Consider the following 55,013-nt stretch of genomic DNA (forward strand, 5'->3'; position numbering starts at 1 on the left):
CCAAGCAAGCCAAGACGCGCCGGATCGTGCTGATCGCGGCCGGCTCGATCGTGGCCGTGGCCGTCAACGCCGCGGTGTTGCTCTTGTTCTCGTGCTTGGTGTTGACGATCGTGATCACCACCGCGGCGTCGACGACCACCAGCAGCAGCTCCCCGGAAACGACGGCCCCCGGCGAGCCGGGTCAGGTACCGCCGCTGCCGCCGTTCAAACCCTCGGCCGACGTGGGCGCCAACTGTCAGTACCCGGCCTCGCCCGAGCCGGCGGCAAAGGAGGTCAAACCGCCGCGGACCGGTAAGGTGCCGACCGATCCGGCCCAGGTGAGCGCCAGCATGGTGACCAATCAGGGCCACATCGGCCTTATGTTGGCGAACAACGAATCACCTTGCACCGTCAACAGTTTCGCGAGCCTGGCCGGCCAGAAATACTTTGACAACAGCAAGTGCCACCGGCTGACCACCTCGCCGGCATTGGGTGTATTGCAGTGCGGGGACCCGAAGGGCGACGGGACCGGCGGGCCGGGCTATCAATTCGCCAACGAATACCCGACCGACCAGTATCCGCCGAACGACCCCAAGGCGCGCGAACCCGTCCTCTATCCGCGCGGCACGCTGGCCATGGCCAACGCGGGGCCCGGCACCAACGGCAGCCAATTCTTCATGGTGTACAAGGATTCCCAGCTGCCGCCGCAATACACCGTGTTCGGCACCATCCAGGCCGACGGCCTGGCCACACTGGACAAGATCGCCAAGGCCGGCGTCGCCGGCGGCGGTGAAGACGGGGCACCGGCCACCGAGGTGACCATCACCTCGCTGCTGCTCGACTGAATCCGATAGCGGGAGTCACGCCGCGGACGTCACGCGGTAGACGTCGTATACGCCTTCGACGTTGCGCACGACGTTGAGCAGATGCCCCAGATGCTTGGGGTCGCCCATCTCGAAGGTGAAGCGGCTGATCGCAACCCGGTCACCGGAGGTGGTGACCGACGCGGACAGGATGTTGACCTTCTCGTCGGCCAGCACGCGGGTGACGTCCGAGAGCAGCCGGTGCCGGTCGAGCGCCTCGACCTGGATGGCCACCAGGAACACCGACGACGGCGAGGGCGCCCAATGCACTTCAATGATTCGTTCTGCCTGCTGCTGCAGCGAGGCCGCGTTGGTGCAGTCGGTGCGGTGCACGCTCACTCCGCCGCCGCGGGTGACGAATCCCATGATCTGGTCGCCGGGGACCGGCGTGCAGCATTTCGCCAGCTTGGACAGCACGCCCGGGGCGCCGGGGACCGAGACACCGACGTCGTCGCTGCTGCGTGGGCGGCGCAACATGGTCGTCGGCGTGGACCGTTCGGCGAGGTCCTCTTCGGCCTGGTCGATGCCACCGAGTTCGGCCAGCAGCCGCTGCACAACGTGCCGGGCCGACACGTGCCCCTCACCGATCGCGGTGTAGAGCGCCGACACGTCGGTGTAATGCAGCTCGCGCGCCACCGCGGCCAGCGTCTCGCCGTTGACCAAACGCTGCAGCGGAAGTCCGCCGCGACGCACCTCGCGGGCCATCGCGTCCTTGCCGGATTCGAGCGCCTCCTCACGGCGCTCCTTGGCGAACCACTGCCGGATCTTGGCCTTGGCGCGCGGCGAGACCACAAACTGCTGCCAGTCTCGCGACGGTCCGGCATTGGCCGCCTTAGAGGTGAAAACCTCTACGACTTCCCCGTTTTCCAGCTTTCGTTCCAGCGCGACCAGCCGCCCGTTGACGCGGGCGCCGATGCAGCGGTGGCCGACCTCGGTGTGCACCGCGTAGGCGAAGTCGACCGGCGTGGAGCCGTTGGGCAGGGTGATGACATCACCCTTGGGGGTGAACACGAAAATCTCTTGTACCGCAAGGTCATAACGCAAGGATTCGAGGAACTCGCCCGGGTCCGCGGCCTCCCGTTGCCAGTCGAGCAGCTGGCGCATCCAGGCCATGTCGTCGATTTCTGCGGCGGCGTGCGGATGCGGAACGCCGTTGCGCCCCTTGGCTTCCTTGTAGCGCCAGTGCGCGGCGATGCCGTATTCGGCGGTGCGGTGCATGTCGCGGGTGCGGATCTGCACCTCCAGCGGCTTGCCTTCTGGGCCCACGACGGTGGTGTGCAGCGACTGGTAAACACCGTACCGCGGCTGGGCGATGTAATCCTTGAACCGCCCTGCCATCGGCTGCCACAGCGAATGCACCACGCCGACAGCTGCATAGCAGTCCCGGATCTCGTCGCACAGGATGCGGATGCCGACCAGGTCGTGGATGTCGTCGAAGTCGCGGCCCTTGACGATCATCTTCTGATAGATCGACCAGTAGTGCTTGGGGCGGCCCTCCACCGTCGCCTTGATCTTCGACGCGCTTAGGGTGTTCACGATCTCGGCGCGGACCTTGGCCAGGTAGGTGTCCCGCGAGGGAGCCCGCCCGGCGACCAGCCGGACGATCTCCTCGTACTTCTTGGGATGCAGGATGGCGAACGACAGGTCCTCCAGCTCCCACTTGACGCTGGCCATACCCAGCCGATGCGCAAGGGGCGCAATGACTTCCAGTGTCTCACGGGCTTTGCGCGCCTGCTTCTCCGGCGGCAGGAACCGCATGGTGCGCATGTTGTGCAGCCGGTCGGCGACCTTGATCACCAGCACACGCGGATCGCGCGCCATCGCGGTGATCATTTTGCGGATGGTCTCGCCCTCGGCGGCGCTGCCCAGCACGACCCGGTCCAGTTTGGTGACGCCATCGACCAGATGGCCCACCTCTTCACCGAATTCCTCGCTCAAAGCGTCCAGGGTGTACCCGGTGTCCTCGACGGTGTCGTGCAACAGCGCGGCCACCAAAGTGGTGGTGTCCATGCCCAATTCGGCCAGGATGGAGGCGACGGCCAGCGGGTGGGTGATGTAGGGGTCGCCGGAATGGCGCAATTGGCTGGCGTGCCGCTTGTCGGCGACATCGAAGGCGCGCTGCAGCAACGACACGTTCGCCTTCGGGTAAATTTCCCGGTGCACCGCCACCAGCGGTTCCAGCACCGGATTGAGCGTGCTGCGCTGGGCGGTCATCCGGCGGGCGAGCCTGGCCCGGACCCGCCGCGACGCGCTGCTGGAGGTTTTCAGCGATTCGGCCGGGGGCTCCGGAATTTCCATCGGCTGCGTGATGGCCGGCGACTCGGGGACTTTAGTGGGCGCGTCGAGCGCTTGCGCCGCGCTGTTTTCCTCCGCCACGTTGGTCACCTCCGAAATCGAGGATATCTCCAATGCTGGGGCACTACTCGGAAGTCAGGCTGTGCACCGCCAACGGCGCGACCGCTTCCCGGCCGCGCAGCGCGCCCAGTTCGAACACCACCGCCGCCGCCATCACGTTGGCCCCGGTGCGCTCGAGCAGCCTGGCCGCCGCGGCCAGGGTACCGCCGCTGGCCAACACGTCGTCGACGATCATGATGTTGCGCCCACGCAGGTCCATGCCGTCCGCGGGGATTTCCAGTGTGGCGGTGCCGTACTCCAGGTCGTAGTGCTCGGCGTGTACCGGCGGCGGCAATTTCCCGGCCTTGCGAATGGCCAGCACGCCGGTCTGCAGCCGCTCCGCGACGGCGGCGGCCAGCAGGAATCCCCGGGCCTCGACGCCGGCCACCAGGTCCGCGCCCGCCGCGATTTCGGCCAATGCGCCGGTGATCGCCGTCATCGCCGTTGCGTCCGCGAACACCGGGGTGAGGTCCTTGAACTGGACTCCCGGCCGGGGAAAATCGGCCACCTTGCGCGTCAGCGACTCGATCAGCGCGGCCACCGGCGGTGGGTCGCCGGCGTTCGTCATCGCCGCCTCACTGGATGAGGGCCCATCGGTCCATATTCCAACCCGCGCCCCACCGCGTCGGGTTCTTGCTCACCGCGTACATCTTCTTCGAGCTCAGCAGCGTGCGCTGCTGCCGGTAGAGCGGCAGTGTGGGCATGTCACCCCACAGTACCGGCGCGGTTTCGGCCAGCAGCCGGACGCGTTCCGCGGCGTCGGCCGAGACGGCCAGCGCGCTGATGGCGTTGTCGACCTGGGGATTCGCGTATCCCGACAGGTTGTTGCCGTTGCCAGTGTGCAACGCGTACGCATCGAGCGCCGACGACCCCGTGGAGCCGCTGCCGGTGGCCCCGCCGGTGCTGGCCAGCAACGCGTCGATCTTGCCGTCCCGCAGCGCCTGCGGGCCCGAGCCGTCCAGGATGACGCCGGCGACGGTGATGCCGGCGGGGGCGCACGCCTTGGTGATTACACCGACGTTGACCGCGAGTCGCGCGTTGGGCCCCTGATAGCCGATACGCACCGTCAGCGGCGCACCGCTCAGCGCGTTGCGCGCTGCGGCCGGATCGGCCTTGCCGAACGGGCCTGCCTCCGCGGCCCCGTCGGCGGCCGACACCGCGTCGTCGGCGGCCGGGTCCAGGCGGGAGTTGGCGATCGGTGTCCCCGCGTCCTTGGCCAGCGAATCGCGCGGCGTGCAGAACGCGACCGCGCGGCGGGCCTTGGGTGCCGCCAGCGGCCCCCGCGGCGCGAAGATCAGCTGCTCGATGCCGTCCGACGGCCCATCGGAGCGCTCGTAGTTGTCCGGCGTGGTCAGCGCCCCCGAGGAGCCCGAGGCGACGTCGACCACGTCCACGCTGCGGCTGTTGACCCGATCCTGGATGTCGGGTCCCTGCGGCCACACGGTCACCCGCTTGGTGATGGCCTTGGGCCCCCACCACCGGTCGTTCGCGACGAGCACCACCGCGCCGCGATCCAGTACGGATTCGATCTTGTACGGCCCCGACGACGGGAAGCGCTTGAGGTCGACCCCGGGTTTGAGGTCCCAGGTGGTGTTCCACAGCTTCGCGATCTGCTGCACCAGGGGAACGTTGTTGCTGAGCAGGGCCGCGGTCACGTCGACGTTGAGTTGGTCGGCGATGACGTGCGACGGCATGATCGAGGTCGCGGTGAACAGCTGGTTGTAGTCGACGACGCCACGGTCCGGGATGAAGGACACCCGCGCCTTCTTCTGCCCGGGAATGCATTCGACGTTGGCGATGTCCAGGTAGCCGGCCTGGGTGGCGGCGTGGAAATCGGGGAACTTGCCGGACTGAGCCGCCCAGGCGAGCACGATGTCGTCGCAGGTCACGGGCTTGCCGTCGGAGTAGACGGCGTTGTCGGCGATTTGGTAGTCCAGCACCAGCGGCGTGCCGCCGACCACCGACACGGTGCCGAAGTCACGGTCGGCGACGGTTTGCCCGTCGGGACCGTGATAGGAAAAGCCGGTGAGCGTTCGGGCGAACGCCTGCGCTCCGGCCGACGCGGCGCCGACGACGGTGTTGGTGTTGTAGGTGGACAGCGGGCCGTCGACCACATAGTCGATCCGGGACGCCGCGCTGCCCGCGCAGGCGGTCAGCGAAAGACCCGCCGCTAGCACTACCGCCAACCCGGCCCCGATCCACCCGGCTAAGACCCGACGGCCGACGTGCCCGCCACGATCGGCCCCAGTTCCGGGGTACCTGGTGGCCATAGGCCTACCGCCGGCCGACGTTCCGCTTGCCGCTTGGACGCCGGGTTCCGCTCGGCCGCACGGGACGGGCACCCGGAGCCGGCTTGCTCGGCGCGGGTTTGGCCGGCTCGGCCGCGGCCGCCGCTTGCTCCGCTTCGTCGGCGGTCTCCGTGTCGCCATCGCCCGTGGCGGTCCCGGCCGTCGCGCCTGAGCCGGGGCTGCGGCGCCGCAACACGCGTCGGGTGTGGGTGCGCACCAGCTCGGTGCGCTCGCGCAGCGTGACCAGCAGCGGCGTCGCAAAGAAGATTGACGAGTAGGTGCCGACCAGGATGCCGACCAGCTGCACCAGCGCCAGATCCTTCAGCGTGCCTACGCCCAACAGCCACACCGCCACCACCATCAGCGCCAGCACGGGCAGCACGCTGATCAGGCTGGTGTTGATGGAGCGCATGAACGTCTGATTGATCGCCAGGTTGGCCTGTTCGGCGAAGGTGCGCCGGGTCGTGTGCTGAAAACCGTGGGTGTTCTCCTCGACCTTGTCGAACACGATGACGGTGTCGTAGAGGGAGAAACCGAGAATCGTCAGCAAGCCGATGACGGTGGCCGGCGTGACCTCGAAACCGACCAACGAGTACACCCCCGCGGTGACGGTCAGGTCGAAAACCATGGTGGTCAAGGCCGAGATGGCCATGTACCGCTCGTAGCGCACCATGATGTAGACGCCGACCAGCACCAGGAAGACGGCGAGCGCGATCAGCGCCTTGTCGGTTATCTGGCCGCCCCAGGTTTCCGAGACTGCGGCATCGCTGATGGCCTGCTTATTCGGCTTACCGTCGGGGCCCTTGGGTTTGAAGGCGTCGAACAGGGCGTTGCGCAGCTTGGCCGTCTGGTCGTTGGTCAGCGTTTCCGAACGGATCTGCACGGTCGCGCCCGGACCATTGCCGACGACGACCACCGATTCCGGATCGTTGCCGATGGTCTTGCGGAACACCTCGGAGACCTGCGAGGTTTGCACCGTGCCGCCGGCCGCGGCGGCGGGCATCGACACCGTCGTGCCGCCGTTGAAGTCGATTCCGAAGGTGAAACCCCGCAACAGGATGCTCAGGACGGCGACGGCGACGATCGCGCCGCTGACGCCGAACCACAACCGGCGCCGGCCGACCACCTCGAACGCGCCGGTACCTGTGTAGAGCCGCGACAGGAAGCCGTGCCGCGGCGCGCCGACGGCGCTGCTGTCGGTCAACTCGGGCGCGCCTTCGGAGGCTTCGGTGATCTCGGTTGCGTTTTTGGAGGCTTTGGAGGAAGTCATGCGCTATCCCCGTCCCGTCTTGACCTGTGCCGAGGCCCGCCGTTCGCGGGCGACCTGCTGAACGGCGCCCAGGCCGTTGTAGGCCGGCTTCGCCAGCGTCGGGTTCTTGGACGCCAGGTACACCAGCGGCCAGGTCACCAGGAACACCACCACGATGTCGAGCACCGTGGTGAGGCCCAACGTGAAGGCGAATCCCCGCACCTGACCGATGGCCAGGGCGTACAGCACCGCGGCGGCCAGGAAGGTGACGGCGTTACCCGACACGATCGTCTTGCGGGCGCGCGCCCAGCCTCGCGGCACCGCCGATCGGAATGAACGGCCTTCCCGGATCTCGTCTTTGATGCGCTCGAAGAAGACGACGAACGAGTCGGCGGTGGTACCGATACCGATGATCAGACCCGCGATCCCCGCCAGATCCAGGGTGTAGTTGATCTGACGGCCCAGGATGACCAGGATCGCGAAAATCATCGCTCCGGAAGCGGCCAGCGACAGCGCCGTGAGCAGTCCCAGCACCCGGTAGTAGAGCAGCGAATACAGCAAAACCAGGATCAAGCCGATCGCGCCCGCGATGAGTCCCGCTCGCAGCGAGGTCAATCCCAGTGTCGCCGAGACGGTTTGGGCCTCCGAAGACTCGAAGGACAGCGGCAGCGAGCCGTATTTGAGGACGTTGGCCAGTTGCTTGGCGGTCGCGGCGGTGAACGGCGGATCGCCACCGCTGATCTGGGTCCGGCCGCCGGGAATGGCTTCCTGGATCATCGGCGCGCTCACCACCTGCGAGTCCAGCGTGAACGCCGTCTGGGTCCCGATGTGTGCGGCGGTGAAGTCGGCCCAGGTGTTGGCGGCCGCGGACTTGAACTGAAGGTCGACGACGTAGCCGATGCCACGCTGGTTCTGACTCGCGCTCGCGTCCTGGATCTGGTCACCACTGATGATCGACGGGCCCAGCAGGTACGCGACCTTGTGGTCGGTCGAGCAGGTGATCAGCGGCTGTGCGGGATCGTCGTTGCCGGCCAGGATGTCTTCTTTGTCGCAGCGGGTCGCCTGGAACTGCAGGGCGAGGAACTGGATGCCCTGACGTGTGCTCTGCCGCCACTTCTTCTCGTCGGCAATGCGGTCGGCGAGTTCCTTGCGCGGATCGGGCGGCGCCGGCTGTTCGCCGGGCGGCGCCTCCGCCGCGGGCCCCGCCGGAGCCGGAGCCGGAGCCGAAGCGGGAGCGGGAGCCGGCGCCGGCGCGGGGCTGGGCGGCGGCGGGTCCTGGGGATACGGCCGGGGCTGGGCACCCGGGTGAGCAGGTGCCGGTTGAGCCGGGGTGGGCTGACCGGGTGCGGGCGCCGGCTGGGCGGGCGCCGGTTGACCGGGAGCCGGTTGAGCCGGAGCGGGTTGACCGGGCGCGGCCTGGCGGGCCGGCGGCTTGGGCTCGGCGCTCTGGGCCGGCATCGAGTTGAGCACCGGCCGGATGTAGAGGCGGGCGGTCTGACCCAGGTTGCGGGCCTCGTTGCCGTCGTTCCCGGGGACCGTGATGATCAAGTTGTCGCCGTCGACGACGACCTCCGAACCGGAGACACCGAGTCCGTTGACCCGGGCGCCGATGATCTGCTGGGCCTGCGCCAGCGCCTCACGGCTGGGCCTCGAGCCGTCCGGGGTGCGCGCGGTCAACGTGACGCGGGTGCCGCCCTGGAGGTCGATGCCGAGCTTGGGAGCGGCCCGCTTGTCCCCGGTGAGAAACACCAGCAGGTAGACGCCGACGAGCAATAACAAGAAGACCGACAGGTAGCGGGCAGGGTGCACCGGCGCCGAAGACGATGCCACTTTCCTTCTATCTCCTTGAAATCGGTTACTTACCCGGGACAGAGCCTACGTGGCCCCCGCTCACCCGTTGTGCAAGCGGTCCGCCGGTCGGGGCCGATCGGTCCGGACTGCCCGTCAGGAATCCTTGGTGATCGAGCCCTCGTCGGCGGAGTCGTCGCCGTCGGCCAGGTCTTCGTCGTCGTCGGGCAGGATCCGGTCGCGGATCGCCAGCTTCATCCAGGTGGTCACCACGCCCGGTGCGATCTCGAGGTCGACGGTGTCGTCGGTGATCTCGACGACGGTGGCCTGAAGGCCCGACGTGGTGTGCACCCGATCGCCCGGACACAATGACTCGTGCAGGTCGATCGTGGCCTGCATCGCGCGCTTCTGACGCCGCGATGCCAAGTACATGAACCCGCCCATGATGAGCAGGAACGGCAGGAACAGGATCAAGCTCTGCATGGACGCGCCTGTCTTTCGTCGAAACTATCGGGACCAAGGGTGCCGCGAGCTCGCGCACCTCGTAACGGTCCAGTGTGCCCGTTCAGTCTGGCAGGCCACGGTCGCGACGGTTTGCCGCGGTGCACCGAGTGCCCGCCGGCGTCAGGCTCGATAGGCTTTTGATGCGACGTGACACGCGCGCCGCGGGAGGAGTCATGTGGTGGCCAGCCTCGAGCAGACTCGCCAACTGGTCACCGAGATCCCCGGTCCGGCATCGCTGGAGCTGAGCAAGCGCCGTGCGGCTGCCGTGTCGCACGCGGTGAACGTGTCGGTGCCGGTATTCGTTGCGCGCGCCGGCGGCGGAATCATCGAGGACGTCGACGGCAACCGGCTGATCGACCTCGGCTCCGGCATCGCGGTGACCACGATCGGCAATTCGTCACCCCGGGTGGTCGAAGCGGTGCGCGCCCAGGTCGCCGAGTTCACCCATACCTGCTTCATGGTGACGCCCTACGAGTCCTATGTCGCCGTCGCGGAGACGCTGAACCGAATCACGCCGGGCTCCGGCGAGAAGCGCTCCGTGCTGTTCAACTCCGGCGCGGAGGCGGTCGAGAACGCCGTCAAGGTCGCACGCGCGTACACGCGCAAGCCCGCCGTCGTGGCGTTCAACCACGCTTACCACGGCCGCACCAACCTGGCTATGGCGCTGACCGCCAAGTCGATGCCCTACAAGGGCGGCTTCGGCCCGTTCGCGCCGGAGGTGTACCGCGCGCCGCTGTCTTACCCCTATCGCGACGGCCTGGTCGACAAGGAGCTGGCCACCGACGGCGAGAAGGCAGCCGCGCGCACCATCAACGTCATCGACAGCCAGATCGGCGCCGACAGCCTGGCCGCCCTCATCATCGAGCCGATCCAGGGTGAGGGCGGGTTCATCGTTCCGGCCGAGGGCTTCTTGCCCACCCTGCTGGACTGGTGCCACAAGAACGACGTGGTGTTCATCGCCGACGAGGTGCAGACCGGATTCGCGCGCTCCGGCGCCATGTTCGCGTGTGAACACGAGGGCATCGAGCCGGACCTGATCTGCACTGCCAAGGCCATCGCCGACGGGCTGCCGCTGTCCGCGGTCACCGGCCGGGCGCAGCTCATGGACGCGCCGCATGTCGGCGGTTTGGGCGGCACCTTCGGCGGAAACCCGCTAGCTTGCGCGGCCGCGCTGGCCACCATCGAGACGATCGAGAACGACGGATTGGTCGAACGGGCCCGGCAACTGGAACGTCTGATCACCGAGCCCCTGCTGCGCCTGCAGGCCGGCGACGACCGGATCGGCGACGTGCGCGGTCGGGGCGCCATGATCGCCATCGAGTTGGTGAAGGCGGGAACCGCCGAGCCCGACAAGGAATTGACCCAGCAGCTGTCCGTCGCGGCCGCCGCGGCCGGAGTGATCGTCCTGACCTGCGGCATGTACGGCAACGTCATTCGGCTGCTGCCGCCGCTGACCATCAGCGACGAGCTGCTGGCCGAGGGCATCGACATCCTCGGCGCACTGCTGCGCGCCCTATAAGCGCTCGGGAAGCTTCGGGCCCGCGTGGGCAATCTCACAAACGCCACCAAGGCCGGAATCATGGTGGAATACCGTTACTTTAGCTAACGTTCTATAGGTCGGCGCGAAGCAGCGCAATTGTCTCGCTAACTTTCATTCGCAAGGGATCCGTTTATGTCGACTGCTATTCATGACGAAAAACTCGACCGTCGCATCGAGCAACTCATTGCCAACGACCCTCAGTTCGCGGCCGCCCGGCCTGACCCCGCCATCACCGCGGCCCTCGAAAAGCCCGGGCTGCGGCTGCCCCAGATCATTCGGACGGTGCTGGATGGTTACGCCGACCGGCCGGCGCTGGCGCAGCGCGTCGTCGAGTTCGTCAAAGATGCCAAGACCGGACGCACGTCGGCCGAGCTGCTCCCCAGCTTCGCGACCATCACGTATGGCGAGCTGGGCGAACGGGTTTCGGCCCTCGGCCGGGCCTGGCTCAGTGATTCGGTGAGCCCCGGCGACCGCGTCTGTGTGCTGGGCTTCAACAGCGTCGACTACGCCACCATCGACATTGCGCTGGCCACAATCGGAGCGGTGTCAGTGCCGTTGCAGATAAGCGCGGCGATCACGTCGCTGCAGCCGATCGTCGCCGAGACCGAGCCCAGTTTGATCGCGTCGAGCGTCAACCAGCTGACCGACGCGGTGGAGCTGATCCTGCGCGGCGATCACACGCCCGCCAAGCTCGTCGTGTTCGACTACCAGCCCGAGGTCGACGACCAGCGCGAGGCGGTGGACAGCGCCGTGGCGCGGCTGGCCGATACCGACGTGACCGTCGAGGCGCTCGCCGACGTGCTGCAGCGCGGGAAGGACCTGCCAGCCGTTGCTGAGCGGGAGACCGACGAGGACTCGCTGGCGCTGCTGATCTACACCTCCGGTAGCACCGGCGCGCCCAAGGGCGCGATGTACCCGCAGAGCAACGTCGGCAAGATGTGGCGCCGCGGCAGCAAGAACTGGTTCGGCGAGAGCGCCGCGTCGATCACCCTCAACTTCATGCCGATGAGTCACGTCATGGGACGCGGAATCCTCTACGGCACCTTGGGCAATGGCGGCACCGCCTACTTCGCGGCCCGCAGTGATCTGTCCAGATTGCTCGAGGACCTCGAGCTGGTGCGCCCCACCGAGCTGAACTTCGTCCCGCGCATCTGGGAGACGCTGTTCGGTGAATTCCAGCGCCAGGTCGAGCGGCGACTCTCCGACGGCTCGGACCGCGAGGCTGTGGAGGCCGAGGTGCTGGCCGAGCAGCGGCAGTACCTGCTGGGCGGGCGCTTCATCTTCGCGATGACCGGCTCGGCGCCCACCTCCCCGGAGTTGCGGACGTGGGTCGAAGCCCTGCTCGAGATGCACCTGCTGGACGGCTACGGCTCGACCGAGGCCGGAATGGTGTTGTTCGACGGCGAGATTCAGCGCCCGCCGGTCATCGACTACAAGCTGGTCGACGTTCCGGATCTCGGTTACTTCAGCACCGACCGGCCGCATCCGCGCGGTGAGCTGTTGCTGCGGACCGAGAACATGTTCCCCGGCTACTACAAGCGGGCCGAGACCACTGCCAACGTTTTCGACGAAGACGGCTACTACCGCACGGGTGACGTGTTCGCCGAGATCGCCGCGAACCGGCTGGTGTACGTCGACCGCCGCAACAACGTGCTGAAGCTCGCGCAGGGCGAGTTCGTGACGCTGGCCAAGCTGGAGGCGGTGTTCGGCAACAGCCCGCTGATCCGCCAGATCTACGTCTACGGCAACAGCTCTCAGCCCTACCTGCTGGCCGTTGTGGTGCCGACCGAAGAGGCCCTGGGCCAAAGCGCCGAGACGGGGCTGGAATCGCTCAAGCCGCAGATTGCCGACTCGCTGCAGAAGGTCGCCAGAGAGACCAACCTGCAGTCCTACGAGGTGCCGCGCGACTTCATCATCGAGACCACCCCGTTCACGCTGGAAAACGGTCTGCTGACCGGGATCCGCAAGCTGGCGTGGCCGAAGCTGAAGCAGCACTACGGCGAACGGCTCGAGCAGATGTACGCCGACCTGGCCGCGGGACAGGCCAACGAACTGGCCGAACTGCGCCGCAGTGGCGCCGAGGCGCCGGTGCTGCAGACCGTGAGCCGGGCCGCAGCCGCCATGCTGGGGGCCGCGACCAGCGATCTGTCCCCCGACGCGCACTTCACCGATCTGGGTGGAGACTCGTTGTCGGCGTTGACATTCGGCAACCTGCTGCGTGAGATCTTCGACATCGACGTGCCGGTGGGTGTCATCGTCAGCCCGGCCAACGACCTGGCGGCCATCGCCGCCTACATCGAGGCCGAGCGGCAAGGCTCCAAGCGGCCGACATTCGCGGCCGTGCACGGGCGCGGCGCCACCACGGTGCACGCCGGCGACCTGACCCTGGACGAGTTCCTCGACGAGGCGACCCTGGCCGCCGCGCCGAGCCTGCCCAAGCCCGCCACCGAGGTGCGCACCGTGCTGCTCACCGGCGCGACCGGATTCCTGGGCCGCTACCTGGCACTGGACTGGCTCGAGCGGATGGACATGGTCGACGGCAAGGTCATCGCGTTGGTGCGGGCCCGCTCCGACGAGGAGGCACGCGCCCGGCTGGACAAGACCTTCGACAGCGGTGACCCGAAGCTGCTGGCGCACTACCAGGAGCTGGCCGCCGACCACCTCGAGGTCATCGCGGGAGACAAGGGCGAGGCCAACCTCGGCCTGGATCAGGCAACCTGGCAGCGGCTGGCCGACACGGTCGACGTCATCGTCGACCCGGCGGCACTGGTCAACCACGTGCTGCCGTACAGCGAGCTGTTCGGGCCCAACGCCTTGGGCACCGCGGAACTGATCCGAATCGCGTTGACGTCCAAGCAAAAGCCGTACACGTACGTGTCGACGATCGGCGTGGGAGACCAGATGCAACCGGGTAAGTTCGTCGAGAACGCCGACATCCGCAAGATCAGCGCCACCCGCGAGATCAACGACAACTACGCCAACGGCTACGGCAACAGCAAGTGGGCCGGCGAGGTGCTACTGCGCGAAGCCCACGACCTGTGCGGGCTGCCCGTCACGGTGTTCCGCTGCGACATGATCCTGGCGGACACCACCTACGCCGGACAGCTCAACCTGCCGGACATGTTCACCCGCCTGATGCTGAGCGTGGTCGCCAGCGGCATCGCGCCCGCTTCGTTCTACGAGCTCGACGCCGAGGGCAACCGGCAGCGGGCACACTACGACGGCCTGCCGGTCGAGTTCATCGCCGCGGCGATCTCGACGCTGGGAACGCAGATCACCGACAGCGACACCGGCTTCCAGACGTACCACGTGATGAACCCGTACGACGACGGCATCGGGCTCGACGAGTACATCGATTGGCTTGTCGAGGCGGGATATTCGATCGAGCGCATCCCCGACTACGCCGAGTGGCTGCGGCGGTTCGAGACCTCGCTGCGGGCCCTGCCGGATCGGCAGCGCCAATACTCGCTGTTGCCGCTGCTACACAACTACCAGCAGCCGGAAAAACCGATCAACGGCTCGATGGCACCCACCGATGTGTTCCGCGCGGCGGTGCAGGAAGCGAAGATCGGCCCCGACAAAGACATTCCACATGTGTCGGCTCCGGTCATCGTCAAGTACATCACCGACCTGCAGTTGCTCGGACTGCTCTGAGTTAGGTCAAACAGCAAGTCGCCCAGCCCGTTCGGGGCTGGGCGACTTGCTGTTCGTGTGTGCGCAAGACTACTGCTGCGGGTGCGGCCAGCGCAGGTACGCGGCGTTGGAACCGGCCCCCGCACCCGACCCCGCACCGGCACGATTACGGCGCCATCCCCGCTTGGGCTCGGCGTCGGCCGCGGATCGTGGCTTGGTCAGCGCGCCCGAGGAGACCTCAGCCGGTTCCTCGTAAGTCGCATCCCGGTATGGCTCGACGACCGGCACCGCGGCGGGTTCGGCCGCCACCGGATGCACATCGCGCGCCAGCCGCACGGCGGTGCGGGCCAGCACCACGCCACCCACGAAGACGATCAACGCGCCCAGGCCCGAGAAGTAGGTGATCTCGAGCACCGCACGCTTGCGGTCGGTCGCGGCAATCGGATCACCGGCGGAACCGATTCCCAACAGCGGGGCGACCTGACGGCCCACGACGAACCAGGCACCGGCCAGCACCGCCAGCCAACCGCCCAGCATGGCGGCGACACGGTTCCCGGCGACCACCAGCAACAGACCGCCCAGCACCGTCGCCGCGCCTGGCGCAACCTCGAGCCAGCCCCGGGCGGTACTCCACGCCCAGTCCCGGTCCGGTGTGTAGGCGAAATTGAAGTGCGGACCAACAAACGGTATTAACGCCCCCCAGGCTCCCAAAATGACCAGGAGCAATCCGCTGACCGCGCCGCGCGAACGCGGCATACTCAGCCCGCGGGTTCGGCCGTCTTCTGCGTATTTCATGACATCCCCTCGTTGAATACCGGGTCGGATTCCGGCCTGGGCTGGTTACCCAGCGCCTTCCACTACTAACCCACGAGGCACCTGAAAGCCACCGCTGGTCGTGGCTTTTGAGGCTGGTGAGACTGGTGTTACTTCTGAAGACCCAGCCACAGGAGGACGATTGCGATCACCGGCAAGGTGCCTTGCGTCGCGGCGGCGCGCGCCTTTTTGTGATCGGAGGCGACCAGAACCATCGCGGCCGCGGCCATCGATCCGACGCCGGCGAAGACGAGCGACGCTCCAACACCTAAGTGCCCCATGGCAACTGCCACGATGCCCACACCGGTGACGATGGCCAGGAACAGGTTGTAGAAGCCCTGATTGAAGGCGAGCAGCTTGGTGGTTTCTGCTTCGGCCTCCGTGATGCCGAAGGTGGCGCGGGTGCGCGGCGAGGTCCAGGTCAACGATTCCATCACAAAGATGTAGATATGCAGCAACGCCGCCAACGCGGCGAACAGCAAGGCGGTGGTGATCATCGCTCCTCCTCGCCGGTCCGGCGCTGCGCCGCGGACGAATTCCGCATGTCTGGGCGCCGCTGAACATTACCGACCGGCGGCTACCCGGGCCAGCCTGGCGCGAAAAGGCACCGGTAGCCCGGAGCCACCGGTGCCTCTCGCCTTACTTCGATTACCGCGCGGCGCCTACGTGGTGGTTCCGACGGAACAGGCCACCGCCGGTGCGACGACGGAACAGGCCGCCGCCGCGCCCGCGGGGCTCCGGTTCGGCCGCCACGGCGTCCGACCGCGCGCCTGCCGGCGCTCCTGCCGGGACGCGGCCCTCGTCGTACATGGCCGGTTCAGCCGCCGGCACGGCCTCGCCCGCCGCCGGCGCCGGTTCTGTCATCACGACGTCTCGTGCATGGCGAACGGCCAGCCGTGCCACCGCGGCGCCGCCCAAAAACACGATCAGAGCGCCCAGGCCCGTGAAGTAGGTGACCTCGAGCAGGGCTCGCTTCAGGTCCGTCGCCGCCATCGGTTGACCGATGTCGCCGATGCCGAGCGTCGACGCGAACGCGCGGCCGACCACGAACCAGGCGCCGCCCGCGACGGCCAGCCAGCCGCCGAACACCGCGCTGGCACGGTTACCGGACATGAGCACCAGCAAGCCGCCGACCGCTGCCGCGGCGCCCGGGAGCACCTCCAGCCAGCCCTTGGCCGTGGTCCACGTCCATGCCGGATCCGCCATGTACGCCCAATCGATGTTGGGCCCGAAGAACGGCACCAATGCGCCCCACGCACCCAGAAGAATCAGCAATAACCCGGTTAGCGCGCCGCGGGTACGTGGCATGTACAGCGCGCCAGGGCGGTCGTAGTCGTGGCTCGTGGTCCTCATCGGAACCTCCTTCAGACAGATATGACTGCTGTGAGGCTGGTTACCCGACGGCACCGCGGTATAACCGGTCACGCGGTGCGCAAATGTTTGCTGGGGTCGCTTTGGCGGGGGGTGGACCTGGCCGGCCGCTGGCTTGGGATCAGCGGGCGGGTGGGTCTGAGCTGGCCCGCGGCCGGATAGGGCGAACGTATGGCACGGTCGCGACGCAAAGGTCACGATTCGGCCGCGATTTGTCGCAGGAGGTCGCTAGTCGAACAGACCGGCCTGGCCGAAGCCGGTGACCCCGGCCGGCGGGGTAATGCCGAGGTGTGTCCAGGCCTGGGCGGTGGCCACCCTGCCCCGCGGCGTCCGTGCCACCATGCCGGCGCGCACCAGGAACGGTTCGCACACCTCCTCGACGGTGGCGGCCTCCTCGCCCACCGCCACCGCCAGCGTCGACACCCCTACCGGGCCGCCGCCGAAGTTGCGGGTCAGCGCCGAGAGCACCGCCCGGTCCAGCCGGTCCAGGCCCAGCTCATCGACGTCGTAGACGGCCAGCGCGGCCTTGGCGATGTCACGGGTGATCACGCCGTCGGCGCGCACCTCGGCGAAGTCACGCACCCGGCGCAACAGCCGGTTGGCGATTCGCGGTGTCCCGCGTGAGCGCCGGGCGATCTCCTCGGCCGCGTCAGCGCCGAGTTCGACGCCCAGGATCCCGGCGGAGCGGGACAGCACCCGCTCCAACTCCGAGGGCTCGTAAAAGTCCATATGCGCGGTGAAACCGAACCGATCCCGCAGCGGGCCGGTCAGCGCACCGGACCGGGTTGTCGCGCCGACCAGGGTGAACGGCGCCACCTCTAGCGGAATCGAGGTGGCCCCGGGACCCTTGCCGACCACGACGTCGACCCGGAAATCCTCCATGGCCAGGTACAGCATCTCCTCGGCGGAGCGGGCGATGCGGTGGATCTCGTCGATGAACAGCACGTCGTGCTCGACCAGGTTGGACAGCATCGCCGCCAGGTCGCCGGCGCGTTCCAGGGCCGGCCCCGACGTCATCCGCAGCGAGGAGCCGAGCTCGGCGGCGATGATCATCGCCAGGGACGTCTTGCCCAGGCCCGGCGGACCGGACAACAGGATGTGATCCGGTGTGCCGCCGCGGTTTTTGGCGCCTTCGAGGACGAGCTGCAGCTGCTCGCGGACCCGCGGCTGGCCGATGAACTCGCGCAGCGAGCGCGGCCGCAGGCTGACGTCGATGTCGCCCTCTCCCGACACCAGCGCGCCGGAGACCTCCCGATCGGCGTAGTCGTCCCCGAAGTCCTCCGTCATCGGGACTTACCCAGCATCGACAGGGCGGCGCGCAGGGCGGACGCGGTGGTGGCGTCGTGATCGGCGGCCAGCACCTTGTCGGTGGCTTCCTCGGCCTGCTTGACGGCGAAGCCCAGCCCGACCAACGCCTCCACCACCGGACCGCGTATCGCGTGGCCGTTGAGGGCCGCACCAGTCGATGGTTCCCCGGCCCCGAGGCCGGCACCGACCTTGTCACGCAATTCCAAGACCATCCGTTCGGCGCTGCGCTTGCCGATACCGGGCACCCGGGTCAGCGCGGTGACGTCACCGTCGTGCAGCGCCTGTCGCAGCGCCCCGGCGTCGTGCACGGCCAGGGTCGCCATCGCCAGCCGGGGCCCGACGCCCGACACCGACAGCAGCGTCAAGAACAGATCGCGGGTCTCGGTGTCGGCGAAGCCGTACAACGTCATCGAGTCCTCGCGGACGATCATTGCGGTGATCAGCCGGGCCTCGGCCCCGGTCCGCAGCGTGGACAGCGTCGTCGGAGTCGCGTTCACCCGGTAGCCGACGCCGGCGGCCTCGATCACCACATGATCGAGCGCCACCTCGAGGACCTCGCCGCGCACCGAGGCGATCATCGCGCGGCCTTCAGCTTGGCATCCAACGTGGCCTTGTATCTTCGTCGCTGCTCGGCGGCCATCGCCTCGGCCGCGGCCATTCGGGCGATCATCGGCGCCCGCCAACAATGACATATCGCCAACGCCAGCGCGTCGGCGGCGTCGGCCGGTGTCGGTTTGGCTTGCAGCGCAAGGATTTTGGTTACCATCGCGGTGACCTGCGCCTTGTCGGCCGCGCCGTTGCCGGTGACCGCGGCCTTGACCTCGCTGGGCGTGTGGAAGTGCACGTCGATGCCGCTCTTGGCCGCCGCCAGCGCGACGACACCACCGGCCTGGGCGGTGCCCATCACCGTCGACACGTTGAGTTGAGAGAAGACCCGCTCGATCGCCACCACGTCCGGCTGGTGGGTGGCCAGCCAATGCTCGACGGCATCGCTGATGTTCAGCAACCGCTCGGCTAGCGGCGCGTCCGACGGTGTGCGCACCACGTCGACGTCGAGCGCGACCACGGTGCGCCCGCGCCCGCTTTCGACGACCGACAGCCCGCACCGGGTCAGGCCGGGATCGACGCCCATCACCCGCATTACCCGCTCCCACCTAGTAGAACAGCTGTTCGATACCCTAGCGGCCGACACGGACACGCCCGGGCAGGACACGCGGCCACGCCGCCGATTCCCGCGGTGATGTTAAAGCGCCGAACCCGACGCGAAGCTGTTAGCTTTAGCACCACGTTCGCTCGAGCAGCGTGGCAACGGAGGGGTTGGCGTGGGATCTCTGCTGGTCTTGATCGCCGTGGTGCTCTTGATCGCGTCCATCGTGGTGCTGGTGGTGGCTTTGCGGCGACCCAAGCAGCCGGCCCGGCCCGGCGGGCGCCGGGACCCGCTATCCGCCGACGCGATGCCGCAGTTCGGGCCCCGCCAACTCGGACCCGGCGCCATCGTCAGCTACGGCGGCGTGGACTACATCGTGCGCGGTTCGGTCACCTTCCGCGAGGGACCCTTCGTGTGGTGGGAGCACCTGCTGGAAGGCGGCGACCAGCCGCTCTGGTTCAGCGTCGAGGAGGACGACGGACGCCTGGAACTGGCCATGTGGGTCACCCGTAAGGACGTGTCACTGCGCCCCGGCGACCAGTACGTCGTCGACGGCGTGACGTTTCACGAGTCCGAACGCGGCCGCGCGTCCTACACGACCGAAGGCACCACGGGCCTGCCGGCCGGCGGTGAGATGGAGTTCGTCGACTGCGCCAACGCCGACGAGTCGGCGCTGCTGTCGTTCGAGCGCTGGGCCCCGGACATGCCCTGGGAGGTATCGACGGGCAAGTCCGTCTCGCCGGGCGAAATCACGGTGTATTCGGCGCCCCCACCCGGCTCGGCGTAGGCACCAGGTCTCCTCGGTGCCCCTTCATCAACTCGCCGTGACTCCGGCCGACGTATCCGGGGAAAGGCTGGGACTCGCACTCAACGCGCCCGCACCCGCGCCGCTGGCCAGCTGCCGCCTGGACCACCCCGCCGGTGGCGCCACGCTCCTGCTCGGCGTGCTCGGCGCGTCCCATGTCGTCGCGGTCGAACACGCCGCCGGCCGGTTTTCCGAGGAAATCTCTTGCACGGCACGCAATCTCGGGGCCGACCTGCCAGAGCGCACCGACGCGCCCGGCTACAGCCTGCGCTCGCGTACCGACACTTACGACGAGGCGAGCTTTCGCCGGTTCGCGCAGGATCTGCGCGGCCGCTGCGCACACCGGGCGGGCTGGCTCGGCGGCACGTTCCCCGGCGATGACGCCGCGCTGACCGTGCTGGCCGCCCAACCCGACGGCGTCGGCTGGCGCTGGCAGACCTGGCACCTGTATCCGGGCCGTCCCCCGGGCAACGGCGGAACGGCGGTTCACACGGCCAGCCGGTGGCGCCCGTGAGCCGCAACCGCCTGTTCGTGATCGCCGGTGTGCTGGGCGCGGCCGGCGTGGCGTGCCTGATCTTCGGAATCATCTTGCTGCAGAAGAACATCGCCTCATATGTGGCCGGCCACTATCACGAGTACGCCCGCGACGTGAACGGGACTCGCTACCAGTGCAGCGGTTCGCCCGAACAGGTGGCCGACTCGCTCGCCGACTACGCCCAACCCGCCGCGCGTGCCGCCAACGGCAAGACCGAGTACCTGCGCTACAGCAACAACATCGTGATCGTCGGGCCCGACGGGGGTTACCCGTGCAGCATCCGCGTCGAACCGCTGAGCGCCGGATACAGCCACGGCGCCTTCGTCTTCCTGGGCCCCGGGTTTTCCCCCGGATCCCCGTCGGGCGGCGCCGGTGGCACCCCCGGCGGCCCCGGCGGAATCAAGTGACTCCCACCATCGCAAAGGAGAGCACCATGTACCTCGCCGTCGAGATCGGCACCGTCGACCTCAACCCCGTGCTGAAAGGCGCGGTCGCGACGATCCTGTACTTCGTCGTCGGCATGGCCGTGCTTCTCATCGGGTTCTACGCCGTCGACGTGCTGACCCCGGGGAAGTTGCGCCAGCTGGTGTTCATCGACCGCCGGCCCAACGCCGTGGTGATCGCGGGCGCGATGTACATCGCCCTGACCGTCGTCATCATCACGGCCATCGCCAACAGCTACAGCCAGCTGGGTCAGGGACTCCTCGGCGTGGCCGTGTACGGGTTGATGGGCGTGATCCTGCTGGGGGTGGCGCTGCTGGCGGTGCACCTGCTGATACCGGGCAGCTTCCACGAGCACATCGACGAGCCGGCGCTGCATCCGGGATCGTTCGCCGTGGCGCTGATACTGCTCGCCGTGGGAGGGGTGACCGCGGCGGCGGTGTCATGAGCGCTGTCGATGAGCGGCCGGTCCAGGCGTCGACATCCGTGGGGCCCTCGGGTCGATGGCGGGCGCTGCTGCTGGCCGCGGTGGCGGCGTGCGCGGCCTGCGGCATCATCTACGAACTCGCGCTGCTGACGCTGTCGGCCAGTCTCGACGGCGGCGGGATCGTCGCCACCTCCCTGATCGTCGCGGGCTACATCGCCGCGCTGGGCGTGGGCGCCCTGCTGGTCAAACCGCTACTGGCGCACGCCGCGATCACCTTCATCGCCGTCGAGGCGCTGCTGGGCATCATCGGTGGCCTGTCGGCGGCGGCGCTATACGTGGTGTTCGCGTTCCTGGACGGGTCCGACTCGTCGACGTGGGTGCTCGCGGCGAGCACGGCGCTCATCGGCGGCCTGGTGGGCGCCGAGGTGCCGCTGCTGATGACGCTGCTGCAAGGTGGTCGGATCGCGGGCGCGGCCGATGCCGGGCGGACGCTGGCCAACCTCAACGCCGCCGACTACCTGGGCGCGTTGCTGGGCGGGCTGGTCTGGCCCTTCCTGCTGCTGCCGCAGTTGGGGATGATCCGCGGTGCGGCGGCCACCGGCATGATCAACCTGGCGGCCGCCGCCGTCGTAGCGATTTTCCTGTTGCGCCAAGTGGTTTCGACCCGGCAGCTGGTGCTGGCGCTGTGCGCGCTGGCCGCCGCCGCGGGGCTGCTCGGCACCCTGTTGCTGTGTTCGGCCGACATCGAAACAACAAGCAGGCAAAGGCTTTACGCCGACCCGATCATCGCCTACCGGCACACCGCCTATCAGGAGATCGTGGTGACTCGCCGCGGCAACGACACCCGGCTGTATCTCAATGGTGGGCTGCAGTTCTCCACCCGAGACGAGTACCGCTACACCGAAAGCCTCGTCTACCCCGCCCTGGGTAACGGTGCGCGTTCGGTGCTGGTACTTGGCGGTGGAGACGGCCTGGCGGCCCGCGAATTGCTGCGCCAGCCAAGCGTTTCCAAGATCGTGCAGGTCGAGCTCGATCCCGCGGTGATCGACATCGCGCGCACCACGTTGCGCGCCGCCAATGCCGGCTCGCTGGACAACCCGCGGGTGGGCGTGCTGACCGAGGACGCGATGAACTGGTTGCGCGGACCGAACGTGGACCGCTTCGACGCGGTGATCGTCGACCTTCCCGACCCCGACACACCCGTGCTGGGCCGGCTGTACTCGACGGAGTTCTACGCGCTGGTCGCCCGGGCGCTGGCTCCCGGCGGGCTGATGGTGGTGCAGGCGGGCAGTCCCTTCTCCACCCCGACGGCGTACTGGCGCACGGTTTCGACGATCCGGGCGGCCGGCTACGCGGTCACGCCGTATCACGTGCACGTACCGACGTTCGGTGACTGGGGATTCGCCCTGGCACAACGGGCCGACCTGGCACCCGCACCGAAGGTGCCCGGCAATGCGCCCCCGTTGCGTTACCTCAACCAGCAGGTGCTCGACGCCGCCGGTGTCTTCTCCAGCGACATCGGGCCCCGTCCGGTGGAGCCGTCGACCCTGGACAATCCGCGCATCGTCGAGGACATGCGGCACGGGTACGACTAGTTACTCCTCGTCGAGGGCGGCGAGCACCTCGTCGGACAGGTCGACATTGGTCCAGACGTTCTGCACGTCGTCGCTGTCCTCCAGCGCGTCGACCAGCTTGAACACCTTCCGCGCGCCGTCGACGTCGACCGGCACGCTCACGGACGGCTGGAAGCTGGCCTCGGCCGATTCATAGTCGATGCCGGCGTCCTGCAGTGCGGTACGCACCGCCACCAGGTCGGTCGGTTCGGAGATGACCTCGAAGCTGTCACCGAGGTCGTTGACGTCCTCGGCGCCGGCATCCAGCACGGCGGCCAGCACATCGTCTTCGGTGAGTCCGTTCTTTTCCAGCGTGACGACGCCCTTGCGGGTGAACAGGTAGGACACCGATCCGGGATCGGCCATGTTGCCGCCGTTGCGGGTCACCGCCACCCGGACCTCGCCGGCCGCGCGGTTGCGGTTGTCGGTGAGGCACTCGATCAGCACCGCAACGCCATTGGGCCCGTAACCCTCGTACATGATGGTCTGGTAGTCGGCGCCGCCGGCTTCCTCGCCCGCGCCCCGCTTGCGGGCGCGCTCGATGTTGTCGTTGGGCACCGACGTCTTCTTCGCCTTCTGGATCGCGTCGTACAGCGTCGGGTTGCCCGCCGGGTCACCACCGCCGGTACGGGCGGCGACCTCGATGTTCTTGATCAGCCGGGCAAATTCCTTGCCGCGGCGCGCGTCTTTGACGGCCTTCTGGTGCTTGGTGGTGGCCCACTTGGAATGGCCGCTCATCGCTGTCCTATCTCCAATGTCCTCTTGTTTTTGTGGCCAGACGAGTCTACGTGTGCGGCCGGGGCGGCTTGCCCGGCCACTACCCGGCCGTCCCAGCGGCTCCAGGCGTCACAGCTGGGCGGGGACGTGCGGCGTGCCCAAGTTGCTAGCACCGCCGCGCCGGCAGCCGCCGGCCGCGCGCACGCTCCTCAGCCGGTGACGAGGTCGACGAACAGGTGGTGGATGCGCCGGTCACCGGTCATCTCGGGGTGAAACGCGGTGGCCAGCTTGCGGCCCTGCTTCACCGCGACGACGTGGCCGGCCGCGTTGGCCAGCACCTCGACGTCGTCACCGACGCGTTCGACCCAGGGGGCCCGGATGAATACCGCGCGCACCGGATCGCTCAGCCCCGCGAACGGGATGTCACCCTCGAACGAGTCGACCTGTCGACCAAAAGCGTTGCGCCGCACCGTCATATCGATCGCGCGCAGCGGCAGCGCCTCGCGCCCGCCGGCACCGGCGTCGAGGATCTCGCTGGCCAGCAGGATCATCCCGGCGCAGGCGCCGTAGGCGGGCAGCCCGTCGGCCAACAGGCCCCGCAACGGCTCCAGCAGGCCGAGGTCGAGCAGCAGGTGGCTCATGGTGGTCGATTCCCCGCCCGGGATCACCAACCCGTCCACCGCCTCGAGCTCGCTGCGCCGGCGCACCGGCATCGCCTCGGCTCCCGCCTCGCGAAGGGCCGCCAGGTGCTCACGGGTGTCGCCCTGCAGCGCCAGTACTCCGATCCGCGGCGCGTTCACTGCTTGGTCGGCTGGTACCCGCGCTTGAAGCGGGTCAGCCCCTCCTGCATGACCGCCGCGACCATCTCGCCGGACTGGGTGAAAATCTTGCCCTGGCACAGCGAACGGCCGCCGCTGGCCGACGGCGAACTCTGGTCGTAGAGCAGCCACTCGTCGGCCCGGAACGCCCGCATGAACCACATCGCGTGGTCCAGCGACGCCACCTGCAGGTGCTCCCGCACGTCGAGGTGGGTGACCTGCGCCGATCCCAGCAGCGTCAGGTCGCTCATGTAGGCCAGCGCGCAGATGTGCAGCACCGGGTCGTCCGGCAGCGGGTCGCGGTGGCGGAACCACACCTGCTGCTGGGAGGCCTTGCCCGGCGACAGCTGCAGTTGGTCGCGGGGCACGATGCAGACGTCCCATTCCTCGAATTGCTTGAAGCCGGCGTCGTCGAACACTTTGATCGAGTCCAAGCCGGGTAGCCCGTCGGGTGGCGGAGCCGCCGGCATGACGTCCTGGTGATGGATGCCTTCCTGATCGGTCTGGAAGGACGCCCCCATGCTGAAGATGATCTCGCCGTGCTGAACGGCGTTGACCCGCCGGGTGGCGAACGAGCCGCCGTCGCGAGTGCGTTCGACGAGGAAGACCGTGGGCTCGGTGGCGTCCCCGGGCCGCAGGAAGTAGCCGTGCAGCGAGTGCACCTGATAGCGCGGCTCCACGGTGCGCACCGCCGAGACCAGCGACTGACCCGCCACGTGGCCGCCGAACGTGCGCTGGAAATATCCCGACTCCGGGCTGAACATCCGTCCGCGGTAGATGTTGACCTCGAGTTGCTCGAGATCGAGGATCTCTTCGATCGCCACCAATAGCCCCGGGCTTACCAGCCGCGTTCGGCGAGGCGGTGCGGCTGCGCGATCTGCTCGACGTTGATGCCCACCATCGGCTCGCCCAACCCGCGCGACACCTTGGCCAGCACGTCGGGGTCGTCGTAGAAGGTGGTGGCCTTGACGATCGCGGCGGCGCGGTGCTCGGGCGCACCGGATTTGAAGATGCCCGAGCCGACGAACACGCCCTCGGCGCCGAGCTGCATCATCATCGCCGCGTCGGCGGGGGTGGCGATGCCGCCCGCGGTGAACAGCGTAACCGGCAGCTTGCCCGCCCGGGCCACCTCGACGACGAGTTCGTAGGGGGCCTGCAATTCCTTTGCCGCAACGTACAACTCGTCCTCGGACAGCGACGTCAGGCGGCGGATCTCGCCGCCGATCGCCCGCATGTGCGTGGTCGCGTTGGAGACGTCACCGGTGCCCGCTTCGCCCTTGGAGCGGATCATGGCCGCGCCCTCGCTGATGCGGCGCAGCGCCTCACCGAGGTTGGTCGCCCCGCACACGAACGGCACGGTGAACTTCCACTTGTCGATGTGGTGGGTGTAGTCCGCGGGGGTGAGCACCTCGGACTCGTCGACGTAGTCCACGCCGAGGCTCTGCAGGATCTGCGCCTCGACGAAGTGGCCGATGCGGGCCTTGGCCATCACCGGGATGGTCACGGCAGCGATGATGCCCTCGATCATGTCGGGGTCGCTCATCCGCGACACCCCGCCCTGCGCGCGGATATCGGCGGGCACCCGTTCCAGCGCCATGACAGCGACGGCGCCGGCGCCCTCGGCGATCTTGGCCTGCTCGGGAGTGACGACGTCCATGATGACGCCGCCCTTGAGCATCTCGGCCATGCCCCGTTTGACGCGCGCCGTTCCGGTTCGCCCGTTGCTCGGGTGGGCGGTATTCACTGCTTGATCTCCTTCAACGGTTGTCGACCCAGTCTAATGAGGCGGTTTGGCCCGCGTTGACCGGCGCAGTCAGCGGATGGAAAGCAGCGGCCCGGGGGTGCGGCCGCCGGCGAGCGCGGCTGCGTCGGTGAGCAGTCCGGATAGTTGCGTGGGGTACACCGTCTCCCCCGCCGCGACGAGTTGGGCGATGTCGGCAGCGTCACACCAGCGGTGGCCGTGGATGTAGCTGCGTTCGAGATCGGTTCGTCCGGTGCGCGACGGCTCGAACCGGCGGGTGCGGTAGACGAAGTAGAACTCCTCGCTGTCGATCAGCGAGCCGTTGAACTCGAAGACCTCGTCGCGCCGCCACACCGGCCCCACCAGCTCCGCCGGCGTGACCCGCAGACCGGTTTCCTCGGCCAGCTCCCGTGCGGCGGCCTCGGCGAGCCGTTCGCCTTGCTGCACTTCGCCGCCCACCGTGAACCACCACTTCGGCGCGTGCTGAGCGAGCGCGGGGTCCGATCCGCACAGCAGCAGTACCGCACCGGTGTCGTCGAGCAGCACGATGCGCGCCGAGGTTCGGTGGTTGAGGACTCCTTCAAAGCCCAAGGCTCCGTGGGCCAGCGCGTGCGGCCGCTCGACAATCTCGAAATAACTGGGCAGCCCGGCGGTCCCGCCCAGGTGAAACAACCGCACCAGGGGCCGTTCGGCCAGCGCCAGGGTGTCCCGGACCGCGTCGTTGTGGAAGCGGCGGGCCAGCACCACCCGGGCCTCGGCATCGGCCAGCTCGGCGATCAGACCGGCGGGCAGCGATGCCGGATCGACGACGGCCAACGCGGCCGACAGCTCGTTCTCGGCGTTCTCCCGCGCATGCCGCGGTGCCGCCTCGGCGGCGTCGGCAAGCGCCGCCAGCCGCCGACCTTCGGACGCACCACCGTAGGCGTCGATCGCGACTGCGCGCGACACCACCGCGCGCCGTGCCAGTGCACCGTCGAGCGCCTGCCACGACAAGTCGTAACGGACGTGCAGGCGATCCAGCCTGTTCGCCGTCCGGTAGGCCCAGACGCCGAAGAGCGCCAGCACCGCGACCAACACCGCGATGGCGACAACCAGCCATGTCATCAACTGGCCACCTCGACCTTTGCGCCTGACGCGGCGACCGTTTCGTAAACCCGCATGATCTGACTGGCCACCACCGACCAGTCGTAACGCCGAACAGCTGACGAGCCGGCCGTCACATAGCGTTCCCGCAGCACATCATCCTCCAGCACCGCGATCAGCGCATCGGCAAGCGCGTCGCCGTCGCCGACAGGTACCAGGCATCCCACGTCGCCGCCCCGCAGCACGCGACGGAAGGCGTCCAGATCGCTCGCCACCACCGGGGTGCCGGCGGCCAGCGCCTCGACCAGGACGATGCCGAAACTCTCCCCGCCGAGGTTGGGCGCGCAATACACGTCCGCGCTGCGCATCGCTGAGGCCTTTCCGTCGTCGTCGACCTGGCCGAGAAAACGGATGTGGTCCACCAGTTCGCCTGCCTGGGCGCGCAATTGGTCCTCGTCGCCGCGACCGACGACCAACAGCTGCACGTCGGCAAACCGCTCGGCCAGGCCCGGCAGCGCGTCGAGCAGCACCGACATGCCCTTGCGGGGCTCGTCGTAGCGGCCCAAGAACAGCACCGTCTTGCCGGGGCGCGGGTAGCCGTCCAGGTAGGGGGCCGAGGCGAACGAGGCGACGTCGACGCCGTTCGGGATCTCCACCGCATCGGTGCCCAGCGCCTCCATCTGCCAGCGCCGGGCCAAATCGGAGACCGCGATGCGGCCGACGATCTTCTCGTGCATCGGGCGCAGGATCCCTTGAAACACCGTCAGCGTCAGCGATTTGGTGGTCGACGTGTGGAACGTGGCGACGATCGGACCCTCGGCGATGTTCAGGGCCAACATGGACAGGCTCGGCGCGTTGGGCTCGTGCAGGTGCAGCACGTCGAAATCGCCTTCGGCGAGCCATTTTTTCACCTTGCGGTGGGTGGCCGGCCCGAACCGCAGCCGGGCCACCGACCCGTTGTAGGGAATCGGGACCGCCTTGCCCGCCGAGACGACGTAGTCGGGAAGCGCGGCGTGCGGCGAGGCCGGCGCGAGCACGCTGACGTCGTGCCCGCGGGCGCGCATCACCTCGGCCAGCTGGAGGACGTGCGATTGCACCCCGCCCGGAACGTCGAACGAGTAGGGGCAGACCATCCCGATCCGCATCAGGTTTCCTTCAGCCGGGCCTGCCTGGCTTCGGGCAGGTCGGCCAGCCACTGCGGCTGCATCATGTGCCAGTCCTCGGGACGGGCGGCGATGTTCTTCTCGAACTGATCGGCCATCGCCTGGGTGATGGCGCCAACGTCGCCGCTGGTGCAGTCCAGCGGGGACTGTATCCAGACGCCCCAGCCCCGGTCTTCGAACCAGCAGTGCGCCGGCAGCAGAGCCGCCCCGGTCGCGATGGCGAGCTTCGCCGGGCCGGCCGGCAGCCGGGTGGGCTCACCGAAGAAGTCGACCTGCACGCCGGTGCGGGTGAGGTCGCGCTCGGCCATCAGGCACACGATCCGATTGTCCCGCAGCCGATCGCACAACACGTCGAACGGCGGCCGTTCTCCCCCGGACAGGGGCAGCACCTCGAAGCCGAGGCGTTCACGGTAGGCGATGAAGCGCCGGTAGAGCGATTCGGGTTTGAGCCGCTCGGCGACGGTGGTGAAGGTGCCGTGCGTTTGCGCCAGCCAAACCCCGGCCATGTCCCAGTTGCCGCTGTGCGGCAACGCGATCACCGCGCCGCGGCCGCTGGACAGCGCCGCCTCGATATGGTCTTGCCCGAGGACCGAGTCGTGCAGCTCGCGGCCCACGACGCCCAGGTCCATGCCCGGCAGGCGGAACGCCTCACGCCAGTAACGAGCGTAGGACGCCAGCGAGGCCCGCATCAGCGAGTCCGGCACGTCCTCGGGTGGCACCCCGACGACGCGAGCCAGATTCTTGCGCAGCTGGTCGGGGCCGCCGCCGCGAGCGGCATAACGTGCGCCGGCCTCAAAGGCGTTGCGCGCGGCGAACTCCGGCATCGCACGCACCGCCATCCAGCCCGACGCGTAGGCCCAGTCGGCGCCCACCCCGCCCGTGACGCTACCCGCCAGCCGCCTCGCCAACTGGCGCAGCGGTTGTGCCCCAAGCTTTTTCAGGCCCGGTGGAGTGGGAATCACGGCTCGCCCACCAGCCGGTCGGTCGCGCCCGGCGAGGTATGCACAGTGTGCAACCGCTGCGCACAGGTGACCAGGCTTGCCACCGCCAGCACCCACATCGCGACCGGCAGCGCGGGTGGCCACGCAATGAACGGCAGGTCGGACACGCCTGCGCCGACGAGCACGATGATCAGTCGTTCCGGCCGTTCGATCAGGCCGCCGTCGCCGCGCAACCCGCTGGCTTCGGCGCGGGCCTTGATATAGGAGATCACCTGCGAGGTGACCAGGCAGATCAACGTGGCGACCGCAAGTAGCTTGTCATGCAGGCCGAAGACGATCCACCACAGCAGCCCGCAGAACACCGCGCCGTCGCTGACCCGGTCACACGTGGCGTCCAGCACCGCGCCGAACCGGGTGCCGCCGCCGCGTTCCCGGGCCATCGCACCGTCGAGCATGTCGAAGAGGACGAAGAACCAGACCACCAGCGTGCCGGCGAACAACTTGCCCATCGGGAACAGCGTCAACGCCCCGGCCACCGCGACGATGGTGCCCAAAATCGTGACGACGTCGGGGGTCAATCCCAGCCGCAGGCACGCCCGCGCGGTCGGAGTGGTCAGCCGCGCGAACGCCGCCCGCGACAGGAACGGCATTTTGCTCATGGTTGTTTTGTCCACTCCGTGGCCAATAGCTGCCGCGTCTCGCGCAGCAACTGCGGGATCACCTTCGATCCTCCGATGATGGTGATGAAGTTCGCGTCCCCACCCCAGCGCGGCACCACGTGCACGTGCAGGTGTTCGGCCAGTGACCCGCCGGCCGAGGTCCCCAGGTTCAGGCCGACATTGAAACCGTGCGGCCGCGAGACGTTCTTGATGACGCGAATTGCCTTCTGAACGAAGGACATCAGTTCCGCGCTTTCCGGGTCGGTCAAATCTTCGAGCTCGGAGACCCGACGGTAGGGCACCACCATCAGGTGTCCGGGGTTGTAGGGATAGAGGTTGAGCACGGCATACACGAGCTCCCCGCGAGCGACCACCAGACCGTCTTCGTCGGCGAGGTGCGGTATGTCGGTGAACGGCTGCTCGGTTTTACCGTCGTCGCGCTTCATCGGCGCTTCGGCCAGGTACGTCATCCGATAGGGCGTCCACAACCGCTGCAGGTGATCTTGCTCGCCGACGCCGGTGTCCAGGATGGTGTCGTCGGCACCCTGCTCGGCAGGTTCGCGATCACTCACGGTCACTCACCACTTGACACTTTCACGAGTTCGGCTGTGGGCATGGAGTTCTCGCGGTCGGCGATCCACTTCACGATCGCATCGACCGCAGTGTCGCGGGGCACGCCGTTGATCTGCGTGCGGTCACCGAAGCGGAAGCTGACCGCGCCGGCTTGGACGTCTCGGTCACCGGCCAGCAACATGAACGGCACCCGCTGCGCGGTGTGGTGGACGATCTTCTTCGCCATCCGGTCATCGCTGGCGTCGACCTCGACCCGCACGCCGTGCGACTTCAGCTGCGCAGCAATGCCTTCCAGGTACCCAACGTGCTCGTCGGCGACCGGGATACCCACCGCCTGCACCGGCGCCAGCCACGCCGGGAACGCCCCCGCATAGTGCTCGGTGAGGATGCCGAAGAACCGCTCGATCGATCCGAAGAGCGCTCGGTGAATCAGCACCGGCCGCTGCCGCGACCCGTCGGACGCGGTGTATTCCAGCTCGAATCGCTCCGGCATGTTGAAGTCGAGCTGGATTGTCGACATCTGCCAGCTGCGGCCCAACGCGTCCTTGACCTGCACCGAGATCTTCGGCCCATAAAACGCCGCGCCGCCGGGGTCGGCAACGAAATGCAACCCCGAAACCTCGGCGACCTCCCGCAGCACTTCGGTGGCCTCGTCCCACATCTCGTCGGAGCCCGAGTACTTCTCCGGGTCCTTGGTGGACAGCTCGAGGTAGAAGTCGTTGAGTCCGTAATCGGCCAGCAAGCCCAGCACGAAGCGCAACAGCGAAGTCAACTCGTCGCGCATCTGCTCTCGCGTGCAGTAGATGTGGGCGTCGTCCTGGGTCATGCCGCGCACCCGGGTCAGCCCGTGCACCACACCCGACTTCTCGTAGCGGTACACGCTGCCGAACTCGAAGAGCCGCAACGGTAGCTCGCGATACGAGCGGCCGCGTGACCGATAGATCAGGTGGTGCATCGGGCAGTTCATCGGCTTGAGGTAGTAGTCCTGCCCGGGCTTGCGCACCGTCCCGTCGGCGTTGAACTCCGCGTCGAGGTGCATCGGGGGGTACATGCCGTCGGCGTACCACTCGAGGTGGCCCGACGTGATGTAGAGCTGCTCTTTGGTGATGTGCGGGGTGTTGACGAACTCGTACCCGGCCTCGATGTGCTTGCGCCGCGAGTACTCCTCCAGCTCGCGACGGATGGTACCGCCCTTGGGATGGAAAACCGCTAGGCCGGAGCCGATTTCGTCCGGGAAACTGAACAGGTCCAGCTCGCTGCCCAGCTTGCGATGATCGCGGCGTTGCGCCTCCTCGATCAGCTCGAGGTAGGCATCCAGCGCCTCCTGCGATTCCCACGCGGTGCCGTAGATGCGTTGCAGGCTGGCGTTGTTCTGGTCTCCGCGCCAGTAGGCGGCCGAGCTGCGAGTGAGTTTGAAGGCCGGGATGTGCTTGGTGGTCGGGATGTGCGGCCCGCGGCACAGGTCACTCCAAACCCGTTGCCGGGTACGGGGATTGAGGTTGTCGTACGCCGTGAGCTCGTCGCCGCCGACCTCCATGATGGTTGGATCGCCCGATTTGTCATCGACGAGTTCGAGCTTGTAGGGCTCGTCGGCCAGCTCGCTGCGCGCCTGCTCTTTGGACTCGTACACGCGCCGCTCGAACAGCTGGCCCTCTTTGACGATCTGGCGCATCCGCTTTTCCAGCGCCATCAGGTCTTCCGGGGTGAACGGCTCCGCCACATCGAAGTCGTAATAGAAGCCGTCGGCGATCGGCGGCCCGATGCCCAGCTTGGCCTGGGGGAACAGCTCCTGGACGGCTTGGGCCAGCACGTGTGCGGCCGAATGCCGGATGACGCTACGACCATCGTCGGTGTCGGCGGCCACGGGGACGACGTCGGCGTCGCGGTCGGGCGTCCAACTGAGGTCGCGCAGCTTTCCCGAGTCGTCGCGCACCACCACGACGGCATCGGGTGTGCCCCGCCTCGGCAGCCCCGCCTCACCGATCGCCGCGGCCGCGGTGGTCCCAGCGGGCACCCGGATCGGGGCTTGCGGCGATCGCGAGCCCGTCGGTGCCGGGCGCTGCGGGTCGCCGCCATCGGCTCCCGGGGCGGGCTGTGCGGCGGTCATGGTGGCGTCTCCAAGGCTCGATGAGTCGACGACCATGCTATCGGGCGGGTCCGGAACGAAGCGGGGCCGCCGAGCAGTGGCTTCTTCGAGAGATCGGTTGACTTCGATCGCGTTCGTCGGGCTGTGGTGGCCTTCGCCCTGCGCCTCGCGGATCGCACTGGCCGGGCAGCTATCGGCAGAATGGGTTCGTGGCGGCGCAGACGGCTTTGGCATTGCTGCTCGCCGCTGTCGGCGTCATCGTCGTGACGAACTGGGTCAGCGAGCGCACCGGGCTGCCCAGTGCGGCCCTGCTCACTCTCGTCGGTATCGGTTACGGGTTGCTACCGGGGCCGAACGTCAGTCTTCGCCCAGACGTGATGATGACCTGCATCCTGCCGCCGCTGCTGTACAACGCGGCGCTGGGCTCGTCGTTGGTAGGGATACGCCGCAACCTGCGCACGGTCATCAGCCTGTCGGTCCTCCTCGTCTTGCTCACCGCCGCTGCCGTCGGTAGCGCCTTCGCGCTGCTCGTCAGCGGTGCGACGCTCGCCGCGGGCATGGCGCTGGGCGCGGCGGTGGCGCCCACCGATCCGGTCGCCGCGCTGGCCGTCGCCCGCAAGGTCGGTCTGCCGCTCAACATCGTCACACTGATCGAAGGCGAGGGATTACTCAACGACGCGACGGCGCTGACCACCCTGTCAGTGGCCATCGCGGTTGGCCGCGGCGCGGGATTCTCGTTCCCGTCGGCGCTGCGGCAGTTCGCGCTGGCGGCCGTGGGCGGCCTGGTTATCGGGCTGGCGTTCGCTTGGAGCCGGCGGTTGTTGCGGCGATTGCCGCACGACGTGATGACGGCCAACGCGATCTCCCTGGCCACACCGTTTTTGGCCTATCTCGCGGCGGAGAAGGTGCACGCGTCCGGTGTGTTGGCCGTCGTGGTGTGCGGGCTGGTCGTCGGGCACGACTCACCCCGGTCGGAGTCGGGAGCGAGCCGGCTGCAGACCCGAGCCGTCTGGCGGTTCGTCAACTTCTTGCTGGAGGGCCTTGTCTTTCTGCTCATCGGTCAACAGTTGCCGGCCATGATCGAGGGTCTGCGTGGGCGGCCACCGTCGACGATCGTCGTGGCGGTCGCCGTCACCACCGCAGTGGTGCTGTTGATGCGCCCCCTGTGGCTGCTGTTCACGCAGTCGCTTCCGCGGCAACTGCACACCCGTCTCGGCAACGTCAGCACGAACCCCGACGACGACGACGCCGCCGACCCGGGCCAGAACGGTCGCCGGCGCGACCACGACACGGAGCGACTCGGTGGCCGTGAGCTTCTCGTGCTGAGTTGGGCCGGCAGCCGCGGCGTGGTCAGCCTTGCCGCCATCTTCGCGGTGCCCCTGACGACGGACAGCGGCGCGCCGTTTCCCGTCCGGGACCTTTTGCTGTTCTGCACCCTGGTGGTCGTGCTCGTGACGCTGATCGGGCAGGGCAGCACCTTCGGCCCGATCGTGCGTGCGCTCGGGGTACACGCCAACGCCGTCGACGAGATCCGGTTGCGCAATCGAGCGCGCACGGCCGCGGTTCAGGCTGCCCTCGCCACTCTCGACGAACTCGACGAGCAGGCTCGCGACGAGGTCGACAAGCGGGCGATCGATTTCGTCCGACGGCAGTTGTCCGCTCGGCTCACGCGGTATAAACGTCGGCTCGATGTGCTGTCGGATTCCGACGACCTCCCCAGCCACCCCGACTACGAGGCGGCGGCCGCGGTCCGGCGGGCGGCAATCGACGCGGAGCGCGACGAGCTCGTGCGCTGGCGCGACGTGGGCATGCTGCCCGATCGAAGCCTTCGCGTGCTGGAACGCGAACTGGATCACGAAGAAGTGACGCTGCCGATGCCAACGCCGCGCAACCGGCACGGCCGCTGAAACGTCAGGGCTGGCCGGGTTTGAGCCGTACGAACAGCGCGTCGGCTTCGGTCAGCAGCTGATCACCATCGCACAACCGGCCCGATACGAAGATCTTGCGCCCGTCCGCCCGGTCGATGCCCGCGTCGAACTGAAGTTCCTTTTCCACCGGAACGATGTGTCGGTAGTCGATCTTGAGGTACGCGGTGCGTTGTCTCGGGCTGCCGGTGAGCACCGAGGCCGACAAGCCGAGGACGGAGTCGAACAGCATCCCCAGCGCACCGCCGTGCACGGCGCCGTTGCGGCCCAGATGGAACCGGGCGAAACGGGCCTGGCCGTGGATCCGGCCGTCCTCGCCCTTGTGGGCCGACATCGGGATGGTCAGGATGTTGCCGCGCATCGGCAGGTCCATCCGCCTGCCCGACGGGGACGTCCATTCGTCGGCGTCGAACGGGGCCAGCAGCGCCGACGCCTTCTCCAGCAGGTCAGCGGCCTCGGTGATCACCTCGTCGGGCGCGTCGGCCGCCCGGGCGTGGTCCTGCAGTGAGCGCACGGCCTCGATGAACCTGCCGTAGTCGGGCCCGCCCTTGGTCGTCGGCTCCGGTGGGTTGAATCCCCCGCCGGGGTGTCGCTGATGTTCGGCCACCAAGACACCGTATTGCCCGGCGGATGGGCTGTGACGCGGTGGTCAGACCGGCTGCTGGGCCCCCGCGGCCGACAACGTTTCGAATTCGTCGTCGGACAGCTCGATCCCAGCGGCGCCGACGTTCTCCTCCAGGTGCGCAACCTTGGACGTACCGGGGATGGGCACCATTACCGGCGAGCGTTTGAGCAACCACGCCAACGCCAACTGCGAGGGCGACGCGTCGTGCTCGGCGGCGATGCGCTGCAGCGGACCGTCGGGGGCGGCGAGCGGCCCGGCGGCCAGCGGGAACCACGGGATGAACCCGATGCCCTGCGCGGTCGCGGCGTCCAATAGCGGCTCGGCGGCGCGAGACGTCAGGTTGTACATGTTCTGCACCGACACGATCTCGGTGATGCGCAGGGCCGCGTTCAGCTGGTCGACGTCGATCTCGGACAGGCCGATGTGGCGGATCTTGCCTTCGTTTTTCAGCGCGAGCAGCTCGCCCACCTGATCCTCGAGCGGGAAGTTCGAGTCGATGCGGTGCAGCTGAAACAGATCGATGGTGTCCACGCCCAGCCGGCGCAGGCTCATCTCGCATTCCTGACGCAGATAGCTCGGATTGCCCAACGGAATCCAGACATCCGGGCCGGTGCGCAACAGCCCCGCCTTGGTCGCGATCGCCAGACCGTCGTAAGGATGCAGCGCCTCGCGAATGATCTCCTCGGACACGTAGGGACCGTAGGAGTCGGCGGTGTCGATGAAGTTCACGCCGAGTTCGACGGCCCGCCGCAGCACCCGGACGCATTCGTCGCGGTCGTCGGGCGGGCCCCACACGCCCTTTGCGGTCAGGCGCATGGCGCCGAAGCCGAGTCGGTTGACGGTCAGGTCACCACCGAAGGTGAATGTTCCGGATGCCCCTGCAACAGTTTTCGAGTTTTCTGCGCTCACACCTACAGACCGTACGCGCGATCCGCCGCGGCGCATCTCGGCGTGGCAAGCTGAGTACCGTGGACCTGCGAGCGCTCGAGGAACTCCCCCTGACCTACACCGAAGTGGGGGCGACCGCTTCCGGCGAACTGCCTGCCGGATACGACCATCAGCACGCCGAGCGCCAAATCGGCACGGGGCAGGAGCGTTTCGAGCAAGCGGCGGCCGCCGTCATGCGCTGGGGCATGCAGCGCGGATCCGGGCTGCGGGTGCAGGCCAGCTCCGAGATCGCCGTGGTCGACGCGGTGGTGGTGGTGAAAATCGGCTTCCTGCCGGCCCCCTGCCGCGTCGTCTACGTCGTCGACGAGCCCGACATCCGCGGCTTCGGCTACGGCACCCTGCCGGGCCACCCGGAATCCGGCGAGGAACGCTTCGTAGTTCGTCGCGACCCGGTGACCTCCGCGGTTTACGCGGAGGTCACCGCCTTCTCCCGGCCCGGAACCTGGTGGAGCAAGGCCGGCAGGCCGGTGCTGAAGGTGGGTCAGCGCCTCATCGCCAAGCGCTACCTACGCGCGGTCTGAGGGCTAACCGCCGCGACGGTGCCGATGTGCACGCCCTGCGCCAGCCGCGCCAGCGCCACGGCGCCCACCAGCAATCCGAAGTCGCGCAGCGCGACGTCGTAGAAGCCGGGCCCGGTGACCAGATCGATGATGATCCCGACCAGCCATGCCGCGACCACCCAGGCGCCCCAGCGCGGGGCCACCGCCACCAGCACGCCGGCCACAATCTCGATGACGCCCACCAGGTACATGCACTGATCGGCCGTCCCGGGCACCAGACCATCGATCCACCCGGCCAGATACATGCTCCAGTGATGCGGGTGGGTGAGCAGGTTGAAGAACTTGTCCAGCCCGAAAACGATGGGCGCGATGGTGAACACGGTGCGCAACGCGAGGTACGCCGAGTAGGCGGGATCCCTCAGCTGGTCGGCCAGAGCGTGACTCCCGGCGACTTGTTTGGTGGTCATATCTGCCTCCATTTCTAACGGATAACACTTTGTACGTTAGATTGGGTAGACTGTAGCGTCAAGCATTTTGTCTGTTAGAAACGGGGTCGAATGGACGACGCGGACTCCCTGGAGCGCGACGCCGCAGGAATCGGCGCACTCGCCGATCCCGTGCGCCGACAGCTCTACCAGTTCGTCGGCGCCCAACCGGGATGGGTGAGCCGTGACCAGGCGGCCGACGCCGTCGGAATCCCCCACCACCAGGCCAAGTTCCACCTCGACCGGCTCACCGCCGAAGGGCTGCTGGAATCCGATTACGCACGGCTGACGGGCCGCTCCGGCCCGGGAGCCGGACGTACCGCCAAGTTGTATCGCAGGGCTCGCCGTGACATCGCGGTCAGCCTTCCCCAGCGGGAGTACGAGTTGGCCGGGCGCTTGATGGCGACGGCCATCGCGCGCTCGGCCGCTACCGGCGAGCCGGTTACCGAGGTCCTCAACCGTGTCGCGCGCGAGTACGGCCACGCGATCGGCGCCACCGAACCCTCGGAGACGACGGTCCCGACCCCCCCGAAAGACGCCGCCGCGGCCCTGCAGCGCGCGGTCTTGGTGCTGCGCCGATACGGCTACGAGCCGCGTTTTTCCGACGGTGAGGTCGAGCTCGCCAACTGCCCGTTCCACGCGCTGGCGCAGGAGCAGACGGAGCTGGCCTGCAACATGAACCATGCGCTGATCAGCGGTGTGGCCGATGCGCTCGCACCGCATGGACCAGGCGCCCGGTTGTGTCCCGGCCGGGACCGGTGTTGCGTTGTGCTCACACCCGGCGACCACTAGGTCGTCGAGCATCACGCACTGTGGCGGCCAGTGCCCCTATGTCGCCCAGCGAGACAGCAATTCCGCAGCGCCCGTGCACATCTCGTCGATCACATCGGCCACCGATGCCTCGTTGTGGATCATCCCGACGCCCTGACCGGCATCCACGGGCGCGGTCCGGCAGTCGCCGGCGGTGATCGCGGCCGCCAGCTCCTCGCAGGCCCCCGCGTCCAGCGCCCCCTCGCGGCCCGTCCAGCGCTCGACGAAGTCGTTGGCCAGCACCCGCGACGGGAACCGCGCCGGCCACGGCAGCCCCTTGGCGACGTCAAAGACCCGGGTGACGGTGGTATCGGTTTCGGTGGCCGCGACCAGTGCCCGGCGGCCGGTGTCGCCGGTCAGCGCTTCCGGACATGCCGACAACCGGGTGCCAACCCACGCCCCGCTGGCGCCGGCGGCCAGCACCGCGGCCAGGCTGCGCGCCGAGGCGACGCCGCCGCCGGCCAGCACCGGCACCGAGACGGCCTCCAACACGGCGTCCAGCAGCGGTAGCAGTCCCAGCTTGTCCTCGCCGTGCCCGCCGCCCTCGGACCCGCGCGCGACCAGGATGTCGACCCCGGCGTCGACGGCCTGCCGGGCCCCGGCGCTGTCGTAAACCTGGGTCACGGTGGGAATTCCGGCTTTATGCGCCTTGGCGACCCACGACCATTCGGTGCCGAAGCTGACCGACAGCAGGGCGGGTCGTGCGGCCAGCGCGTCCTCGAGCAATCCGGACTCGTTGCGCATCACCCAGTCCACCATGCCGATACCGAACCGACCGTCGACGTGCTGTAGTTGCTCGGCGAGCAACTCCCTGGTCGCAACGCTGCCCATGCCGACCATGCCGAGACCCCCGGCCGCGGTGACCGCCGCTGCCAGTCGGCCGCCGGCCACCCCGCCCATCGGGGCATTGACGATGGGGACCCGCAGACCGAACTCGGCGGACCAGGGCGTCGACAACATCGGCGCCTAGTGCGCCGACGCGATGGTCTTCAGCACCGTCAGCAGGACCACGGAATCCTCGACCGCGTGCAGGGCGTGCCGTTCGGCGGGAATCGCGACGTAATCACCGGTTTTGCCGTCCCAGGTGTCTCCGCTGGTCGTCAGCCGAACGTGGCCCTGCAGCACCTGCAGCGTCGCCTCACCCGGGCTGTCGTGTTCGGACAGATCGTGACCGGCCAGCAGGGCCAGGACGGTCTGGCGAAGCTCGTGGGTATGGCCGCCATGAATGGTGTGGGCGGCCCGCCCGCTGTGCGATTGTTTGGCCTCGGCGATCTTTTCGGATGAGAGTTCGGTCAGCGAAATGGAATCCATCGTGGTCCTTCGAAGTTGCAGGGCCCTCACGCGGCCTTGAGGGTTGGGAGTTAACCGCTCAGTAGCAGTATCCCCGTCACGACGAGGCCGACGACTTTGACCGTCTCCAGCGCGACGTAGGCGTAGTGAGCGCGGGAGCGAGGTCCATCCGATCCCGCGAGCACCCGGTCGGCACGACGGGTCAGCGCGGGACGCACCGCGACCAGCTGAATGGCCAGCGCCGCCACGGCGACGGCGATCGCCACCGTGGCGCCGACCCGCGTCGGACCGGAAATCGCGATGGCCCCGATGACGAGGGCGAAAGCCACCTCGACGGTGTTGAGCGCGCGAAAAACCAGCCGCCCGATGCCAAGCCCGATCTGCACCGTCACATTGGGGGCCCGGAATTTCAGTGGAGCTTCCAAGAAGGAAATGGCCAGCACCATGCCGAGCCAGGTGAAGGTCAGCGCAACGGCAACCGCTGTGCCTGTGCTCATTTGGCCGCGCCTTGCAGCGTCAGGTGCGCCAGACACAGGTCCGGCTCGACGAACGGGTCGAGCCGATCCACCGAGACGGGCGCACCCCAGTTCTCCATGGCTCCTTGCATGAGGCCCAGATGCACCGGGCAGACGACACTCGACGAGTTTTCGGCCAATTCCAGAAAGGGGCAGTGCCGCAAGCCAACCTGCTGCTCTCCGTTGCTGACCCGGCGCTCGGGGGCGAAGCCGAGTTCGTCGAGCAAATCGATCAGGTGGGCGATGGCCTCCTCGGCGCTGTCGGCGTCGTCGGGCAGCGAATGCAACTCGGTACTCATCTTCTGGCCCCAGGCGCGGCCCGCGGCCAGGGCTTTGGGCCCGGGATTGCGCTCGGCGGCGAAGGCCTTGGCCAGGATCTCGGCCAGCAGCCGGTAGTGCCGCGTTCCGCCGCGATCCATCTGCCGGACCGCGCGGAACATCAGCGGTGGACGCCCCGGCCCCTTCCGGTCGAGCTCGACATGCTCCACCTGGCCGTCAACGACCAGGCTGTCGAGGTGGAAACGGACGGTGTTGGGGTGCACGCCGAGCACATCCGCGATTCCGGCGATGCTCATCGGATCCGGGGCGGCCCGCAGCAGCCGCATCACGGCGCGCCGCCGGCCGGCCGATTCACGGGTTGACGAGTCCTGGGACTTCTCGGATTTCACAGGGCCCCTCCCACTTCTCGTCGTTCACGCCCCGTCTGAATGGGTGGCACTGGGCTGGCCCGCCACCAGAGGCGTGTCGACACCGAGCGGACCAACCTTGGCCGCCCCGCCCGGGGATCCCAATGGGCCGTCGCGGCCCGGCAGCGTTTCAGCGAAGAATGCCTCATTGTCGGCCAGGTAGGGTTTGAGATCCTCAGGCAGGTCATCTTCGTAGTAAATCGCTTCCACCGGACAAACCGGCTCGCACGCGCCGCAGTCAACACACTCGTCGGGATGAATGTAGAGCGCCCGGCCGCCTTCGTAAATGCAATCCACCGGACATTCATCGACGCAAGCGCGGTCCATCACGTCGATGCACGGCTTCCCGATCACGTAGGTCATGGGCTAGAGTTTACACAACAATACTTGTGAAAACTAGACCGGAGGTCGGAGCCCATGCCCGCCAACGAACTTGACGTACGCCAGCTGCGTCAGCCGGCCAAGCACCCGACCATCTTCGCGACCTACGCCGCGCTGGAAGTCGGCGAATCGTTCGTTCTGGTCAATAACCACGACCCCAAGCACCTGCACGACGAATTCGAGGCCGACTACCCGAGCGGCTACGACTGGGAGTATCTCGATAAAGGCCCCAACGTCTGGCGCATTCGGATCGGTAAACTCGCTGATACCCCACCCCCAGTGCGCCACGGACATCTCGACCTGGCCATAGAGCCGCTGGAAAGCTCTGCGCGGCAGGAGATCTGATGTCAGGACAACGAGCAGGTTCCGAGCTTCCGCTACCCTCGTCCAGCCGCGCCGACGACGCGGTTGCCGGCCATTGGCTACTGGCACGACTCGGCAAGCGCGTGCTGCGCCCCGGCGGTGTCGAGCTGACCCGCACCCTGCTGTCCCACGCGAGGCTGACCGGGGCCGACGTCGTCGAGCTGGCGCCGGGCCTGGGCCGCACCGCTACCGAGATCGTGGCCCACGGGCCGCGGTCGTACGTCGGCGCCGAGGGTGACGCGGACGCGGCCAACGTCGTGCGCGGCGTGCTCAGCGATCTCGGTGCGCAAAACGCGGCCGTCCGGGTCACCGACGCGGCGGCCACCGGATTGCCCGACGCCAGCAGCGACGTCGTCATCGGGGAAGCGATGCTGAGCATGCAGGGCGACGCGGCCAAGCGGGCCATCGTCGCCGAGGCGGCGCGGGTGCTGCGGCCGGGCGGCCGCTACGCGATCCACGAGCTGGCCCTCACTCCCGACGACGTGCCGGAGGACATCAGCACAGACATCCGGCAGGCCCTTGCCCGGGCGATCAAGGTGAACGCGCGTCCATTGACGGTGGCGGAGTGGTCGAAACTGCTCGCTGAGCACGGGCTGCTGGTCGATGAGGTCGCGACCGCGCCCATGGCGCTGCTGCAGCCGCGCCGGCTGGTGTCCGACGAAGGGTTTCTCGGTGCGCTGCGATTCGCCCGGAACGTGCTCGTGCACCGCGACGCCCGCAAACGGGTCCTGATCATGCGCCGGACTTTCCAGAAACATCGCAAGCAGCTGGCCGCCGTCGCCATCGTCGCCCACAAACCGGCGCAGTCGGACACGACCGCCGCAAGGCGTTGAGCTCCGCCGTTGCACTCCGGCCGGCTTTGGGCCCGTTCCGCAATCTCTGCGTGACGGTTTAGTGACGCCCCCTGGCAAAACTTGGCTGCGGCAGTCGCGGGAGAACAAAGGAGCTTGCCGGTTATGGGTGCAACCCCACCGTCGTTGACGGAGTCCGACCTCGACGCGTTGGCGTCGGATTTTCTGCAGTCGCACTACCTCGGATCCATCTACGCCGACTGGTCACCGGATCGACGGCTCGACATGTTCTTGCGGCGGCGCGGTCTCGCCCGGGTGGCCAACGACGGCGACCTGTCCCACAACGTCTTGGAACGCATCATGGCCCGCGGGCGCGCGCCGCTGGCGCGGCATGGATTCGGCCCGTTCGTTCCTTAGCACCAGGTAGGCGATCAAATGACCCGAGATCTCAAAAAAAACGGCATTTCTCACGGCGAAAATACCGGTCAATGCATTGGTACAGACGTACTATTGTGGCTTAGTGCTGCAAGCGCCGCCGGGCCGGATGAGTCGTCGAGGTTAGCGGGGAGGGGACGATGAATTCACCGAAATGGATGGTTCATTGGCCGCAGCGCCGGCCGACGGCCACGATCTATCAGTTGACCGACCGCCTCCACAAAGGGCACATGGCTCGGGTGCCCGCTGACCAGATCACGCAGACCGTGGCGGCGTGGCTGGCCGACCTGGGTGCCGCCGACAGCCCGCTGGTCGACGAACTCGAGCGCGCCGTCTGTGGCGGCGACTGGGCCGCCGCGCACGCGCTGGGTGAGTGCTTGTCCATCGAGATTGCGGTGGCGGACTAGCGAAGTCGCCGTCCAGCAAAGCGCCGTTCTTAATCGACGGGCGTGTCCGGCCTCCGGACACAAATAAGGCACCTGCGGGCCCCGCGGGGCCGGCGCGCGTCGCACCACTGCGGTGACGACCGCGAGCAGGCCATACATGCAACCGCCGAGCGGCTGTTGCACGAGTGGGTGCACATCTGGCTGGCAAGCATCTATCGGCGCTGAGCTAGCACGCGCGCCGCACGGCCCAGGCTCGCTGCGATCAACTGCTCGGCGGCACCGAGGTAGGTTGATGACGGCTCCTTGCTCACCAGCTCGGCGATCGCCCGCTGCTCACCGGAAACGTCTGCGACAGCCAAGTTTTCGGCCATCCGCTGCGGGTGCACGGTCAACCCGGCCAGCAGCTCGCCACATTCCGACCCCGCGACGACGGTGCGGCGGGCCAGGGTGCGCAGGGTATCCCATTCGGCGTGCCATGCCCCGTCCGGCCGCTCGTCATTGGCCAGCGCCGCCGCCGTGTGCAGCGTCGCGACCAGCGGCGGGGCCGTGATGGCGGCACGACGGATCAGGATGGACAGCACCGGGTTTCGCTTGTGCGGCATCGACGACGACCCGCCGCGGTTGGCGGCCGCCGGCTCGTCGAGTTCGGCGATCTCCGGGCGCACCAGGGTGACGATGTCGGAGGCGATGCGACCCCAGGCGTCGGTGCAGCCGACCAAGGCGTCGGCGGCCGCGGTGATGGGTGCGCGGGCGGTGTGCCACGTGGACCGGTCATGCAAGCCCAATGTGGTTGCGGCGTTTCGCACGAGCTGCAGTGCGACGCCGGCCGCGTCGCTGGTGCCGGTGAGCAACGCCGCCAGTTCCGTCGTGGCGCCCAATGTCCCTGCGGCGCCGCCGATTTGGATCGGCGTGCTCAGCACCGCCACCCGCTCGAACGCGTCGACAATGCCGTTCAGCCAGCCGGCGGCCTTGACGCCGAAGGTGGTGGGTGCGGCATGCTGGGTAAGGGTCCGGGCCACCATCGGCGTGCCCCGGTGTTGTTTCGCGAGTTCTGACAGCGTACCAACCTGCTGCCTCAGCTCGGTTGTCAGGTGATCGGCGACCGCGCGCACGGCCAGCATCAGGCTGGTGTCCAGGACGTCCTGGCTGGTGAGCCCGCGATGAATCCAGGGCGCGATGCCCGACTCCGCCCGTTGCCGGAGCAGCTTCACCAGCGGAATAACCGGGTTGCCGCCGCCCTCGGCGCTGACGGCGATCGATTCACCGTCGTTGTGCGTGACCAGGTTCCACAGCTCGGCGCCGGCGCACTCGGCGGGTGCCAGGCCGGCGGCCGCCAGCGCGTCCAACCACGCGCACTCCACCGCGACCATCGATCCCAGCAGCGCCTCATCGGTCATGTGGTCGCCGGCGCGATGGTCTCCGGGCCACAACAGGTTGCTCATCGCGCGTCTTCCGAGTACGCCAGGAACACGGTCTCGGCCGGGCCCTGCAGGTGGATGTCGAAACGGTACGCCGCACCCTCGTTTTCGGCGGCGCAGAGCAATGTGGGCCGGCGCTCGGCGGCTACGGCCGCCAACAGCGGATCGGAGTGCGACTCGGCGCCCGGCAGGTAGGCCCGGGTGTACAGCCGGTCCAGCAGTCCCCTGGCGAACACGGTGAGCGCGAAGAACGGCGGTCGCCCCGCGATCGCCGATCCGGGCCGCAGGGTGGTGAAGGAGTAGCTTCCGGCATCGTCGGTCGCGCAGCGTCCCCAACCAGTGAACACCGTGGGCTCGCGGCGCAGCGAACCGGCTTGGCGCGCAACGCCTCCCGCGCTGTTGGGTTGCCAGAGCTCGATCAGCGCGTCCTGGACGACGGCTCCGGCGCCGTCGTACACCGTGCCGTGCAGCCGGATCGCCTGCGAATGGCCCGGGCCGATCAGCGCGTTGTCACCGGGATATGGCAGTCCCAGGTGAAGGAAGGGGCCGACGGTTTGCCCCGGCGTGCAGGCTGATTCAGTCATCTGCACGCTCGGTCGGGGTTCGCGCACCGCCGGCCAACACGATGTCCCATCGGTACCCCGTCGCGTACTCCGGCTCGGTGAGGTCATGGTCGTAGCGGGCGATCAGCCGTTGGCGTGCGGCGGGATCCAGGATCGACTGAAAGATCGGGTCCAGCCCGAACATCGGATCGCCCGGAAAGTACATCTGGGTCACGAGTCGCTGGGTGAAAGCGGTTCCGAAGACGGAGAAATGGATGTGCGCCGGGCGCCACGCATTGTGGTGGTTGCGCCACGGGTAGGGGCCGGGCTTGATGGTCAGGAAGCGGTAGGTGCCGTCCGGACCGGTCAGACAGCGGCCCGCGCCGGTGAAGTTCGGGTCGAGCGGAGCGGGGTGCTGGTCGCGCTGGTGACGGTAGCGGCCGCCGGCATTGGCTTGCCAGATCTCCACCAGCTGCCCCGCGACCGGCCGACCGGAGTCGTCGAGGACGCGCCCTGTCACGACGACGCGCTCCCCGATCGGCTCGCCTGGGTGCCCGGCGGTCAAGTCGGCATCGAGTGGGTCGACGTCCTGGTGGCCGAAGCACGGCGCCCATCGTTCGACCCCCTCGGGGTCGACCACCACCAGCGGTTGCTTGGGATGGCGCAGGATCGTGCTGCGGTACGGCGGATAGTCCAGCCGCGGTAGCTCGCGTTGCCCGACTCCCCCGCGGACGCCCTGGTATTGCGCTGCGATGCGGGCGATCTCCGCCGAAATGTCACCCTGAGAGGCGACAGGCTCGGGGTTCATGTGCCGTGAGGCTACTCTCGGTGGCCCACCGAATGCCGCAAGCGGGCGGTGTCGTCGGGATTACAGAGAACGCACCAGCGCCGCGCGCCCCTTCGTGCGCATCTTGTAGGTTGCCGAGCCGCGGTACTGTTCCATCCTCGCGGCCATCTTGTTGCCCAGCTCCTCGAGTTCGACGTCGGTGATCTTCACTTCCGGGGGAGCGGGAATCATGTCGCGTTCCTCTTCGTCGGCGTGGGCCTCCAGCACCGTCTTGAAGGAGTTCCACTCGTCCTCATAGCCGGGCGCGCTCTGCGGGGTTCTGAGCAGCACGGAAAGTTGGTCGACCACCTGGCGATGCTCGGCGTGCGCGACCGCGATCAGCTTGCTGGCATCTTTGAGCGCCGGGTAGTACAGGTCGTCCTCGATGCGGAAGTGGATGTCGAGCTCAATCAGCAAATCGTCGAAAAGGGCGTGCCGCTCTTCGGAATTCACCGGTGCGTCGCTGATCTTGCGGCCCAGGCCCTTGATCACGACGTGGTGATCCTTGAGCACGTCATAGGCGTTCAATTGGTTCCTCCTTTTGCGATTCCAACCGCGCCGCCGGGAGCGTGCCGCCGCTCACCGCGGACTTCGACCACTCCGTCGACCAATCGGGCCTCGTAGCACGGCAGCGGCGCTGCTGCCGGGCCGCGCACAACTTCGCCGGACTCGGCGGCGAACCATGAACCGTGCCAGGGGCAAACCAGCCGGCCCCGGTCCATCCAGCCGTCGGCCATCGGTGCGGCCAGGTGCGGGCAGAATTCCCCGTAAGCCGCCACCTCACCTGGCCTGGTTCGGCAGACCACCAGGCCCACCCCGTCGACCTCGACGCGTACCGGCTTGCCGTTCAACGAACTTGCGGGCAGCACCGGCGTCCAGGTGGAGGTGCGCAGTCGCGGACCCGATTGGTCGATGCCGATCCCGGACTCGAAGACCAGCGCACCACCGAGGTAGCTGCCGGCGACGGTGATGCCGTAGCCGAGAGCGGTCAGCAGGATGCCCCGCCCGTGGCGCCCCTTGCGCCGGTCCCACCAGGACTGGATGTACAGCGCGGTGGCGGCCACGTTCACCAGGCCGTGCACCGCGCCGATGCGGCGGTCCTCCTCGTGGGTGTGCTGCCAGTCGGTGACGCCGGTGACCGCCGAGCCGAGGCTCGCCAGGATCCCCACCCCGAGTGCGCGCGACGCGAAACGCGATGCGTCGACGACCTCGGCTGCCGGCTGACCCGGCAGCAGGCTCAGCGCGTCCAGGGCCACCGTGGTCCCGAGGGCACCACTGGTCAGCGACGCCAGTGGCGGGTGCACCGGGTGACCTAGCCAGACCCCGTTGAGTGCGTTGGTGACGGTGTTGCGGGCACCACCGAGCCCGTTGTAGGCGAAGCTCAGCAGATGTTCGAACCGATAGCTCGGCCGATCGATCCAGTCCTGGCGTCCGATGACGGCCAGAACCCTCGATCCCACCTGCTGCAATCGACCCCCTCGTGGCCGGCCCACCATGGCACCAGTTCCTTCCTCAGATCAGCGGAAAACAATGGTTAATTACCGCAAAACCGAAAGTTTACCCCTTGTTTACGCCGCGCTCGCGGGCGAGGTGGTTCTGTCGTGACCCACCGTAGCCGCGGGCTTCCACCATTTATTTGTCGGAAACCTGTGAATCAGCACCAAGCATGCTTGTAGCAGTCTGGTCGGCAGGACCGCCTGGTGATTGACCGGCGCCGCAGACTGCGAGATTCTACTGAGCGGAGAGTGCTTCTGTAAGACAGAAAGGTCGCAGGGGACCCATGACAAACCGTCGCGGTGAGTTGGTCGAGGTCTTCGAGAACGTGCGCCGGGGAATGATCCCCGCGCACATCTACAACGACTCCGAACTGTTCGCGCTGGAGAAGCAACGGTTGTTCAGCCGGGCGTGGACCTTCGTGGGGCACGAGTCCGAAATCCCGCAGGACGGCGACTACGTGGTGCGCCGCGTGCTCGACGACTCGTTCATCATCACCCGCGACTCGCACGGCACCGTACGCGCGCTGTTCAATATGTGCCTGCATCGCGGAATGCAGGTCTGTCGGGCGGAGATGGGAAATGCCTCCAACTTCCGCTGCCCCTACCACGGTTGGACCTACCGCAACGACGGCCGGCTCACCGGACTGCCGTTTCACCGGGAGGCCTACGGTGGCGATGAGGGGTTCACCAAGGGCCAAAGTTTGCTGCCCGCACCCAATTTCGCGAGCTACAACGGCCTGCTGTTCATCAGCATGGACCCAGAAGCCGAACCGCTGGAAGAGTTCCTCGGCGACTTCAAGTTCTATCTGGACTACTACACCAGGCAAAGCGCCGGCGGTGTCCAGGTGCGGGGGCCGCAGCGCTGGCGGATCAAGGCGAACTGGAAGATCGGCGCCGAGAACTTCGCCGGGGACATGTACCACACCCCGCACACCCATGCGTCAATCGTCGACATCGGGCTCTTCCGCGAGCCGAAAGCCCAGAAGCGCAAAGACGGCGCCACCTATTGGGCGCACCGCGGCGGCGGGACCACCTACAAACTTCCGCCCGGCGACTTCGACGCGCGGATGCGCTACGTCGGTTACCCCGACGAGATGATCGGCCGGATCAAGGGCGCCTGGACACCGCAACAGCAGCGGGTGGTCGGCGAAGATGGATTCATGATCTCGGCCGCGACGTGCTTTCCGAACCTCAGCTTCGTGCACAACTGGCCCAAGGTGCGTGACCGCGGCGACGGCCGGCAGGCAGAGGTGTTGCCGTTCATTTCGATCCGGCTGTGGCAGCCCATCAGTGAGAATGAAACGGAAGTGTGCTCGTGGTTCGCGGTGGACTCTGCCGCTCCGGCGCAGTACAAACAAGACTCGTACAAGGCGTATTTGATGTGCTTCGGGTCGACCGGCATGTTCGAACAAGACGACGTGGAGAACTGGGTGTCGCTGACCACCACCGCGGGCGGTTCGATGGCGCGACGGCTGCTGCTGAACAGCCGGATGGGTCTGCTCGCCGACGATAGTCCCGTCATAAAGCCGTTGCCGCCGGGCGCTTTCCACGGACCGGGGCGCGCGCAAGTCGGCTACAACGAGCACAACCAGCGAGCGCTGCTGAACATGTGGGCCGACTATCTGCAGCGGGCGCCCGCATGAAAGAGCCGCCGCGGTCACTGCCGTTCAACGACACTCGGCACCTCGGGGCACATCGATTCCTGGTGGACGAGGCGTACCTGCTTGACGCCCAGCAGTATGAGGCGTGGCTGGACATGCTGACCGACGACGTCCGCTACGCCATGCCGGTGCGCGTCACGACCGCGCGCGGCGCCGGTTTCGACACGTCGCCGGAAAGGGGCCCCGGCATGGACCATTTCGACGAGGACAAATACTCGCTGTCCCAGCGGGTGGCGCGGATGGGCACCGAGCACGTGTGGGCCGAGGACCCCCCGTCGCGGCTGCGTCATTTCATCACCAACGTGCGCACCTTCACCGGCGACGACGACGCTCACCTGGTGGTCGAATCGGCCGAACTGCTGTTCCGCAGCCGGGGCGACGTCAACGACAGCGCCCTGATGTCATGCGGGCGCCAGGACGTATTGCGCTGGTGCGATGATCGCTGGAAGCTGGCCCGCCGCACCATTATCGCCGACGAGTCGGTGCTGAGAATGCAGAACCTGGCGGTGTTCCTATGAACGATCAGCTGCAGCAGCTGCTCGACGGTGCGGTCGGCGAACCGATCAGCGTCGCAAACGAATTCACCGAGGTCATGGTGCACCGGGTCGACACCCGCAACGGATCGCGCCTGCTGATCGCCGCGCCGCGATCCGGACAGTGGATCACCCTCGACGCGCTCGAGGTCGAGGCATTGACCTGGCAGAACCCTCGGACGCTGGCCGCCATGGTAGGCAATTCCCATGCGCCTCTGCTGCCCGACGACACCGAACCTGCACCATGACCGGCTGGCTGGAGGGCAAGCGAGCCCTGGTGGTGGGGGCCGGTTCCGGGATCGGCCGTGCCGTGGTGGCGGCCTTCGGCGCAGAGGGTGCCAATACTGCTGTGCTGGAACGAGATCCATCCAAGTGTGAGGAGTTGCGGCAACAGCTGCCTCAGGTTCCGGTGGTCGAGGGCGACGCCACCACGCGCGAGGCCAATGACCGCGCCGTCGCCGCCGCCTTGGATGCCTTCGACGGATTGGACACCCTGGTCAACTGCGTCGGGGTCTTCGACTTCTACCGAGGTGTGAGCGACATCGGCGCCGACGCACTCCCCGGCGCGTTCGACGAAATGTTTCGCACCAACGTGCTCAGCCATTTGCTGTCGGTCAAGGCCGCGCTTCCGGCGCTGCGGAACGCGAGCGGTTCCTCGATCGTGCTGACCGAGTCCGCGTCGTCGTTCTATCCCGGACGCGGCGGGGCGCTCTACGTCGCCTCGAAATTCGCGGTGCGCGGGCTGGTTTCGGCGTTGGCGCACGAACTGGCCCCGGACATCAGGGTCAACGGGGTGGCGCCTGGCGGCACACTCAACACCGACCTGCGCGGCCTGTCCAGCCTGGGGCTCGGCGAGACTCGGCTGGACGACGGGCCGGACCGGGCGTCAGACGTCGCCGCGCGCAGTCCCTTGCATGTCGCGCTCACCGGCGCGGACCACGCGTGGAGTTACGTGTTTTTGGCGTCCCAGCGGTCGCGTGGAATCACCGGCGAAACCGTGCGGCCCGACGGCGGATTCGGGTTGGGCGCGCCGCGATGACCGACCTCGAGCAGCAGCGCGCTCTGGTGGCGCAGGGGTGTCGCGTCGCGGCGGCCCGCGGACTGGTCGACGGCATCCTCGGCCACCTGAGCCTGCGCGTCGGCGATGGGCGCCTGCTGGTGCGCTGCCGAAGCGATACCGACATTGGGGTGGCATTCACCCGACCCAGTGACATCCGGCTGATCACCTTCGACGGTACCGCCGGTGCCCCAGGCGAACTCGACGGGTATCGCGTGCCCAACGAACTGTCGATCCACATCGAGACCATGCTGGCCGACCCTGGGCATGTCGCGGTCGCGCACCTACATCCACCGAACGTGGTCGCGGCCGACCTGGCCGGCATCACGCTCCGGCCGATCTACGGCGCCTATGACATTCCCGGCGCCTGGTTGGCGCGCGGCGGTGTTCCCGTTTACGAACGAGCTGTGCTGATCCGAAATTCGCGCCTGGGCAAGGAAATGGTGGCGGCGATGCGCGACCGGCCGGTGGTGATCTGCCGCGGACACGGAATCACCAGCGCCGCCGCGACAGTGCCCCAGGCCGTGCTGCAGGTGATCGGCCTCGACGCGCTGGCGCGGATGTCGCTGCGGGTGCTCGCGACCGGCGCCGCGCTGCGCGACATCGACGACGCGGACTGGGATGACCTGCCGGACTTGGGGTCTGCGTTCACCGCCGAGGCGGCCTGGCGCCACGAAGTGGCACGGCTTGCCGGACGCTAGCCGAGCTGATCCCCAATCTCCTTGGCGGCCGCAACAAGTGCGGCGGCCACCGCCGGATACCGGGAGGCTTCCAGCCGGTGTTGTGGCGCGGCGGCGTTGAGCGCGAGCCGCAGCCCGGGTGCGCGGGTCGGGATCGGCACGGCAACCGAGGCGACGCCTTCCTCACTCTCTTCGGAGTTGGTGGCGTAGCCGCGCTCGCGGATATCGACGAGCTCGGCTTCCAACGCGGTGCGGGTGCCGATCGAGCGCGAGGTGATGCGCTTCAGCCGCTCTCGCGGCAGCAGCGCACGCAATTCCGGGTGCGGCAACTGGGCCAGCATGACCTTGCCCGTCGAGGTGCAATGGGCCGGCATAACGCGGCCAAGCCGCGACGCCACCCGCACGGCGGCCGGCCCCTCGACCGCGGCGACGAATCGGACGCTGGCCCCGTCCAGCATGCCGACGTGCACCGTTTCGCGCAGTTGTTCGCTGAGGGCGCGCATGACGGGCGCGGCGGATCGCGCGATGTCGATGCGGCCGAAGATCGCGAACGCCACCCCGGTCAACGACGGACCGGGTAGGTACGCCTTGGACACCGGGTCCTGCCGAACGAACCCGCGATAGGCCAGCATCGCCAGCAACCGATGCGCGGTCGATGACGCCACGCCCAGATAGCGCGTCGCCTCACTCAACCGGATCTGGGGCTGTTCACCCAACAACAGCAACAGCTTGAGCGCGTTGTCGACCGACTCGATCGGATACTGCGGCGCGAGCGGATCGGCGCCTGGTGCCACCGTGGCGTCCTCGGCGCCCGACTCACGCTTGTGTGGCATGGCTCCACGGTAACCAGTAATAAGCGCGGCTTCAGTTATTCTCGGCATCGTGAGCGGGGCTATTCACGCTGGATATCACCGTTACGTCGCCATCGGTGACAGCCAGACCGAGGGTTTGTGGGACGGCGACGACACCGTCGGCCTGCTCGGATTCGCCGACCGGCTCGCGGTCACCATCGATTCGCTCTATCCCGGTCTGCAGTACGCCAACCTCGCGATCCGCGGAAAACGGATCAGCCACGTGCTCACCGAGCAACTTCCGCGGGCACTGGCGATGCGGCCCGACCTGATCACCATCTGCGCCGGGATGAACGACGTCATCCAGCCCGGACGATCCTTCGCGCCGGCCCTGGCAGACCTGGAGCACATCTATGCCGCGCTGGCCGGATCCGGCGCGACGGTGGTGACGACGACCTTCCCGAACGTTGCGCAGTTCCTCCCGCTGGGACGCCTGGTGGCGGGGCGGCTCACCCGCATCAACCGGGTCATCAGCGCCGCCGCCGATCGCTACGATTTCCGGCTCGTCGACTTGTACAACGCTCCCTCGATGCGCGAGTTGGACACCTGGTCCGTTGACCGGGTGCACGCGTCGAGCAAGGGCCACATGCTGTTCGCCGCCGCGGCCGCCGAAGCGCTCGATTTGCCTGACGCCAAACGTGATTGGGCCCGCGGCGGACTCGACCCCACCCAGCGCTTTTTCGCGGCCGGCATGTACGAGCAGTTGCGCTGGACACGAGAGAGCTTCTTCCCCTGGATCTGGCGGCGGTTGCGCGGGCTGTCTTCCTACGACGGGCGCGAGCCCAAGCGTCCGTGGCTGGAAGGGCTGGGCACCCCGAGCGAATTCCAGCGCACACCTCAGACCATGGATCCGCGGCCGGTCAGGCATCCTTGACGCATGAATCTGGAGCCCCTGCTGCACTCGATTCCACCGATCACGGTCTATCTGGTGGTCGGCGGTGTGGTCGGGATCGAGAGCCTGGGCATTCCCCTGCCGGGTGAGATCGTGCTGGTGACCGCGGCGCTGATGTCGTCGCACCATGACCTGGCCGTCAATCCGCTCGGTGTGGGCGTCGCCGCGGTGATGGGCGCGGTGATCGGCGATTCGATCGGCTACGCGATCGGACGCCGATTCGGCATGCCGCTCTTCGACCGGCTCGGCCGGCGCTTTCCGAGACACTTCGGCCCCGGCCACGTCGCGCTCGCGGAAAAGTTGTTCAACCGCTGGGGTGCTCGCGCCGTCTTTCTCGGCCGGTTCATCGCGCTCCTACGGATTTTGGCCGGCCCGCTGGCGGGGGCGCTGAAGATGCACTATCGCCGGTTCCTGGCGGCCAACGTGTCGGGCGCCATCTGCTGGGCGGGTGGCACGACCGCGCTGGTGTACTACGCCGGAATCGCGGCCGAACGCTGGCTGGAACGGTTCTCCTGGATCGGCCTGGTGATCGCCGTCGTGGTCGGGCTGACTGCCGCGATCCTGTTGCGGGAACGCACATCTCGGATGATCGCGGAATTAGAGGCCGAGCATTATCGCAAGACCGGCGCAGGCGCGTCCGACCCCGTCTGACTACACGGCCTCGTCGGTATCGGCCACCAACGGCGGCCGGTGTTCGTCGATCAGGGCACGGGCCATCTTGCGGGCGCGCAGCGCGGCGTCCGGATCCCCGACGGCGGCCAGAATGATCGCGCCCTTCATCAAAATGTGCCAGGACGAGGCGAAGTCCTCGACGTCGGTAAGACCGGCCGCCATGGCGCGGCGCCGCACGATGTCACGGACGTGATCGATGTGGGTGATGCAGGCCTGACCGGCCGGGTGATCGGGTCCGACCTCGAGCAGCACGTTGATGAACGAGCAACCCTCGTAGCCATCGCGGAGCTGGAACCAGTCATGCATCACGTCGAAGATCGCCAGCAACTGTTCCTCAGGGCTACTGCCGCGCTGGCGCGACTGCTCTTCGATCAAACCGCGGGTCCAGATCTCCTCGCGGCGTTCCAGCACGGCCAGCACCAGGTCATTCTTACTCGAGAAATGGCGGTACAGCGTCGCCCTGGCGACACCGGCCCGGGCGATCACCTCATCGGTGCCCACCGCGCGGATGCCCCGCCGGCTGAACAGCTCATAGGCCGCGGTAAGAAGGCGTTCGCGAGGCGACGCGCTGGGTGCTGCGACATCGGGTGTTGTCATACAGGACTTAACGTACTCTTAGCCCCCGCCGGTAGACAGACCGACCTGTCTCGTTATAGAAAAGAGATTCACGCAAGACGAAAAGTCTGTCTTCAGACATTAGGACGGGCATCCATCGAGGCGTCTCGGCGCCTTTCGATCAGGGGGTCCATCATGAATTCCGTCATTGAAGCGATGCCCACCAGCCATTTGGCGCTGAGCACGAAACTCGTCTACGAACTCGGCGACCCCAATTCCACGCTGCGGGCGACCGCGGATCGCAGCGGCCCGTCGGTGGTGATCTATGCCGGGGGCGAGATCGACGCCTGCAACGAGGACACCTGGCGCCACCTGGTGTCAGAGGCGGCCAGCGGCGTCGCCGAGCCCGGCCCCTTCGTCGTCGACGTGACCGGACTCGACTTCATGGGCTGCTGCGCGTTCGAGGTGCTGGCCGAAGAGGCCAAGAGGTGCCGGGAACGCGGCATCGACCTGCGCCTGGTGAGCTGCGCGCCGATCGTCACACGCATCGTCGACGCTTGCGGTCTGAGCGGCGTGCTGCCGATCTACCCGACCGTCGACTCCGCCCTCTCGGCAGCCGCCCGCCGATAGCTCCCAGGGCCGAAATCGGCTCATGGGCGACCATCCCACCATTGGTGCCGAGGAAGAATTTCTGCTCGTCGACCCACAAACCGGCGAGCCCGCTCCGCACAACGCCGCGGTCGCCGCGGAGGCCGAGCGGCAAGGCGTCACGCTGCAGCTCGAACTGAGCAGCTGCCAGGTGGAGACCACCTCGCAGGTGGCTTCGACCAGCGCCGAACTGGGTGGGGAATTGAGCCGGCTGCGGCGCACCGCGGCGCGGGCCGCCGAGGCCGCCGGTGTCCGACTGCTGGCCTGCGGGCTTCCGCCGGCCACACCGCACGAGTTTCCCGTCACCGACACCCCGCGCTACCGCAAGATCGGCGAACAGTTCGGAATGATCGCGCACGAACAGGGCATCTGCGGCTGCCACGTGCATGTGCAGGTGCCCGATCGTGCCGCGGCCGTCCATGTCAGCAATTGGCTGCGCCCGTGGCTGCCGTCTTTGCTTGCGCTGTCGGCGAATTCGCGGGTCTATCGCAGCGCGGACAGTGGTTACGCGAGCTGGCGCAGCGTGCTGTGGCGGCGCTGGCCCGCGGCGGGAGCGCCGCCAT

At 67.8% G+C, this 55,013-nt stretch carries 61 protein-coding genes and 1 pseudogene (1 of these 62 running past the window's edge); 25 read left to right on the plus strand and 37 right to left on the minus strand.

The genetic code is table 11. The features are described 5' to 3' along the window. A partial coding sequence (locus A5686_RS14775; RefSeq protein WP_067935433.1) for a peptidylprolyl isomerase occupies window positions 1-824 on the plus strand: 824 nt, incomplete at its 5' end. A 15-nt stretch (window positions 825-839) separates the two neighbouring features. Here the strand turns inward: A5686_RS14775 and A5686_RS14780 are convergent. From A5686_RS14780 to yajC, 6 genes are all read right to left on the minus strand, one after another. After that, window positions 840-3,218: a bifunctional (p)ppGpp synthetase/guanosine-3',5'-bis(diphosphate) 3'-pyrophosphohydrolase gene (locus tag A5686_RS14780; RefSeq protein WP_067936176.1), complete on the minus strand. Its 2,379-nt coding sequence runs from the start codon at window positions 3,216-3,218 to the stop codon at window positions 840-842. A gap of 43 nt (window positions 3,219-3,261) precedes the next feature. Then, window positions 3,262-3,804 carry an adenine phosphoribosyltransferase gene (locus A5686_RS14785; protein ID WP_067935436.1) on the minus strand — a complete coding sequence of 181 codons (543 nt, stop codon included), beginning with the start codon at window positions 3,802-3,804 and terminating at the stop codon, window positions 3,262-3,264. A 7-nt stretch (window positions 3,805-3,811) separates the two neighbouring features. After that, window positions 3,812-5,506 (minus strand): ABC transporter substrate-binding protein, encoded by a 1,695-nt coding sequence (locus A5686_RS14790; RefSeq protein ID WP_067935437.1) that lies wholly within the window; start codon window positions 5,504-5,506, stop codon window positions 3,812-3,814. Window positions 5,507-5,510: 4 nt separating this feature from the next. Beyond that, the gene (gene secF / locus A5686_RS14795; RefSeq protein WP_067935440.1) at window positions 5,511-6,794 is read right to left on the minus strand and encodes a protein translocase subunit SecF; all 1,284 of its coding nucleotides are present in this window, start codon (window positions 6,792-6,794) and stop codon (window positions 5,511-5,513) included. A gap of 3 nt (window positions 6,795-6,797) precedes the next feature. Next, window positions 6,798-8,603 (minus strand): protein translocase subunit SecD, encoded by a 1,806-nt coding sequence (gene secD / locus A5686_RS14800; RefSeq protein WP_067935443.1) that lies wholly within the window; start codon window positions 8,601-8,603, stop codon window positions 6,798-6,800. A 114-nt stretch (window positions 8,604-8,717) separates the two neighbouring features. Then, the gene (gene yajC / locus A5686_RS14805) at window positions 8,718-9,044 is read right to left on the minus strand and encodes a preprotein translocase subunit YajC (RefSeq protein ID WP_067935445.1); all 327 of its coding nucleotides are present in this window, start codon (window positions 9,042-9,044) and stop codon (window positions 8,718-8,720) included. A gap of 199 nt (window positions 9,045-9,243) precedes the next feature. On the opposite strand from yajC, the gene gabT reads away from it, so the two are divergent. Both gabT and car read left to right on the plus strand, forming a co-directional pair. Further along, window positions 9,244-10,584: a 4-aminobutyrate--2-oxoglutarate transaminase gene (gabT, locus tag A5686_RS14810; protein WP_067936179.1), complete on the plus strand. Its 1,341-nt coding sequence runs from the start codon at window positions 9,244-9,246 to the stop codon at window positions 10,582-10,584. Between the two features lie 153 nt (window positions 10,585-10,737). Continuing rightward, on the plus strand, window positions 10,738-14,259 hold the full coding sequence (gene car / locus A5686_RS14815; protein ID WP_067935448.1) for a carboxylic acid reductase: 3,522 nt from the start codon (window positions 10,738-10,740) through the stop codon (window positions 14,257-14,259). Window positions 14,260-14,328: 69 nt separating this feature from the next. On the opposite strand, the gene A5686_RS14820 is transcribed toward car, so the two are convergent. The 6 genes from A5686_RS14820 to ruvC all read right to left on the minus strand — a co-directional run bounded on the left by A5686_RS14820 (window position 14,329) and on the right by ruvC (window position 18,871). Beyond that, window positions 14,329-15,033: a hypothetical protein gene (locus tag A5686_RS14820; RefSeq protein WP_067935451.1), complete on the minus strand. Its 705-nt coding sequence runs from the start codon at window positions 15,031-15,033 to the stop codon at window positions 14,329-14,331. 128 nt (window positions 15,034-15,161) lie between these two features. Continuing rightward, window positions 15,162-15,548, minus strand: a complete 387-nt coding sequence (locus tag A5686_RS14825) for a DUF1304 domain-containing protein (RefSeq protein ID WP_067935452.1) — start codon at window positions 15,546-15,548, stop codon at window positions 15,162-15,164. Between the two features lie 151 nt (window positions 15,549-15,699). Next, window positions 15,700-16,404: a hypothetical protein gene (locus tag A5686_RS14830; protein ID WP_067935455.1), complete on the minus strand. Its 705-nt coding sequence runs from the start codon at window positions 16,402-16,404 to the stop codon at window positions 15,700-15,702. Between the two features lie 246 nt (window positions 16,405-16,650). After that, window positions 16,651-17,709: a Holliday junction branch migration DNA helicase RuvB gene (ruvB, locus tag A5686_RS14835; protein WP_067935456.1), complete on the minus strand. Its 1,059-nt coding sequence runs from the start codon at window positions 17,707-17,709 to the stop codon at window positions 16,651-16,653. Beyond that, window positions 17,706-18,308, minus strand: coding sequence for a Holliday junction branch migration protein RuvA (ruvA, locus tag A5686_RS14840; protein WP_067935457.1), 603 nt, complete (start codon window positions 18,306-18,308; stop codon window positions 17,706-17,708). Before ruvA ends, ruvB begins: the two co-directional genes overlap by 4 nt. After that, window positions 18,305-18,871, minus strand: coding sequence for a crossover junction endodeoxyribonuclease RuvC (gene ruvC / locus A5686_RS14845; RefSeq protein ID WP_067935460.1), 567 nt, complete (start codon window positions 18,869-18,871; stop codon window positions 18,305-18,307). Before ruvC ends, ruvA begins: the two co-directional genes overlap by 4 nt. 181 nt (window positions 18,872-19,052) lie before the next feature. Between ruvC and A5686_RS14850 the strand changes: the two genes are divergently transcribed. Genes A5686_RS14850 through A5686_RS14870 form a run of 5 tightly spaced genes read left to right on the plus strand, consistent with a single transcriptional unit; the run spans window position 19,053 to window position 22,680 of the window. Beyond that, window positions 19,053-19,664 (plus strand): DUF4178 domain-containing protein, encoded by a 612-nt coding sequence (locus tag A5686_RS14850; protein WP_067935461.1) that lies wholly within the window; start codon window positions 19,053-19,055, stop codon window positions 19,662-19,664. Between the two features lie 16 nt (window positions 19,665-19,680). Next, complete coding sequence (locus A5686_RS14855) at window positions 19,681-20,196, plus strand: DUF2617 family protein (protein ID WP_067935464.1); 516 nt, start codon at window positions 19,681-19,683, stop codon at window positions 20,194-20,196. Then, window positions 20,193-20,624 (plus strand): DUF4247 domain-containing protein, encoded by a 432-nt coding sequence (locus tag A5686_RS14860; RefSeq protein ID WP_067936181.1) that lies wholly within the window; start codon window positions 20,193-20,195, stop codon window positions 20,622-20,624. Before A5686_RS14855 ends, A5686_RS14860 begins: the two co-directional genes overlap by 4 nt. A 26-nt stretch (window positions 20,625-20,650) precedes the next feature. Further along, the gene (locus A5686_RS14865) at window positions 20,651-21,106 is read left to right on the plus strand and encodes a DUF350 domain-containing protein (RefSeq protein ID WP_067935466.1); all 456 of its coding nucleotides are present in this window, start codon (window positions 20,651-20,653) and stop codon (window positions 21,104-21,106) included. Further along, window positions 21,103-22,680 (plus strand): polyamine aminopropyltransferase, encoded by a 1,578-nt coding sequence (locus A5686_RS14870; RefSeq protein ID WP_067935469.1) that lies wholly within the window; start codon window positions 21,103-21,105, stop codon window positions 22,678-22,680. Before A5686_RS14865 ends, A5686_RS14870 begins: the two co-directional genes overlap by 4 nt. Here the strand turns inward: A5686_RS14870 and A5686_RS14875 are convergent, their stop codons facing one another. The 10 genes from A5686_RS14875 to thrS form a co-directional block, all read right to left on the minus strand. Beyond that, entirely contained in the window at window positions 22,681-23,436 is a 756-nt protein-coding gene (locus tag A5686_RS14875) for a YebC/PmpR family DNA-binding transcriptional regulator (RefSeq protein WP_067935472.1), read from the minus strand. 188 nt (window positions 23,437-23,624) lie between these two features. Beyond that, entirely contained in the window at window positions 23,625-24,215 is a 591-nt protein-coding gene (gene pdxT, locus A5686_RS14880) for a pyridoxal 5'-phosphate synthase glutaminase subunit PdxT (RefSeq protein WP_067935475.1), read from the minus strand. Continuing rightward, window positions 24,212-25,057 carry an acyl-CoA thioesterase II gene (gene tesB, locus A5686_RS14885; protein ID WP_067935477.1) on the minus strand — a complete coding sequence of 282 codons (846 nt, stop codon included), beginning with the start codon at window positions 25,055-25,057 and terminating at the stop codon, window positions 24,212-24,214. The genes pdxT and tesB overlap by 4 nt, the downstream gene beginning before the upstream one ends. A gap of 14 nt (window positions 25,058-25,071) precedes the next feature. After that, complete coding sequence (gene pdxS / locus A5686_RS14890; protein ID WP_067935479.1) at window positions 25,072-25,977, minus strand: pyridoxal 5'-phosphate synthase lyase subunit PdxS; 906 nt, start codon at window positions 25,975-25,977, stop codon at window positions 25,072-25,074. A gap of 69 nt (window positions 25,978-26,046) precedes the next feature. Further along, entirely contained in the window at window positions 26,047-27,078 is a 1,032-nt protein-coding gene (locus A5686_RS14895) for an NUDIX domain-containing protein (protein WP_067935482.1), read from the minus strand. Continuing rightward, window positions 27,078-28,202 (minus strand): glycosyltransferase family 4 protein, encoded by a 1,125-nt coding sequence (locus A5686_RS14900; RefSeq protein ID WP_067935485.1) that lies wholly within the window; start codon window positions 28,200-28,202, stop codon window positions 27,078-27,080. The genes A5686_RS14895 and A5686_RS14900 overlap by 1 nt, the downstream gene beginning before the upstream one ends. After that, on the minus strand, window positions 28,202-29,137 hold the full coding sequence (locus tag A5686_RS14905; RefSeq protein WP_231986387.1) for a phosphatidylinositol mannoside acyltransferase: 936 nt from the start codon (window positions 29,135-29,137) through the stop codon (window positions 28,202-28,204). Before A5686_RS14905 ends, A5686_RS14900 begins: the two co-directional genes overlap by 1 nt. A gap of 41 nt (window positions 29,138-29,178) precedes the next feature. Beyond that, on the minus strand, window positions 29,179-29,820 hold the full coding sequence (gene pgsA, locus A5686_RS14910) for a phosphatidylinositol phosphate synthase (protein WP_067935490.1): 642 nt from the start codon (window positions 29,818-29,820) through the stop codon (window positions 29,179-29,181). After that, window positions 29,817-30,392 carry an HIT domain-containing protein gene (locus tag A5686_RS14915; RefSeq protein ID WP_067935493.1) on the minus strand — a complete coding sequence of 192 codons (576 nt, stop codon included), beginning with the start codon at window positions 30,390-30,392 and terminating at the stop codon, window positions 29,817-29,819. Before A5686_RS14915 ends, pgsA begins: the two co-directional genes overlap by 4 nt. 2 nt (window positions 30,393-30,394) lie before the next feature. Further along, window positions 30,395-32,500 (minus strand): threonine--tRNA ligase, encoded by a 2,106-nt coding sequence (gene thrS, locus A5686_RS14920; protein ID WP_067936183.1) that lies wholly within the window; start codon window positions 32,498-32,500, stop codon window positions 30,395-30,397. 188 nt (window positions 32,501-32,688) lie between these two features. On the opposite strand from thrS, the gene A5686_RS14925 reads away from it, so the two are divergent. Beyond that, complete coding sequence (locus tag A5686_RS14925) at window positions 32,689-34,386, plus strand: sodium:proton antiporter (RefSeq protein WP_231986380.1); 1,698 nt, start codon at window positions 32,689-32,691, stop codon at window positions 34,384-34,386. A gap of 4 nt (window positions 34,387-34,390) precedes the next feature. On the opposite strand, the gene A5686_RS14930 is transcribed toward A5686_RS14925, so the two are convergent. Together A5686_RS14930 and A5686_RS14935 are read right to left on the minus strand one after the other, a co-directional pair. Beyond that, window positions 34,391-35,014: a PaaI family thioesterase gene (locus A5686_RS14930; protein WP_067935495.1), complete on the minus strand. Its 624-nt coding sequence runs from the start codon at window positions 35,012-35,014 to the stop codon at window positions 34,391-34,393. 39 nt (window positions 35,015-35,053) lie between these two features. After that, a complete protein-coding gene (locus A5686_RS14935; protein ID WP_067935498.1) occupies window positions 35,054-35,974 on the minus strand; it encodes an aldo/keto reductase in 921 nt (306 codons plus the stop codon). A gap of 23 nt (window positions 35,975-35,997) precedes the next feature. On the opposite strand from A5686_RS14935, the gene A5686_RS14940 reads away from it, so the two are divergent. Beyond that, the gene (locus A5686_RS14940; protein WP_067935501.1) at window positions 35,998-36,498 is read left to right on the plus strand and encodes a DUF1990 family protein; all 501 of its coding nucleotides are present in this window, start codon (window positions 35,998-36,000) and stop codon (window positions 36,496-36,498) included. Here the strand turns inward: A5686_RS14940 and A5686_RS14945 are convergent. After that, the gene (locus A5686_RS14945) at window positions 36,480-36,944 is read right to left on the minus strand and encodes a DoxX family membrane protein (protein WP_067935505.1); all 465 of its coding nucleotides are present in this window, start codon (window positions 36,942-36,944) and stop codon (window positions 36,480-36,482) included. The two genes, A5686_RS14940 and A5686_RS14945, sit on opposite strands and share 19 nt — an antisense overlap. A gap of 90 nt (window positions 36,945-37,034) precedes the next feature. On the opposite strand from A5686_RS14945, the gene A5686_RS14950 reads away from it, so the two are divergent. Further along, window positions 37,035-37,754: a metalloregulator ArsR/SmtB family transcription factor gene (locus A5686_RS14950; RefSeq protein ID WP_067935508.1), complete on the plus strand. Its 720-nt coding sequence runs from the start codon at window positions 37,035-37,037 to the stop codon at window positions 37,752-37,754. Between the two features lie 36 nt (window positions 37,755-37,790). Here the strand turns inward: A5686_RS14950 and A5686_RS14955 are convergent, their stop codons facing one another. From A5686_RS14955 to fdxA, 5 genes are all read right to left on the minus strand, one after another. Continuing rightward, window positions 37,791-38,732, minus strand: a complete 942-nt coding sequence (locus A5686_RS14955) for a nitronate monooxygenase family protein (protein ID WP_067935510.1) — start codon at window positions 38,730-38,732, stop codon at window positions 37,791-37,793. A 6-nt stretch (window positions 38,733-38,738) separates the two neighbouring features. Then, entirely contained in the window at window positions 38,739-39,083 is a 345-nt protein-coding gene (locus A5686_RS14960; protein WP_067935512.1) for a cupin domain-containing protein, read from the minus strand. A gap of 50 nt (window positions 39,084-39,133) precedes the next feature. Beyond that, on the minus strand, window positions 39,134-39,559 hold the full coding sequence (locus tag A5686_RS14965; RefSeq protein ID WP_067935515.1) for a hypothetical protein: 426 nt from the start codon (window positions 39,557-39,559) through the stop codon (window positions 39,134-39,136). Then, the gene (locus tag A5686_RS14970; protein ID WP_231986388.1) at window positions 39,556-40,182 is read right to left on the minus strand and encodes a metalloregulator ArsR/SmtB family transcription factor; all 627 of its coding nucleotides are present in this window, start codon (window positions 40,180-40,182) and stop codon (window positions 39,556-39,558) included. The genes A5686_RS14965 and A5686_RS14970 overlap by 4 nt, the downstream gene beginning before the upstream one ends. 87 nt (window positions 40,183-40,269) lie before the next feature. Continuing rightward, window positions 40,270-40,626, minus strand: a complete 357-nt coding sequence (gene fdxA / locus A5686_RS14975; RefSeq protein ID WP_067935520.1) for a ferredoxin — start codon at window positions 40,624-40,626, stop codon at window positions 40,270-40,272. Between the two features lie 54 nt (window positions 40,627-40,680). Here fdxA and A5686_RS14980 point away from each other — a divergent pair, with 54 nt between their 5' ends. From A5686_RS14980 to A5686_RS27980, 5 genes and pseudogenes are all read left to right on the plus strand, one after another. Next, on the plus strand, window positions 40,681-40,989 hold the full coding sequence (locus A5686_RS14980; RefSeq protein ID WP_067935523.1) for a DUF2249 domain-containing protein: 309 nt from the start codon (window positions 40,681-40,683) through the stop codon (window positions 40,987-40,989). Next, on the plus strand, window positions 40,989-41,840 hold the full coding sequence (locus A5686_RS14985) for a class I SAM-dependent methyltransferase (protein WP_067935526.1): 852 nt from the start codon (window positions 40,989-40,991) through the stop codon (window positions 41,838-41,840). Before A5686_RS14980 ends, A5686_RS14985 begins: the two co-directional genes overlap by 1 nt. A 144-nt stretch (window positions 41,841-41,984) precedes the next feature. Then, window positions 41,985-42,215 carry a hypothetical protein gene (locus tag A5686_RS14990; RefSeq protein WP_197520594.1) on the plus strand — a complete coding sequence of 77 codons (231 nt, stop codon included), beginning with the start codon at window positions 41,985-41,987 and terminating at the stop codon, window positions 42,213-42,215. A gap of 158 nt (window positions 42,216-42,373) precedes the next feature. Continuing rightward, window positions 42,374-42,640: a hypothetical protein gene (locus tag A5686_RS14995; RefSeq protein WP_067935532.1), complete on the plus strand. Its 267-nt coding sequence runs from the start codon at window positions 42,374-42,376 to the stop codon at window positions 42,638-42,640. Window positions 42,641-42,682: 42 nt separating this feature from the next. Next, a pseudogene (locus A5686_RS27980) lies at window positions 42,683-42,799 on the plus strand (TetR/AcrR family transcriptional regulator); the annotation flags it as partial. Window positions 42,800-42,831: 32 nt separating this feature from the next. Here the strand turns inward: A5686_RS27980 and A5686_RS15000 are convergent. Genes A5686_RS15000 through A5686_RS15020 form a run of 5 tightly spaced genes read right to left on the minus strand, consistent with a single transcriptional unit; the run spans window position 42,832 to window position 46,901 of the window. After that, the gene (locus tag A5686_RS15000; protein WP_067935535.1) at window positions 42,832-44,061 is read right to left on the minus strand and encodes a lyase family protein; all 1,230 of its coding nucleotides are present in this window, start codon (window positions 44,059-44,061) and stop codon (window positions 42,832-42,834) included. Continuing rightward, the gene (gene pcaG, locus A5686_RS15005) at window positions 44,058-44,621 is read right to left on the minus strand and encodes a protocatechuate 3,4-dioxygenase subunit alpha (protein WP_067935538.1); all 564 of its coding nucleotides are present in this window, start codon (window positions 44,619-44,621) and stop codon (window positions 44,058-44,060) included. The genes A5686_RS15000 and pcaG overlap by 4 nt, the downstream gene beginning before the upstream one ends. Beyond that, on the minus strand, window positions 44,614-45,387 hold the full coding sequence (gene pcaH, locus A5686_RS15010) for a protocatechuate 3,4-dioxygenase subunit beta (protein ID WP_067935541.1): 774 nt from the start codon (window positions 45,385-45,387) through the stop codon (window positions 44,614-44,616). Before pcaH ends, pcaG begins: the two co-directional genes overlap by 8 nt. A gap of 60 nt (window positions 45,388-45,447) precedes the next feature. After that, complete coding sequence (locus A5686_RS15015) at window positions 45,448-45,933, minus strand: hemerythrin domain-containing protein (protein ID WP_067935544.1); 486 nt, start codon at window positions 45,931-45,933, stop codon at window positions 45,448-45,450. Continuing rightward, window positions 45,930-46,901, minus strand: a complete 972-nt coding sequence (locus A5686_RS15020) for a Rieske 2Fe-2S domain-containing protein (protein WP_067935546.1) — start codon at window positions 46,899-46,901, stop codon at window positions 45,930-45,932. Before A5686_RS15020 ends, A5686_RS15015 begins: the two co-directional genes overlap by 4 nt. A gap of 284 nt (window positions 46,902-47,185) precedes the next feature. On the opposite strand from A5686_RS15020, the gene A5686_RS15025 reads away from it, so the two are divergent. The 5 genes from A5686_RS15025 to A5686_RS15045 are packed head-to-tail and all read left to right on the plus strand — an operon-like array spanning window position 47,186 to window position 50,853. Continuing rightward, window positions 47,186-48,544 (plus strand): Rieske 2Fe-2S domain-containing protein, encoded by a 1,359-nt coding sequence (locus A5686_RS15025; RefSeq protein WP_067935549.1) that lies wholly within the window; start codon window positions 47,186-47,188, stop codon window positions 48,542-48,544. Further along, window positions 48,541-49,080 (plus strand): 3-phenylpropionate/cinnamic acid dioxygenase subunit beta, encoded by a 540-nt coding sequence (locus A5686_RS15030; protein WP_067935551.1) that lies wholly within the window; start codon window positions 48,541-48,543, stop codon window positions 49,078-49,080. Before A5686_RS15025 ends, A5686_RS15030 begins: the two co-directional genes overlap by 4 nt. Further along, window positions 49,077-49,343, plus strand: coding sequence for a dihydrodiol dehydrogenase (locus A5686_RS15035; RefSeq protein WP_067935553.1), 267 nt, complete (start codon window positions 49,077-49,079; stop codon window positions 49,341-49,343). The genes A5686_RS15030 and A5686_RS15035 overlap by 4 nt, the downstream gene beginning before the upstream one ends. After that, window positions 49,340-50,134, plus strand: a complete 795-nt coding sequence (gene hcaB, locus A5686_RS15040; protein ID WP_067935556.1) for a 3-(cis-5,6-dihydroxycyclohexa-1,3-dien-1-yl)propanoate dehydrogenase — start codon at window positions 49,340-49,342, stop codon at window positions 50,132-50,134. Before A5686_RS15035 ends, hcaB begins: the two co-directional genes overlap by 4 nt. Beyond that, window positions 50,131-50,853: a class II aldolase/adducin family protein gene (locus A5686_RS15045; RefSeq protein WP_067935559.1), complete on the plus strand. Its 723-nt coding sequence runs from the start codon at window positions 50,131-50,133 to the stop codon at window positions 50,851-50,853. Before hcaB ends, A5686_RS15045 begins: the two co-directional genes overlap by 4 nt. On the opposite strand, the gene A5686_RS15050 is transcribed toward A5686_RS15045, so the two are convergent. After that, window positions 50,850-51,665, minus strand: coding sequence for an IclR family transcriptional regulator (locus A5686_RS15050; protein ID WP_067935561.1), 816 nt, complete (start codon window positions 51,663-51,665; stop codon window positions 50,850-50,852). The two genes, A5686_RS15045 and A5686_RS15050, sit on opposite strands and share 4 nt — an antisense overlap. A 49-nt stretch (window positions 51,666-51,714) precedes the next feature. Here A5686_RS15050 and A5686_RS15055 point away from each other — a divergent pair, with 49 nt between their 5' ends. After that, complete coding sequence (locus A5686_RS15055; protein WP_082947640.1) at window positions 51,715-52,557, plus strand: SGNH/GDSL hydrolase family protein; 843 nt, start codon at window positions 51,715-51,717, stop codon at window positions 52,555-52,557. Window positions 52,558-52,560: 3 nt separating this feature from the next. Then, on the plus strand, window positions 52,561-53,226 hold the full coding sequence (locus tag A5686_RS15060) for a DedA family protein (protein ID WP_067935568.1): 666 nt from the start codon (window positions 52,561-52,563) through the stop codon (window positions 53,224-53,226). On the opposite strand, the gene A5686_RS15065 is transcribed toward A5686_RS15060, so the two are convergent. Then, window positions 53,227-53,844: a TetR/AcrR family transcriptional regulator gene (locus A5686_RS15065; RefSeq protein WP_067935572.1), complete on the minus strand. Its 618-nt coding sequence runs from the start codon at window positions 53,842-53,844 to the stop codon at window positions 53,227-53,229. A 153-nt stretch (window positions 53,845-53,997) separates the two neighbouring features. On the opposite strand from A5686_RS15065, the gene A5686_RS15070 reads away from it, so the two are divergent. After that, window positions 53,998-54,432, plus strand: coding sequence for an anti-sigma factor antagonist (locus tag A5686_RS15070; protein ID WP_067935576.1), 435 nt, complete (start codon window positions 53,998-54,000; stop codon window positions 54,430-54,432). A 22-nt stretch (window positions 54,433-54,454) separates the two neighbouring features. Beyond that, window positions 54,455-55,013: the 5' portion of a glutamate--cysteine ligase gene (locus tag A5686_RS15075; RefSeq protein WP_067935578.1), read on the plus strand. It continues 527 nt past the right edge of the window; 559 of the gene's 1,086 nt are visible here — the first part of the coding sequence; the start codon lies at window positions 54,455-54,457; its stop codon lies beyond the right edge, outside the window.

The sequence above is a fragment of the Mycobacterium sp. E2479 genome (assembly GCF_001667925.1).
Lineage (GTDB): Bacteria > Actinomycetota > Actinomycetes > Mycobacteriales > Mycobacteriaceae > Mycobacterium.

What these genes read in the sequence shown, in the direction of transcription:
- A5686_RS14785 (WP_067935436.1), bottom strand. Translation starts at nt 3,804, where the DNA reads ATGACGAACGCCGGCGACCCACCGCCGGTGGCCGCGCTGATCGAGTCG.
- A5686_RS14790 (WP_067935437.1), bottom strand. Translation starts at nt 5,506, where the DNA reads ATGGCCACCAGGTACCCCGGAACTGGGGCCGATCGTGGCGGGCACGTC.
- secF (WP_067935440.1), bottom strand. Translation starts at nt 6,794, where the DNA reads ATGACTTCCTCCAAAGCCTCCAAAAACGCAACCGAGATCACCGAAGCC.
- yajC (WP_067935445.1), bottom strand. Translation starts at nt 9,044, where the DNA reads ATGCAGAGCTTGATCCTGTTCCTGCCGTTCCTGCTCATCATGGGCGGG.
- car (WP_067935448.1), top strand. Translation starts at nt 10,738, where the DNA reads ATGTCGACTGCTATTCATGACGAAAAACTCGACCGTCGCATCGAGCAA.
- A5686_RS14820 (WP_067935451.1), bottom strand. Translation starts at nt 15,033, where the DNA reads ATGAAATACGCAGAAGACGGCCGAACCCGCGGGCTGAGTATGCCGCGT.
- A5686_RS14825 (WP_067935452.1), bottom strand. Translation starts at nt 15,548, where the DNA reads ATGATCACCACCGCCTTGCTGTTCGCCGCGTTGGCGGCGTTGCTGCAT.
- A5686_RS14830 (WP_067935455.1), bottom strand. Translation starts at nt 16,404, where the DNA reads ATGAGGACCACGAGCCACGACTACGACCGCCCTGGCGCGCTGTACATG.
- ruvB (WP_067935456.1), bottom strand. Translation starts at nt 17,709, where the DNA reads ATGACGGAGGACTTCGGGGACGACTACGCCGATCGGGAGGTCTCCGGC.
- ruvA (WP_067935457.1), bottom strand. Translation starts at nt 18,308, where the DNA reads ATGATCGCCTCGGTGCGCGGCGAGGTCCTCGAGGTGGCGCTCGATCAT.
- ruvC (WP_067935460.1), bottom strand. Translation starts at nt 18,871, where the DNA reads ATGCGGGTGATGGGCGTCGATCCCGGCCTGACCCGGTGCGGGCTGTCG.
- A5686_RS14865 (WP_067935466.1), top strand. Translation starts at nt 20,651, where the DNA reads ATGTACCTCGCCGTCGAGATCGGCACCGTCGACCTCAACCCCGTGCTG.
- A5686_RS14870 (WP_067935469.1), top strand. Translation starts at nt 21,103, where the DNA reads ATGAGCGCTGTCGATGAGCGGCCGGTCCAGGCGTCGACATCCGTGGGG.
- A5686_RS14875 (WP_067935472.1), bottom strand. Translation starts at nt 23,436, where the DNA reads ATGAGCGGCCATTCCAAGTGGGCCACCACCAAGCACCAGAAGGCCGTC.
- A5686_RS14895 (WP_067935482.1), bottom strand. Translation starts at nt 27,078, where the DNA reads ATGACATGGCTGGTTGTCGCCATCGCGGTGTTGGTCGCGGTGCTGGCG.
- A5686_RS14900 (WP_067935485.1), bottom strand. Translation starts at nt 28,202, where the DNA reads ATGCGGATCGGGATGGTCTGCCCCTACTCGTTCGACGTTCCGGGCGGG.
- pgsA (WP_067935490.1), bottom strand. Translation starts at nt 29,820, where the DNA reads ATGAGCAAAATGCCGTTCCTGTCGCGGGCGGCGTTCGCGCGGCTGACC.
- thrS (WP_067936183.1), bottom strand. Translation starts at nt 32,500, where the DNA reads ATGACCGCCGCACAGCCCGCCCCGGGAGCCGATGGCGGCGACCCGCAG.
- A5686_RS14935 (WP_067935498.1), bottom strand. Translation starts at nt 35,974, where the DNA reads ATGCGCCGCGGCGGATCGCGCGTACGGTCTGTAGGTGTGAGCGCAGAA.
- A5686_RS14945 (WP_067935505.1), bottom strand. Translation starts at nt 36,944, where the DNA reads ATGACCACCAAACAAGTCGCCGGGAGTCACGCTCTGGCCGACCAGCTG.
- A5686_RS14950 (WP_067935508.1), top strand. Translation starts at nt 37,035, where the DNA reads ATGGACGACGCGGACTCCCTGGAGCGCGACGCCGCAGGAATCGGCGCA.
- A5686_RS14955 (WP_067935510.1), bottom strand. Translation starts at nt 38,732, where the DNA reads ATGTTGTCGACGCCCTGGTCCGCCGAGTTCGGTCTGCGGGTCCCCATC.
- A5686_RS14960 (WP_067935512.1), bottom strand. Translation starts at nt 39,083, where the DNA reads ATGGATTCCATTTCGCTGACCGAACTCTCATCCGAAAAGATCGCCGAG.
- A5686_RS14965 (WP_067935515.1), bottom strand. Translation starts at nt 39,559, where the DNA reads ATGAGCACAGGCACAGCGGTTGCCGTTGCGCTGACCTTCACCTGGCTC.
- A5686_RS14970 (WP_231986388.1), bottom strand. Translation starts at nt 40,182, where the DNA reads ATGCGGCTGCTGCGGGCCGCCCCGGATCCGATGAGCATCGCCGGAATC.
- fdxA (WP_067935520.1), bottom strand. Translation starts at nt 40,626, where the DNA reads ATGACCTACGTGATCGGGAAGCCGTGCATCGACGTGATGGACCGCGCT.
- A5686_RS14980 (WP_067935523.1), top strand. Translation starts at nt 40,681, where the DNA reads ATGCCCGCCAACGAACTTGACGTACGCCAGCTGCGTCAGCCGGCCAAG.
- A5686_RS14985 (WP_067935526.1), top strand. Translation starts at nt 40,989, where the DNA reads ATGTCAGGACAACGAGCAGGTTCCGAGCTTCCGCTACCCTCGTCCAGC.
- A5686_RS14995 (WP_067935532.1), top strand. Translation starts at nt 42,374, where the DNA reads ATGAATTCACCGAAATGGATGGTTCATTGGCCGCAGCGCCGGCCGACG.
- A5686_RS15000 (WP_067935535.1), bottom strand. Translation starts at nt 44,061, where the DNA reads ATGAGCAACCTGTTGTGGCCCGGAGACCATCGCGCCGGCGACCACATG.
- pcaG (WP_067935538.1), bottom strand. Translation starts at nt 44,621, where the DNA reads ATGACTGAATCAGCCTGCACGCCGGGGCAAACCGTCGGCCCCTTCCTT.
- pcaH (WP_067935541.1), bottom strand. Translation starts at nt 45,387, where the DNA reads ATGAACCCCGAGCCTGTCGCCTCTCAGGGTGACATTTCGGCGGAGATC.
- A5686_RS15020 (WP_067935546.1), bottom strand. Translation starts at nt 46,901, where the DNA reads ATGGTGGGCCGGCCACGAGGGGGTCGATTGCAGCAGGTGGGATCGAGG.
- A5686_RS15025 (WP_067935549.1), top strand. Translation starts at nt 47,186, where the DNA reads ATGACAAACCGTCGCGGTGAGTTGGTCGAGGTCTTCGAGAACGTGCGC.
- A5686_RS15030 (WP_067935551.1), top strand. Translation starts at nt 48,541, where the DNA reads ATGAAAGAGCCGCCGCGGTCACTGCCGTTCAACGACACTCGGCACCTC.
- A5686_RS15035 (WP_067935553.1), top strand. Translation starts at nt 49,077, where the DNA reads ATGAACGATCAGCTGCAGCAGCTGCTCGACGGTGCGGTCGGCGAACCG.
- hcaB (WP_067935556.1), top strand. Translation starts at nt 49,340, where the DNA reads ATGACCGGCTGGCTGGAGGGCAAGCGAGCCCTGGTGGTGGGGGCCGGT.
- A5686_RS15045 (WP_067935559.1), top strand. Translation starts at nt 50,131, where the DNA reads ATGACCGACCTCGAGCAGCAGCGCGCTCTGGTGGCGCAGGGGTGTCGC.
- A5686_RS15050 (WP_067935561.1), bottom strand. Translation starts at nt 51,665, where the DNA reads ATGCCACACAAGCGTGAGTCGGGCGCCGAGGACGCCACGGTGGCACCA.
- A5686_RS15060 (WP_067935568.1), top strand. Translation starts at nt 52,561, where the DNA reads ATGAATCTGGAGCCCCTGCTGCACTCGATTCCACCGATCACGGTCTAT.
- A5686_RS15065 (WP_067935572.1), bottom strand. Translation starts at nt 53,844, where the DNA reads ATGACAACACCCGATGTCGCAGCACCCAGCGCGTCGCCTCGCGAACGC.
- A5686_RS15070 (WP_067935576.1), top strand. Translation starts at nt 53,998, where the DNA reads ATGAATTCCGTCATTGAAGCGATGCCCACCAGCCATTTGGCGCTGAGC.